The sequence below is a fragment of the Pirellulales bacterium genome, from assembly GCA_035656635.1.
Classification (GTDB): Bacteria; Planctomycetota; Planctomycetia; order Pirellulales; family JADZDJ01; genus DATJYL01.
The window spans coordinates 1-50,801 of record DASRSD010000054.1 but is presented as its reverse complement, the minus strand read 5'-3'; the positions used below and the strand labels follow the sequence as shown (position 1 = coordinate 50,801).

The following is a 50,801-nucleotide window of genomic DNA, read 5'->3' as shown; positions in this document are numbered from 1 at the left end:
ACGATACGGAAGCCTGGACCGAAGGCGGCGTGTCCCGATTTTTGGCGGGGGTCGACGACCCCGAAAAAGTTACTCCGGGAAGTTTGCCATCGGCCGATCCCGATGAAGCCCGACCGTTGGAAAAAGCAACGCCTCAACCGAAATCAGATTCGCAAAAATCGGAGTCGTCAAAGTCCGATCCGGCGAAAACCGAATTGCCCAAGTCAGATGACTCTCATCAAGCCGCGACCGGTGGTCGCGCTGCCGCCAAAAACCCCTCCGGTGTCACCCGCGCCCAAGCTTCCGATCGCGTGATCGTGCTGGAGGGGGACGGATCCAACCACGGCGATTCGCACGTGGCCGATCGCGCCATTGAATATCTAAAACGGTTCAAAGATAGCGACAGGCCATTTTTCCTGGGTTGCGGATTCGTCAAGCCGCACAGTCCGCCGACCGCGCCGCAAAAATTTTTCGATTTGTACGATGTCGATAAAATTCCGCTGCCGCCGAATTTTGCTCCGCGGCCCACCGTGCCGGATGGATTTCCCAAAGCATCAATTCGCCCCAAGAATGCCGATTTGTTCATCGGCCGCGATGCCTCGCCGGAAGAAGCCCGCAAAGTCATTCAGGCTTACCTGGCGGCGTGTTCGTTCGTCGACGATAACGTGGGCCGCGTGATTGCCCAGCTCGACAAGCTTGGCCTGCGCGAAAACACGGTCATTGTGTTTGTCGCCGATCACGGTTACCAACTTGGCGAGCGCGGCAAGTGGTCCAAAGCCGGCTCGCTGTTCGAACAAGGGGCGCGAGTGCCGTTCATCATCGTCGCGCCCGGCGCGAAGGGAAATGGCCAAGCTTGCGAGCGTGTGGTGGAGGAATTGGATATTTATCCCACCATGTGCGAATTGTGCGGGCTGCCCAAGCCCGACGGTTTGGAAGGCCGCAGTTTGCTGCCGCTGTTGAACAATCCACAGGCGAAGTGGGATTACCCGGCCTACACCATTTGGAGCGAAGATGGCAAAACGATTCAAGGCGTGGGCGTGCGCACGGAAAAATGGCGCTACGCAGAGTTCGACGGCGCAAAAGCCGGTGCCATGCTGTTTGATGAAACCGCCGACCCGCAAGAATTAAGAAATCTGGCCGACGATCCAAAATATACCGCCGTCATTGCCGAACTTTCTCCCTTGGCCAAGCAGTACGCCGCGCGGCTGGCAGCGAAATAGCATTGGATTCGCAAGACTCTGGCAAATTCTGGTTTGGCATGGAATAATTTGATAGTAGGCAATCGCCAATCTCGCTAGTGGTCTATGTGTGGTAACTTGGTGCACTATGGCAACCATCTCTAACATCCCAGCATTTCAATCGCCGCTGGAATCGGTGCCGCGACTTTTTACCGCTGCCGATCTTGCGGCAATGCCAGATGAGTTGCCTTCCGGCCCGGTCGATTTTGAACTTGAGAATGGGAGATTAGTCCTAATGTCTCCAACGGGCCGACGCCACGGTAATTTGCAATCGCGGATTTCTAAGGTATTGCAGACACAAGGCGAAGAACAAGGGCACGGGCAAGCATTCAGCGAAACGGGCGTTGTTCTTTCCAAAGGCCCCGACAGCGTAGCGGGGCCGGACGCGATGTTCGTCACCATGCGATCCATGCCATTGCGTGAATTGCCAGAGGGTTATTTAGAAACCATTCCTGAATTGGTAATCGAAATCCGTAGCAAAAATGACAACGCGGCATACCTGAATCGCAAAGTGACGATGTATCTGCGCATCGGCGTACAGGTGGTGTGGATTGTCGAACCGGACTCCCGAACCGTGGTGGAGCATCGCCCTAACTTTGCTGCCAAGACTTTTAGCGTTGCCGACACGCTTACCTGCGACGACCTCATTCCCGGCTTCCGCCTGCCGCTGGCGGAATTGTTCAAGGAATGATCGTATGCTAGCGCGAAATCATTTTTCGTTGGCATTGTGATTGCCGCGGCCAGTGTAGCTCTTGCCGACGACGAGCGCGAAGTTCACGGCCGAGTCGTCGACGAGACGGGAAAGCCTGTTGCTGCCGCAACCATCTCGGCCTTTTGGAGCGGCAATGGAAAACGTTTGCGCAAAGATGGTACGCCGCTGGAGCCAGCGAAGAACAAGGATGATATTCATCCGTTTTGGCAACACGAAGGCGAAATGGAACCAGCTTTCGCTGAGGATGAGGCAAAGACGGATGCTCAGGGATTTTTTGCCATAAAGATCAGCCAAAAGTCCCATACATTGTTGGCAATGGATGCCGTCCGCCAACACGGCGGCCTTGGACCAAAGGCGAAAAATCGCAGTTTTGGAGCATGGCGGATTTGGCTACGCCAGATGACCCGGCACGTCCCTTGGATAATGGAATGCTTACGGCAGCTCGACCGGAGACGCAAAGAACGATGTGCAAATCAGTCACGCTTCCGTTGTAGACTTGCGTGCGGATCAGCCGGAGGTAAATCTGGGCGTCTTGCAATCGGCGCCGCACATTCAGCCGCGCGTACGTGTCGAACAGGCCAAGGCCAATGGAACCTGTTTTGATTACCAAAAGCACTACGGCGAGCCACCGCCCGCTTGGCACATCACTGAAGCGCGCGGCGTTGGACAGGACATGACAATTGGGGAGTACAAAGGCAAGTGGGTTCTCTTGACATTCTGGGGCTTAAATTGCACGGTGCTTGGGCGAAGAGCTGCCTCGCCTGATGAAGTTTTATGAAGATCACAAAGCTCAGCGCGAGCAGTTCGAAATCATTTCAATTTGCATCGACTACGACGGCGAATTGAAAACCCTCGCCGATGTCGATCGTGCGCTGGAGCCGATTGTGAAAAACGTCTGGGGCGGCAAAACGCTGCCGTTTCCTTTGCTTCTCGATCCCACTTTCAAAACCTGGGAAACCTTTGGCATCGATGGTTTGGGGACCACAATCTTAATTGATCCCGACGAAAAAGTGGTTGAGGGAGGCGAAACGACGCTGGCCGAAAAGCTCAAATGACCGTTTTTATTGGTCGGAATTACCGGCGGCGTTTGTTTTTGCCGTTGCCGCGGTGGGAATGTTTCTTCTTTTGTTTTTTGCCGCTGGCTTTCAATCCCCGCAAATGCTTGGCTTTGCCGCGGCTCAGTTTAGGCGGCGGCGGGCGGCGGCCGGTTTTTTGCACGATGCGGAAATCCAGCTCGCGGCGATCAATATCGACTCGGGCCACTTCTACGCGGACCATGTCTCCCAGCCGGTAAGCGTTGCCGGAACGGTTGCCGGTTAGCGTGTGGCTGCGGCGGTCGAAGCGGTAATAATCGTCGGCCAGCGTGGTGACGTGCACCAACCCTTCGGCCGGCAGCTTGGTGCCTTGCACGAACAGGCCGAACTCTTCCACGCCGGTGACCACGGCCTCCATCTGCTCGCCGATATGGCTGCTCATATACAGCAGCAGTTTCAGCTTGGTGAGTTCGCGCTCGGCGGCTTCGGCCCGTTGTTCGCGCTCGCTGCAGTGTTCGCCTGCCGTGACCAGCGCACCCATGTCACCTGGCGATTTTTGCTTGGCGATGAGCGCGGCCACCAGGCGATGAATGGTGAGATCGGGATAACGGCGAATCGGCGACGTGAAATGGCAATAACATTCGCTCGCCAAAGCGTAATGCCCTTCTTCTTCCGGACTGTATACCGCCCGTTGCAGGCTGCGGAGGACGGCGTAATTGACAGCGTGTTCCTCGGGCCGGCCGTGGATGGAGCCCAGCAGTTTTTGCAGCTCGAAGCGGTTTTCCAAACTGCCGGTTTGAAAGCCCAACTCGGCGATGAATTCCGTCAGGGCGTGCAGTTTGCGTGGATCGGGATTGGCATGCACGCGCCGCAAAAATGGCACGCCGGCGGCTTCTAGCGAATCGGCCACGGCTTCGTTGGCGGCCAGCATGAAATCTTCGATAATCTGATGACTTTCGGTGTTTTGCACCACATGCGCACCGATGACGCGGCCGTGCTTGTCTAAATCGACCTTCACTTCTTTCATTGTTAGTTCCAGCGCGCCGCGGCCAAAGCGGCGGCCGCGCAGTAGCATCGCCAACTCATGCATGCGGCCCAAGAGCGAGTGAACCTCCGGTTTCAACTTGCCGTGCCATTCTTCGCGATCGGCCAGGTACGAATCGACTTCTTCGTAAGTGAAACGCCGTTTGCTGCAGATCGCCGAGTTGTGCAAATCAACGCCGGTGCGAATGCCTTCTGGCGAAAACTCCATGAAGCACGTCTTGGTGTAACGGACCTTGTCCGGCTGCAGGCTGGCCAGATTGTTGGAGACAATTTCTGGCAGCATCGGAATGACCCGGTCGGGCAAGTACACGCTGGTGGCCCGTTCGTAGGCTTCTTGATCCAACGCCGATTTATGCCGCACGAAGTGCGACACATCGGCAATGTGCACGCCCAGCCGCCAGTAACCGTTTTCTAGCCGCTCGACAGAAACGGCGTCGTCGAAATCGCGGGCATCGATCGGATCGATGGTAATAATGGTTTCGCCGGTCAGATCGAGCCGGCCGTGAACCGATTCGTTGAATTCCTCCGCTTGCTGGCGGGCGGCATCAAGGGCCGCTTCAGGAAAATCGCCGGGCAGATTAAATTCGCGGATGATGGAAAGCGTGTCGACGCCGGGTGCTCCCTTTGCGCCCAGCACTTCGGTAATCACCCCCTCACCGTCTTGAAAGTGCGACGGAAAGCGGACCATTTCGAATACCACTTTATCGTCTGGCTGGGCATTTTTTGCGCCGGGATCGCCCACATACACGGGCCGGGAAAACAGCGTGCCATCGACCTGAACGTAGCCGTTGCCGGCGGCTTCGAAATACGTGCCCACGAATTGGTGGGTGTCACGTTCCAGGATTTCGACAATTTCGCCTTCTGGATTAGGGCGGCGAATATCGCGCTTGCGGGACAGCGCGACGAGCACAATGTCGCCGGAGGCGGCATCCTGGGCATGGTTGGCGGCGACGAAAATATCGCCGCTACGGTCGCTTTTGGCGGCGCCGGTTGGCCGCACAAATCCGTACCCGGCAGACATTCGCCGAAACACACCGGTCACACGCTGGGCGCTGAATTCGGCCCGCGATTGCTTTCCGCTGCGTGCCGGTTCGGAATTCAATTGCTCGGCTGCGGCGGCCACCGGCTGCAAGAGATGATTTTGCCCGTAGGCAATGCGGCCGGCTTTCACCAAAGATTTGACGGCCTGCTTTAATTGCCCGGCGGCGTGTTCATCCAGCCCGAGCTGTTTAGCGATCACGCGCGGCTTGACGGGCTTGTAATTCGGGCGGTTTATAAATTCGACTACCGCCTCTTCAAGTTCAGAAATATTCATCAAGGAAGCCGCGGATTGCGCGGACTAGCAAAAGAGAAAAAAGGCCGCGGATGAACGCATATGAACGCAAATTAAGAATAAGACCACGTTCAGCGGCCAGGATAACAATCGAACGATATGGATTTTAAGAATCTTAAAAATGCTTTACAGGCTGTTTCAAAACTAGGAATCGGGTGGCTGGGTCGACCGAAGGGAGCCCCCAGCAGCCTATTCACTGGGGCTCGGCGGCACTCGACCCCAGCCACCCTTGAAGGAAGTCCAGTTTTGAAACAGCCTCTTAGAAATATCCTGAGCGAGCGATTTTTTCCGCATTCGCGTTTATTTGCGTTCATTCGCGGCAAAAAAATTCGTATTCATTGGCGTTGATCTGCGGCTCTTGGCATTTGTCGTCATGGGTGGCCATCGGCACGCTGAGGCACTTCCGCATGACCTTTGAAAAGCTTGCGGCCCAGCGATTGATGGTATTGCGTCCAGGAGCTGTCCAAATTGGCGGCGTCGCGCATGAGTTGATGGAAATTGTGCAGCTTGGCGTCGAGGTTATCGAGCTGATGCAAAGCGATGGCCTCCAGCGTCATCGGCAATTTGGGCGCGCCGAATTCGTATTCGCCGTGATGGCTGATGATCATATGCTTCAGCCGCAGCACCGTTTCTTCCGGCAGCGGCTCGCCCAGCAGTTCTTCCGCCTGGCACAGCTTTTTATCGAGCATGGTAATCGCCAGCACCACGTGTCCCAGCAGTTGGCCGGCATCGGTGTAGGCAAAGCCGCGGTCGCTGGAAAGTTCTTCCACCTTGCCCATGTCGTGCAAAAATACTCCCATCAGCAGCAGGTCGCGGTTAAGGATGGGATAATGCCCGGCGACGTTGTCGGCTACTTCCATCAGGTTGACCACGTGCTCCAGCAGCCCGCCCGGATAGGCGTGATGATTTTTGATGCCGGCCGGCGAATGCGACAGCCGCTGCATGAATTCGTCGTCGGTTAAAAAACATTCCGCCAAATTTCGCAGCGGCAGATCTTGCATCGACCGCAGCAATTCGGCCAGCCGCAGCGCCAGGTGATCGATGTCGGCCGGCGTCAGCGACATGAAGTCGGCCATGTCGACTTCATCGGTTCGCGCTTTGCAAATGCTGGTGGCAATCAATTGCAGCCCGCCTTGAAAGATTTGCGTGGCCCCTTCCACGCGCACCAAATCGCCGTCTTCGAACGAGCGGTAATCGGCGTCGCCGGCGTTCCACATCCGGGCGCTAATGGAGCCGGTGCGGTCGGCCAACTCCACCTGCAAATACAAATTTCCATTGCGGTTGGGGCGCAACTGCTTTTGCGAGGCCAGGAACACTTGATCGATGGTTTCTTGCTGGCCCAATTCGGAAATAAAACGGCGCGGCATAAATATCGGTTGAAAGTTATAAGCGGTGGAACAATGTGCAAAGAAAATAATACAAGCGGCCCGGCGTCGATGCAAAACCGAACAAAACCGGAGCCCGGCAACTTCAAGAATGTTGCCGTGGGGATGCAGGATTGATGCTCAGATTGTACGCGGAAAGCGGCTGCCTGGTAAGTGCCCAAAATTGCCGCCAGACAGCCGCAATTGGCTACATTGCTGGCGAATTCACTGGGTCGGCCAGGTCACTGCTCCACGTGCTTGAACACCAAGGTGGGGCTGAACATCTGCCGTACTTGGTCCAAATTGTTTAAGTAATCTTGGTATGCGGCAGCTGGAAAGTGCCCTACCGCGCGCGATACGTGTGATTGCAATTGCAATTCGTTGTGATCGACTGACGAAGTCAACTCGCCTTTGAAGAACGGGGTGTCCTGCGTTGTGGCAAGTTTTTCGGCCTCCGCCGCGTCGTAACCCTTGGGAACTTCAATGCTGATTGAGGCTGTTACCACCAGCGGCAACTGCAGCCACAAGGGTGCGACCCGCCGGTCCACAGGTTCGCCGGCAAACAAGGCCGATTCCCACGGAGCGGGCAGGCGTCCCACCAGCTGGCTACCGCCGGCATGCAAGGCATGATCGCTTTCGCACTTCATGGTCATTACTAAAGGTTGCCCATGTTCTTCCATTCCCTCGATGCTTAAGCTTTGAATTTGCACTTCCGCCGGTCCGCCAAAAGTCGCTTGTAAATGTTCCTTGCGCTTGGTGGGGTCAATCCGCTTCAAATACTCGCGCATAGAGCCCGCATAGTAACCGCCGAACGTGAGTTTTTCCTCCATTTGTATTTTGCCCTTCTCGTCCACGCGCACGTGCCGATTTACGTCTAGCGTGTCGCTGTTGGGCTGATAGTCGGGAATGCGCACCAGCCGGGGAGAAGCTTCGTCCAACAGCAGTGCCGTGCGGCCTGCCAATCCGAAGGGGACCAAAATTTTTGGATCGAACTGTTTGTCGGTGGCGTCTAAAAATCGATCACCATCGGCCGTGTGGGCGCACACAATCATATGATTGAACTGATCCAGCGACGGGGTTTGCTCCGACACGGTTTCCGAGGTTTGCACCAGTGCCAATTGGCAAGGCACCTGTGCCGCCTGCAACAATTGGCTGAGCAGCAGGCTGTGATCTTTGCAATCGCCATAGCGGTTGTGCAACGTTTTTTCCGCCGAGTTCATCACCCGAGCGCGTTTCCCAAATTCGATGGCTTTATACGTAATGGCCTTTTGCACGTACGGCAAAATAGCGGCAATTTTCGCGGCATCGTCTGGGGCGTTGCGGGTCAAATCGTCCGCGGTCTTTTGGATTTCGGGACTGATCGCCAGCAGGCTATGGATCGATTTCCAATACTCCTGGGCTTCGCTGTTCCACGTGGTTTGCTTGTCGACCAGCCGCACATACGGCACGAATACTTCCCAGGGATCGGCATCGGGCTCCATCCGAAACACCGGCGGCGCATCAACTTGCCAGTACAATCCATGCTCGGCGTGCTTAGTTTCCAACTGGGGCGAAGCCGAAGCGGCAACTCGCTCCGGATCGGTAACCACATACACCGTTTCGCGCGCCATCGGCGTAACCGACGTGAAAAATCGGCTCACGTACGGCAGTTCTGCCGGGGCGACAATATCTGCCGTCGTGACGCACACCTCGATGCGGCAGCCCGGCCGAATGCCTGGCACCGGCACATGCAGTGCTTTGCGATGCGTGTGAATGTCGTTCGTGGCCATGTCGGCGACAAAATAATCGGCCACATCTCCTTGGGCAATGGGCTTTCCCTGCTCGTCGAATACTTCCAAGTTGTTCACGAAGATTTTTTCGTTCAGCGGATCGAATTCAAACTCGATTGTGCTGAAGCGGCTGGCTCCGGTTTCGTTGATGATTTGCACCGATTCGTACAGACTGGTGCGATGCACTTGCTTCGGCTGAAACTCGATGGCCTCCGTGTACGCGCGGTAATATGCCGGAGCATCGGCTAGCGTTTCGGCAGGCAAGGGCGGAGCTTGGTTGGCCTGCAATTCGTCCGGCAGGGGGACGGCTGGAATTGGCTCCTTGATTTCGACGTTCGCCCCTTCCCCTAGCAGGCCGGAAACGCGGGCCAAATAATCCTGAATGCGGGTATCTTCCGGCGAATGGCGCAGGGCTTCCTCGAAGGTGGCTTTGGCTTCCTTGTACCACTTTAGTTGCAGCTCGATGATTCCCTTCAGCACGATGGTATCGGCCGTGTCATTGCCGTCGGCCAGCAGTTGTTTCACCAGGTCGTGGGCTTCCGGAAAGCGCTCGGCCCGTTGCAGCGCGTCGATTAAGGCATACACAATTTCCGCATTGCCCGGCGATTGGGCCAGCCGAGCCTTCAGCAGTTCAATTGCTTCGTCGTGCTTGCCATCTTGGCTGAGCATGCGCGCCTTGGCGAGCGCCACCCGCGGCGAATCGCCGGCCGCTAAATACTTGTCGATTGCCGCTCGAGCTGCAGCCCGCTGGCCCGATTCGTCCAACAACCGCACATAGGCGGAAAAATAATCGTCGTTGCGGGCCTCGCCGCTGAATGCTTTTTGATATTCGTCCAAGGCGTCGGCCGCGCGGTTCACTTTCGATAACAGCCAGGCATGCGCGAGTTGCAGCGTCGGTTCGTTTCGCCACGCCGCACGGTAATGATCCAGGGCCTCCAGCGCCGGCTGATTGTGTCCATTCTGAATGCAAATGTTCACATAGTTATCCAGCGCCGGCGCCATGTCAGGGGCATTTTTCAACGCCGTCAGAAAGTACGGCTCGCTGGCCAAGGTTTCCCGAGTGCGCACAAAGTGCAAGCCGGCAAAATTATAAAACTTGCCGTACCGCTGGTTTTCCTCTGCAGACCGAAATGGCTGGCCAGAAATTTGCGCAGGCACGGTAAACTGCGCTCGCGAAAGCACATCTTGCAAAATTTCGGAAGCCAGTTCGTCCGACTTCGTAGACGATACCACAAAGCAAAAATCGCAATCTCGATTGTGAACCAAGGCCAACCGATGAAACACCTTTTGGTCGTGTTCGTTCGTGTGTTGGAAGATGCATTGCGTTACGGATAATCCGTGCAGTTGCATTTCGGTGCGGCGGCTGATCGGCTCGGAAAAATCAGGACAGCCGGCCAGCGCCAAAAACGCTTCCAGGCGCGGCACCAACGGGGGCTTCAAATCGAGGAAGTGAATGGGAAAAACCAGTAGCATGGCATCACGTCCCAGCAGGCCGCCAAATTGCGCCGCAGGATACATTGCAGGCAACCGATCCCACGCTTGCCAGCCGCGATCGCCCAGATGCAGGCTAATGCCATCATCGTTCGAAGTATAATCTGGCAATTGCGTAATGCCCTCGGCGTGGCAAACCAGGTGGGTATCCAGCATCGAAAAGCCGCTCAGCACGCGGTCGGCCGTGCTCGATATTTTCGCGCTATCGCTTTGGCGGCCGAACACCAACACCTGGTACGCAAAGCCATTGTGGGTGCACAGCCAGCGCACCTGGTAGAGCGGGCTTCCTGCCAGCGTGGCTTCGGTTTCAATCCGCGCTCCCTCCAGGCCGTGTACTTTTTCCGGCCGGTCGAGCACTTGCTGGGCCTTGGGAGCCGCGGCCAAAATATTGGCATGCGTAATTTCTTTGAGCTGGTCGAGATCTAAATTCAATTCCGCGCCGGGCCGCTCGGCGATGATAATAATGTACATTTCCGGGAACTTGCGCACGTACGCTAGCGTTGCATCCCGGTTAAACCGCTTGGCGTCGGCCTGTGTCCAGGCGGCATCGGGGGGCCGGAACTGGAAATTCAGCCTTTCGTCTTTGGCGGTCTTAATTTCCGGCGGCGCCGGGAAGAAACTTCCCAACGCTTTGCCAAAATCGGCTAGGCCCTTACCCGGATTTTGATTATTGACGCTGGGTTTTGTGGCGGAGTTCGATGACGTCGCCGAGGAGTTGCCCGCACCTGCCGAGGCAATACTGGTCGACGGCGCCGGCGGGCTGCTGCTCGAGGGCCAACCGAAGTTGCCGGCCGTGAATCCTTTTGCGCCATCTTGGGACGATTCTTTTACACCGCTGTTTGACAGTACATTGACCGGAATATTAGCAGCCAGCGCAGGCGAATTTGCTTTGGATGCGGTCGACCGGAGATCGGTTGTTTTCGAGCTCATTTCCGCCGCAGGTTGTTTTGGCTCTGCTTTGGCGACCAGAGCTTCGGGCGGCGTTTGAACTTTCTGGTCGGTGAAATCTTTTTGTCTCTGATCCTCCTTGGCGACTGTGCCGGCAGCCGGTTCTTTCAGCGGTAGAGCAGCCGGCGTGGACGGCGATTCGCGGTAAAACTCCCCGGCCGCGAACATAACCCACACGAGTGCCAAGCTTGCGACGAGTGCTCCAGCCGCTTGCCGCCGCCCACGCGTGGGATTCTCTTGGTTCGCCTCGCGCTTCATTTCCGCTAACGCCGCCAGCGAGGCAATGGCTGCGACCATCAGCAGCCCGCACATCACCGCGATCGCGTTCAGCAAAATCAAATTCCGTAAGTTCTGCGGATGAAACAGATCGTCTACAATTAGCCCAGCGATTGCCAGCAGCGCCGGAACGGCCAAGGCCGCGCCAATGGCTGCTAAGGCCAAAAACGCCTTGCGGTTATTTCCTGGACGGCGCGACAGCGAGACAGAACTCATCGCGCTCCACAAAAACACCATCGCCGCCAACACCCCGGCGCCATAAAGCGTGCCCCGCCAGCCCATTTCCGAGATCGCCAAAAGCGTTGGCCCCAATTCGGTCATGGCGGGTTCAGAAGCAAATTCAGAAAAGTTGGCAAGTCATGAGCAGAAGGCTAAAGGCCAAGAGCGACCCCTACGTTAGATTACCACGGCCCGTCCGAACTGTCGAGTTCGGGGGGGAATCGTGATCTCCAGCGGCCCGCTAAACCCGAACCAGCCAGGTGAACATCTGAAATGCGTGCGGCCTCGTAATCAATGTTTAGCTGTGCTTGCCCCAGTCATGCTGCATTTTTAGAATGCCGCCTGTTTCAAGTCTGCAGATCGGTCGGTAGGATTGTCAGCGAAAGGAATTATCCATGGCCAAGCCGCCGAAAAATGCGATTAGCCCCACGCGGGAAGAAGATTATCCGGAATGGTATCAGCAGGTGGTGCGCGCGGCCGACCTGGCGGAGATTTCGCCGGTGCGCGGCTGCATGGTCATTAAGCCCTGGGGCTATGCCATTTGGGAGAACATTCAAAAAGCGCTGGACCGCATGTTCAAAGAGACGGGGCATCAGAACGCGTACTTCCCGCTCTTCATTCCGCTCAGTTATTTGGAAAAGGAAGCCGCTCACGTTGAAGGCTTCGCCAAAGAGTGCGCCGTGGTGACGCACCATCGATTAGAAGCCGGGCCCAACGGCGGGCTGGTGCCGACCGCTCCGCTGGAGGAGCCGCTAGTGGTGCGACCCACGAGCGAAACCATCATCGGGGCCATGTATGCCAAGTGGGTACAATCGTACCGCGACTTGCCGATTCTCATCAATCAATGGGCCAATGTCGTGCGCTGGGAAATGCGCACCCGGCTGTTTTTGCGCACCACGGAGTTTTTGTGGCAGGAAGGGCACACGGCCCATGCCACGCAGCAGGAAGCGGTGGAAGAAACGTTAAAAATGCTCGACGTGTACGCCACCTTCGCCCAAGATTACATGGCCATGCCGGTAATCCGCGGCGAGAAAACCGCCGGCGAGCGTTTTCCCGGCGCTGTCAATACCTACGCCATTGAAGCCATGATGCAGGACCGCAAGGCGCTGCAGGCGGGCACATCGCACTTTTTGGGGCAGAATTTTTCCAAGGCGCAGGAAATTAAATTTCTATCCAGCGAAGGGCGCGAGGAATTTTGCTGGACCACCTCCTGGGGCGTCAGCACGCGGCTGATCGGCGGATTGATTATGACCCATGCCGACGATGACGGGCTGGTTCTGCCGCCGCGGTTGGCCCCGGCGCACGTGGTCATTATGCCGATTTTCCGCAACGACGAGGAAAAAACCACCGTGATGGATTTCTGTCGCAAGTTGGAATCCGAACTCAAAGCCCAAGCCTACGACGGCGAGCCGGTGCGTGTGATTATGGATGCCCGCGATTTGCGCGGCGGCGACAAAGTCTGGCAGCACATTAAGCGCGGCGTGCCGCTGCGGCTGGAAATTGGCCCGCGCGATGTGGCCGGCAACGCTGTATTTTTAGCCCGCCGCGATAAGCCTGGCGAAAAAGGAGGCGTGCCGCGGGCGGAATTTGTGGCCAACGTTGGCAAAATGCTTGCCGAAATGCAGACGAATTTATTTCAACGAGCCTTGGCGTATCGAGAAGCCAACACGCGAAAAATCGACAAGCTGGAGGAGTTCAAAGCCTGGTTCACGCCGAAGAACGCCGAGCAGCCCGAAATTCACGGTGGGTTTGCCCTGTGCCACGTGTGTGAAAGCCCGGAGGTGGAAAAAACACTCGCCGATCTCAAAGTCAGCATCCGCTGTCTGCCCGTGGAGGGTGCGTTGGCCGGCTGCAAACCCGAGCCGGGCAAATGCATTTTCACGGGCCAACCCAGCTCCCGCCGCGCCGTCCTGGCCAAAGCGTATTGAAGAGACACTTCCATGCACATCTCATTTCAATTCCAACCAAGATCGCAGCGAGTTCTCTAGATTCAGCGCGTCCCGGTTGCTTAAGAATCCCAATGATTTCAGAACAAGACTTTGATGAACGGTGTATAATCCGCGCTTTACTGCCGTTGGTACGTTTATTGATCCCTAGGTTGATATTGCCCTAGGTCGAGGGTTTGATTATGTCATGGCATGAAAACTCCTGGAACGTCAGAACAACGTATCAGCCAACGTCTTCGTGCGATGGCTTTGGTTCAACAAGGATTGAGTTCGGCCCACGTGGCGGATCGATTGGGCGTCGATCCCAGGACGGTACGTCGTTGGAAGCGAGCTTACCGGCGACGCGGCGAAGCGGGGTTGCGTGTGAAGACGGCGCCCGGTCGGCAACCGCGTTTGACGGGAAACCAACGTCGCAGCTTGGTGCAACGCTTGCTGAAAGGCGCTATCACTCAAGGCTTTGCCACCGACTTGTGGACCTGTCCGCGGATCAAGCGACTGATCGAACGAGAGTACCAAGTCAGTTACCATGTCGATTACATTCCTTGGGTGATGAAATCGTTGGGCTTTACCGTCCAAAAGCCCGAACGCCAGGCGCGGGAACGGAACGAACCTGCCATTCGGCGCTGGATCGAACGCGACTGGCCGCGGATCAAAAAAAGGCAGCTCAACTTCAAGGCTGGTTGGTTTGGATCGACGAAACAGGCATTTTCTTGAGCCCCGTGGTGCGGCGAACGTGGGCGCCCCAAGGCGAAACTCCGATTCTGCGCACGCGAACACGCCACCACCGCCATCTGTCGGTGATCGGCGCGATCTCGATCTCGCCGCGTCGTCGCCGGCTGGGTTGGTACTTGAACTTTCATGCCGAGGGATCCATTCGTCAGGAACAAGTGATCGTGTTTCTGCAACAACTGATGCGGCATCTGCGTGGGGACGTGTTTTTGATCTGGGATCGTTTGAATGCTCATCGCGGGAAAGCGGTTCGTAAATTTCTCGATCGCCATCCCCGCCTGCATGTCGCGTATTTGCCAGCTTACGCGCCCGAACTGAATCCCAATGAATACGGTTGGAATCACCTCAAAGGTCACTCGCTGGGCAACTATTGTCCCGACAATGTGCAGGAACTGCATCAGACGGTCAAAAAAACGGTTCGTAAATTACAAAGCCGGCAAGCACTCCTCCGCGGTTTCGTAAAGGCCACTCATTTACCACTTCGCCTCGCAGGTTGAACTAGGGCATAATTAACCTCGGAGTCAATAGCCCTGCGGAGGTCCAGTCTGCAAGAACAAATTCGCCGGCCAGCAACCCAGCGATTTTACTGGTGAAGGGAACAATCAATGCATCCTGGGAGGTGTGTTGTCCGCTGACCACGACCGCCGGTCGAATTTTTGCACCCGTTTGGTTTGCAAAAATTACTCGCACCAAGATGACTTCATTTTTCGAAAAGTTGGGCATAGACGTCGTCCTGTTCATTTGCCCAAACCGCGGCCAGCGAGGAATGCGATGCTTCTTGCCAGAAGTGTTCCTCGTCCGAGGGCAACGGTGTCACCAATACTTTTGCGCCTTCCGGCAACGTAACCGGCTGTAAGGGAATAATTTGGCCGTCGCGTATTTCGGCCACAATTGGCGATTTTGAATTGGCAAGTTCCATCGTTCACACCATGCAGGAATCAGTGTACGTTTTTGTCGACAGGCGTTCTACTATAAGTGTATCATTTCCGTCATGGGTCAAGCAAATCAGGCTGCGCCGGTACTGTCAATTCTCGCTGCATTCAGCCGGCATGAGCAGGCATTGGCTTGGGCGCGCGAAACGGCCGAAGCGCACTGGGGGCCGATGGCGCTGGCGAGCCCGGCGTTTGAGTTTACCGAGACCGAGTATTACACCACCACGATGGGCGCCGGCCTGAAAAAACAATTCTTCGCGTTTGAACAGTTGATCGATCCGGCCCGGCTCGTCGACTTCAAGCTGCAATCGAACCAGTGGGAAGCACAATACGCCGCTTTGGAAAAGCACGCCGAACTGCGGCCTCTGAATTTGGATCCCGGTTACATTACGCTAGCCAAATTGGTGCTGGCCTCCACGAAAGACCACTCGCACCGAATTTATTTGGGCCGGGGAATTTTTGCGGAAATCACGCTCTCATTTCGTAGCGGCGGTTGGCAACCGAGTGAATGGACATATCCCGATTATCGCCGGGCCGATTTCCAGCGCTTTTTTGACGACTGCCGGGCGTATTTAAAAGGGATAGGCGGCAAGCGGTAAGCAGAAGGCGGTAGGCGGCAGGCAGAAGGCAGAAGGCGGCAGGCAGTAAGCAGTAGGCGGCAGGTCGGGGATGATTTTGATACAATAGAGTACAGGCTCGTTGAACGGCTTCTTAATTCTTTGGTCATTCCTTTCTTCCCTGCCGCATGCGTCACTGGGTTTTAATCGTTCTGGCAATATTATTTGGTGCAGGCTTTGGCCTGGGCATCACCGTCATGGAGTTGGGGGCTTCGCTGACCAGCACAGTCGATGCTTCTATGGCGATGCGTCCGACGGCGGCTTCACTACAAGGGCCACACGTGGTGCCAGACCAGGAAGAATACAATTTCGGCAGCATGGAGCGCGAGAGCCACAAATCGCACGTGTTCACAATCCGCAACGATGGACACGCTCCCCTGATCTTGAAAAAAGGGGAAACCACGTGCCGCTGCACGAAGTTCGAGATCGCCGAAACGGATTTAAAGCCGGGCGATTCGACCGCGGTAACCCTTGAATGGAAAGCCAGAGACGTGAATCCGGGAGCATTTCGCCAAAGCGCCACGATTGAAACCAACGACCCGGCGCGGCCGCAATTAACATTCACCATCAGCGGCGATGTCACCAGCTCGTACCGCGTGAACCCGACCGCGTTGGCGTTCAGTTCCATATCGGCCAGCGAGCCGCACACGGCGGACATCAACATTTATTCGTATCGGTCGGGCCAACTGGCGGTAGATAGCCACGAGTTCACGGAGAGCTCGACGGCCGACAAGTTCGAGTTCCGCGCCGAGCCCATGCCGGCCTCGACAGTGCAAGAAGAAAAAAATGCCCAAAGCGGCGTGGTAGCGCATGTGACCGTAAAACCCGGCTTGCCTTTGGGCGCGTTTCGGCAGAAAATCCACATCCATTTAAACCAGGAAGAAGAGGCCCTGGAGGTGCCGATCGAGGGGAACACCATTGCCGATGTGGTCATCGCCGGCCGCAATTGGGACGATGATCACAGTTTGCTGACGCTGGGCACGGTCAGCGGTCCGGAAGGAGCGACCGCCGAACTGTTCATTGTTGCGCATGGAACGCATCGGAACGATTTACATCCAAAAATCAAAAGCGTGAAACCGGAGATGCTGAAAGTTTCCTTGGGCGATCCGCAGGGGGGCACAGGAGACTCTCCGGTGCGAATTCCAATAAAAATAGAAATTCCGCCGGGAACGCGCCCTATGCTCCATTTGGGAGGCGAAGAAGGAAAGCTGGGCGAAATTTTGATCTCCACCGATCTACCGGAAGCCCAAACCATACGGATTTTGGTGCGCTTTGCCGTCGGCGAGTGAGAACTCGGGAAGTTCACGGCTTGCGGTTTAACGCCAGGACGGAACCTCGAACCATCGATGGACCACGATGACGCCAAAACTTTTCTCGCGGTTACTGCCGGCGGCCCTTTTAGGTTTGGCCGTGTTGGCCTTAGGCACAATCATTTTTCGTGGCGATCGCATGGCCGGCGCCCAGGTAAGCGGTGACGGCAATCACCTCGAACACGGGCCGGCAGAGGGGCAAAGTCGCTGGCTGCGGAAATCTTCGCTGGAGCCGAATTTATTTGTTGACTGGCCGCGCCCCAAGGTCGCGCTCGTCCTGACCGGCTTGCTGACCGGCTACATCGAACCGTGCGGCTGCTCCGGCAAGGAAAACGAGCAGGGGGGGCTCAGCCGGCGCGATCAATTGCTAACCCAACTGGCCGCCGAGAATTGGCCTGTCGTGGCGTTGGATGTCGGCAGCCAGGTACGGCGCTTTGGCCGCCAGCAGGAAGTGAAGTTTCAATCCATCGCCGACGCGCTGAAAACAATGGGTTACCGCGCCATTGGGCTCGGCCCGGACGATTTGCGGCTCTCGGCCACCGAACTGTTGGCCAGCATTGCGCCCGTGGGAAATCAGTCCAGCCCCTTTGTTTCCGCCAATGCGGGTCTGTTCGCATTTGACGAAAAGATATTGCCCCGTTACCAAGTGATTGAAGCCGGTGGAATGAAGATCGGCGTTACCAGCGTGCTGGGCGATCAGCAGCGCGCCCAGGTGAATAATCCGGACGTGCAACTTCAATCGGCCGACGAAGCCTTGGCGGCGGTGTTGCCCAAGCTGCAAGCGGCGAAGTGCGATCTGCTCGTGCTGCTGGCTAGTGCTTCCAAAAATGAATCGCTCGCCCTGGCCAAAAAATATCCGCAATTCAAAATTGTTGTGAGCGCCGGCGGTGCGGAAGTGCCGCCCAAGCAAGCCGCCACCATCGAAGGCACATCCACACTGCTGATTGAACTGGGCGCCAAGGGGGAATATGCCATTGTGCTGGGCTTGTACGACAACTCGCCCGCTTCCATTCGCTACCAGCGTGTGCCGCTGGATGTGCGGTTGGGCGAATCGGCCCGCATGAAGCGGGTTTTGGCGGCGTACCAGGATCAATTGAAGGAAATTGGATTTGACCAGCTCGGTCTCAAGCCGGCGCCATTTCCTGGCGGGCGGAAATTTGTCGGCTCTGAAGCATGCAGCGAGTGTCACACCAAAGCCTGGGCGGTGTGGAAAAAAACGCCGCACGCCAAAGCGCTGGAGACGCTAGTGAAGTTGGATCCGCCGCGGCAGTACGATCCGGAATGCTTGAGCTGCCACGTGACGGGCTGGGAACCGCAGAAATTCTTTCCTTGGGATGGCGGCTATTTAAGTGCCGACAAAACGCCGCAATTGGCCGGCAACGGCTGCGAAAATTGCCACGGCCCAGGTTCTAACCACGTGGCGGCAGAGCAGGGCGCCCTGAAAGCTTCCGCCGCCGATTTGGATCGCTACCGCGCTGAAATGCGGTTGTCGTTAAAAACCGATGCCGATCGACGGAAAGTGATCGACATTTGCCTGAAATGCCACGACATCGACAATAGCGTCGAATTCAAGGGCGGCGATGCGTTCGACAAGTATTGGCCGAAGGTCGAACATCACGGGAAGGACTGAATACCGGTAGCGGTGATCGGGAAAGTTTATGTAAGCCCGATGAAAATAACGCTGCGATATTCGACCCGAACGCTGTTCATTGCGATTGCCGTGATTGCAATTGCCTGTGCGGCATTTGCTATCTGGGGGCGTCCCTATCTGCGGAAACGCTATTATGAAGAGCACTGGATGAAAGCTGGTGCGATTGCCATCTGCGATCAGGATGGATTTGTGAAAACTCTGATCGCCGATGACGCAACTGGCGCTTTCTCCCCTGCTTCCCTGGCGGAACTGGCAGGTTCTTCACATCTGAGCATTCTCGTTTTAATCGACACTCCCACTACCGATGCGGATATTGCCCGCCTGGAAGATTTGCCGAAAATCATCTCTTTGGCATTGCGGGGCACCAACGTCACCGACCTTGGCATCGCGCACATTGTCAAGTTTCATACGTTGAAGTATCTGTTTCTGCGCCACACCCAGATTTCCGACGCCTGCATTCCCGAGCTTGGGCGCATGACGTGGCTCAAACAATTGGAAATCGATCAAACGCAAATCACAGAAGACGGTATGAAAAAGCTTCGAGCGCTATTGCCAAATACGGAATTTGTTTCCGAATCAACCCCTTAAACCTTCGAAACCAAGACGGGTTTAAGCCTGGCAGAACATTATTGCCGTGCCGCGCCGGCCACCTGCATTTTCACCGAGTACAAGCCCTTGCTCGCCGTAATGAACAGCGTGCGCATGTCGCTGCCGCCAAAGCAAACATTGCCGGTCCAGCTTTCCGGCACGTCGATGTGTTCGATCTTCTGGCCGTTTTTATCAAACACGGTGACTCCTCGCCCAGTGAGATACACGTTCCCCTGGTCGTCGATCGTCATGCCGTCGGAGCCGAGCTTGCAAAACAGGCGTTTGTTTTGCAGCGAGCCGTCGCTCTGAATATCGTAGGCGAAGGTGTTGCCGGCCTGAATGTCGGAAACGTACAGCGTTTTTCCATCGGGCGTGCCGATGATGCCGTTGGGCTTTCGCAAATCGTTGGTCACGCGGGTTAGGGTTTTGCCGTCGGGTGACAGAAAATACGTGGCTTCCTGATCTTGCTCCTTGGCGCCGCGCTTCCAGTAATCGCGCTTGTAAAACGGATCGGTGAAATATGCGCCGCCATCGGGCCGCACCCACACGTCGTTAGGACCGTTGATCAGCTTGCCCTGATAATCCTTTACCGCCACGGTGTGCTGTCCGGTGGCCACGTCGATAATCCACAATTCGTTTTTCTCGTCTGCGCATGACCATAATCGGCCTTTGTCGTCAAAGCACAGGCCGTTGGAGCGGCCCGATGGTTCCATAAACGTGGAGAGCTTGCCGTCGGTGCTCCACTTCAGAATTTTGTCATTCGGCTGATCGGTGAAGTACACATTCCCCTGGGCATCGACCGCTGGCCCCTCGGTGAACTTAAAATCACCGGCCAGTTTTTCGAGCTTGGCCCCCGGCGCAATGATTTTAGATTCCTGTGCCCAAACGCAGCTTGGCCAATACGCAAGCACCACAAGTACGCAAAGAAGATGCCGCATCACGCACCGCCTCCATTGGCTTCGTTAAACCAAACACGCTGCACGCTCGCGCTAGTCATTTCTACCACGACGCTTTCGCCAACACCCAAGGCCCAGTGAACCCAGAGCCAGTAAAGCAAAAGAACACGGCTCGGGCACTAAGCTTACCGTCAGCGATTCGCCCGCCGCATCATTGGGCGCGGTCGTCGAACTTCCGTTGATGTAGGTATAATCGTCCCAGCCGGTGGTAGAAGGACTGGCAGAAGTGTTGGTAATTTCCATGCGCAAAGCGTCATACATGACGCCGTTCGTATGCGCACTGACGCCAAAATCTATTTCATTATCTGTTCCCGTAGTACTAAGATCAGAGACGGGAAATTGAAATGCCGCCCATTGATAAAAGCCTGCATCTCCGCTGCGAGTCTGTGGATCGTTCGGACCAGGAAAATTGTTAAAGCTCCAGGTTTCCTGATGGCCATTCAACGTGACGACTAAACTGGCAGACAGCGATACCACGCCCACGGATAAAACGACAAATTGTCCTTGCGCCTTCTGCGCAGCGGTAACCATAAAGTGAACTTGCCACGACGCGCCGTGATAGCTGGCTGGTCCCCCGGCCGCTGTGACATAGGCTGGACAGGTATTCGTGTAATTATCGGTGGTGGCGTTGGCCGAATCGTACAACGGCGGATTAAACGTTTGCCATTGATTGGCCAGCCACGCATTGGGATCGTTGGTTGCCGGAACGGCCTGACCACCAATGACGGTGGCCGTGGCGTTATAAGAAACGAAGCCATTGTGACCGAGCGCCGCTTCTTCGGCCCAGTAGTCATAGGAGCCGTAGTATTGCCGCTTGTCAGGACCCGAAGAACCGAGAACCACGGACGAATCGTGACCGTTGGTGAATTCATTGGCGGAGCGATTGGGCGTGCCGATGGTCCAAATGGGCGCGGCGGTGCTAAAATTCTCCGGCGTGAACGTCAGATTCTGCGGAATACTCGTTTGTCCCGCGACGATCGGAACATTATTGACTCGCGTTTCCCCCCATTGGCCAAGCTGATAAAGCGTTAAGCGGTAAGTGCCCGGCGTCACATTATTGATGTTCCCACTTCCGCTTTGATTGAGCTGAACCCAATATTGACTGCCCAGCGTCGATTCCTGCATGTTGACGCCATTTTCGGAGAGCACTGCCGTGTTGTTCGTCGCATTGGCGCTCCAGCCGGCGGAATTCCCCGCGCTCAGGTTGAGGCCTCCCCGTGTTGTCGTGCCGGTGGGAACATAGCCGGCCGCAACCAAGGCCGCATCGGTGTTATATTCGGCTTGATACGTGGGAATATTGCTGACTGCTGCCTGATAAACTTGCGCGCCGGTTTTTCCCGCGCTCGACTGCACATTGAATGCGAATGGGCCATAGACGATATTCGTGGCCACATTGGCTGCGACGTTGATCCCATAGCCTGGGTACGCGCCTGATCCGGAACCATCAATGCCATAGTGATCGGAATTGTACTCCACGTTGATGATCGCCGGATCGGTGAAAGCCAAATCTTGCTTGGTGGGCCCGCCGGTCATCGATTCGGTCGACGGAATCACCGCCGTAACGCCATAATTGGGGCCATACAACGTCTGCCCTTGATCGAATTGCACGTAGGTGGAGGTGTCGTATTTCGTGAAGAAGTTGGTCCCATTGTCGCCCGCCACGCCCGCCGCCGTGATTTGGGTGGTGACGTTCTGAACTGTTTGGCCCGCATAGCCGGGTGTAAGGGGCGGGAAGGCAGCACTCACGCCAGCCAGATTGTTGGGACCCGTGCCTTGCTGGTACGTGGAGGTAAAAACTCCTCCTGACGTAACACCGCGAAACAAAAACTGCCCTTGTCCCTGGCTCCACGCCGGATCGGTCGCTGCATGGCTTACCGCTTCATACGCATGCACCGTGGGGTCATTGGCGAAGACGATGTAATGGATCGAATAGGTGATGGGGTTGGCGCTGGTGCCGGTCGAGGCCATGGTATCCCACACGTCGACGTAACTGTTGTTGGGCCCAACTTGCGAGTTAAAGGTCCAGGTTCCCGAGCCGATTCCGGCGGAAGCTGTTTCTTCATCTAACTGCGAAACCAGGTTGGGACCGCTGCCAAGCTTAATCGAAGTAACATTTTGGGAATTCGGATCGAAGACTGTGGTGATTAAGCCATTGGAAATCGTCCAGTTGCTGTTGCTGTTTTTTGTGAGAGTAACCTGCGCATGGGACACCGCTGGAAACAACAAACATGCGGCAAGGCAGACGAGGAAGCCGCAGCAGGCCAGCATCCTAAAGCGGAATGTCAGCTGATGCCTGCGTCTAAGAATATTCGGGCAAGCCCCCGCGGCGACGGCTATTGTGTCGTCCAAAGCAAGAACGACAATAACAACACGCTCCCCCACTGGAATTGCCGGCATTAGCAAGTCTCCCCCGTGCCTGATGGGCGTCGGCGAAAGGCCCTGTTCCACCACGCGCCGGTTCGTATTGTGATCGAAGACTTCGGCCGTGTCCAGCACTTGGCGGACGACTTGGCCCTCCAACCACGGGCGCTCTCCCTGGTGCGGAGTTCAGCCCGCAATTTGCGCCATCGCTTCGTCGGGAATGTTGAAGTTGGCCGACACGCTTTGCACATCGTCGTGATTGTCGAGCGCTTCCACAAGAGTCAACACCTTGCGGGCGGTTTCCGGGTCATCGACGTTCACCGTATTGGTGGGAATGCGCGTGAGCTGGCTGCTTTCGGGAGCGATGCCCGCTTTTTGCAGGGCGTCGGCCACTTTGGCGAACAGATTGGCATCGCAGGTGACTTCAAATTTATCGCCGCTTTGCTTCACGTCGTCAGCGCCGGCTTCCAGCGCGATTTCCATGATCTTATCTTCGTCGGCTTTGTCGGCGCCCACGATGAACAGGCCTTTGCGCTCGAACATCCAGGCCACGCAGTTCGATGCGCCCAGCTTGCCGTCGTTTAGTTCGAACACTTTGCGGATTTCCGGCGCGGTGCGGTTGCGGTTGTCGGTCAGGATTTCGCACATCACGGCCACCCCGCCGGGGCCGTAGCCTTCGTAAATGGTTTCTTCCAGCGTGCCGCTTTGCAATTCGCCCGTGCCGGTTTTAATCGCCCGGGCAATGTTCTCGTTGGGCATGCTGACGGCTCGGGCGGCATCGATGGCGTACCGCAGGCGGAGATTGGCGTCAGGATCGCCACCGCCTAATTTTGCGGCCACGATAATCGCCTTGGCCAGCTTGCTCCAAACCTTGCCGCGCTTGTTATCGATCAGCGCTTTTTTCCGGGAAATGTTGGCCCAATGGGAATGACCAGCCATGAGAGTATCCTAAATGCTGTTGTTAATGCCAAAATTCTAAATGATCAATTACGAAATCCCAATGACCCATGCCAGCGGTCATTTCTGTTCGAGTTTCTTCTCAATCGCTTTCATTTTCTCCTCTTCGCCGGCTTTCTTAAAGGCCTTGGCGGCGCGCGTCCAGGCGGCTTTGGCTTCGGCAGTTTGCCCCAGCTTAGCGTATACCTGGGCCAAGTGATCCAGCACTTCGCCGTCGGGATCTTTTACATCGGCCGCTTTTTGCAATTGAGTAAGCGCTTCCGCATTGCGCTCCAAGCGGAATAGCACCCAGCCCAGGCTGTCGAGATAGGCGTAATTATCGGGCTCATCGGCGACGGCCAGTTGAATCATTTTTAAGGCCCGATGCAGATGCTGGTTTTGTTCGGCCCAGAGGAAGCCTAAATCGTTGTTGGCGCCGGCATCGTCGGGAAACTCGTCGAGAATTTGCTCCAGCCACTCGACCGCTTGCGGCGTGGCATTTTTCAGCGTGCAAAGGTTCGACAGCGCGTCGCGGGCCTCGCGGCAGGCATCGCGAACGCCATCGGTGGTGTAATCGGCATCGAACTTGTCCAGCACATCCTGGTACGCCTTGGCCGCCTCCTCGTTGCGCTTGGCGTGGTACAAAATCCACGGAATGCGGATGGCGTACGACACGTTTTTCGGTTGTTTCTCGGCGGCGACTTTGGCGGCGGCCAGCGCGGCATCGGTTTTGCCTTGCATTTCCAACACACCGGCCAGGTAGTAGTACAAGTCGGGCTTGTCGTCGGGCAGAGCTTTTTCGTCGATGCCGCGTTGAAACACGGCCTGGGCCTCGGCGTATTGATCGTCCATGAACAAGCCGAGCCCCCACACCAGAAACAGCTCGCCGGCGGTTTTGGGATCGGCCTTGAGCGCTAAATTGAACAGTGTTTCGACATCTTTCCAGCGCTTGGCCTCCGCGGCAATTAAGCCGGCGGCGCGCAGCGCATATTGATCTTGCTCCTTGGCGGCAGCGCCTTGCGTTTGCGCCGCTTCGATCAGGGCGGTTACTGCCTTATCATCCTCGATCAGCTTTTTCACTTCGTCTCCCAGCGCGCCCAGCGAACCGTCCTTTTCCAACATTTCGGCCAGCAATTTCAACAGCTCTTCCGGCTGCTGGGTACGGCGGTAGACATCGGCCAAGGCGGCGTATGTTTTTTCGTCGGCCTTTTCCGCGTGGACCGCTTCCAATAGATCCTGCGCCTTTTCCAGCTGACCCGCCGCGCGATACTGCTCCCCCAGGAAAAAAGTTAGCGGCGTGTTTTTAGGCTGCTCGTTGTGCAGCGCTGCGAGCCTAGGAATTAACCGGTCGTCTTGCTTCAGCTTTTTCAGCACTTTGGCCAGCACTTCGTAGGGCGAGGTTTCCTGGTCGGTCGCGCCGGCATTGAAAAATTTTTGCAGTTGCGCAAGCGCAGCTTGCGGCTTGTCGGACGCCAGATCGACCCGGGCCATATTCAATGCCAGCGTGGCTGGGTCGGGTCGAATTTTATCGAAGTGCTCGAACGCCTCCTTGGCCGTCTCGGGTTGCCCGGCTTCCAAACACGTAACGCCAATTAATTCGTACGTTGCGCCGCCATCGCCCAGCAGCTTTTTGTGCGCCACCGCGTCGAGGCCGAACTTCTCAGGATCTTCCAATGCTTGCAGCACGTGCTTGAAGGCGGCAGCGGCATCGCCGTACTCCTCCGTGAGAAACGACAGCCGGCCAATTTCCATTTGCACGGCCACTTGTTGCGCCGAAGGCTTTTCCTTTGCCATTTGCTGCGCGGCCTGCTTGTACAATTTGAGGGCTTCTTTCCACTGGCCCGCTTCGGCCAGGTATTCCGCGGCCCGTTGCAACAATTCGGCATCGATCGGGCTTTGCTCGATGAACTTGACCGTATAGCGCAGGGCCTCGTCTGGGCGATCCAAGCTGAAGGCCAGTGGAACCAGCTCCCGCAACACCGGCGTGGCATTGGAATCGTAACGGATGGCCCGCTCGTATTCGCGCAGCGCTTCCGGCAACTGTTGCCGCTGCTCGAGCATGTGGCCGGCGGAAAAATGGGCCAGCGCGGTGAGCCGATCCTGTTCCTCCTCGGTGCGCGGTTGCTTCGGATTAAACGTTTCCAGCGGATTGTCGAGCGGCTGCTTCGCCGGCGGAGTAGGGTCGGCGAACAGGACCGGCGCACACCACAGCGCCATAACCAGGGCCGCCGCCGCAGCCGGAGAGGAAGAGCATCGCATAAGGCACCTTGTGGTTAATCGGCCGAGCTAGATGACGTGCCGGGCTCGATCGCCGGTCGATCGAAATCGGCGTCAACCTACGATCGTCGCACTAAAAATTATTGTATGCGCTTCACCGCGGCTTGCGCTTGGCCAAACGCTTGGTGGCCGATTTGGAACCGGCGTGCCGGGCGGCCGGGCGGGAAGCGGCAGATTCGTGCGTGCGTGCCGACTTGGCGGTCGCCGCTTTTTTATGCGGCATTTTTTTCGCAGGCGGCTCCGCCGCAAACGATTTGGAACCCGACGCTTTTTTGGCGTCTTTGGCGTGCTCTTTTTTGCCCGGAGCTTTGTGAGCAGCGGGAGCCTGCTCGTGCGGTTTGGCCCCGGTCCCTTTTTTATCGCCCGCTTTGTCGGCGGCGTGTTTCGCAGCCTTGCCGTCGGCTTTGCCTGCCGGCGCTTTCACAGGCGGTGGAGCAGGCGGCTCCGGCGGCTTCTTTTGGCCCCGCTTAGGGTAACGATCTTTGCCGTCGGGATTGATGCTCAGCAGAAAGCTCTTCATGGCCGGCGAAAACGGATTGGCGACAAACTCGGCCGCCAATTGATGCAACAGCGAACCGAACTCGGACCCTTTGTTTTTAGGAATGGTCCGCTCCAAGCCGGCGACGTTGCTGGAACCACGTTCCGCTTCAGACGCCAGCCCGATGATGTACAGCACATCGAGCGCGCCGCGATCCAGCGGAATGGAATGCCCACCCAAGGCGTGCTGCGTAACATAGGCCACGACAAACGGCGACGCGCCTTCCATTTTCGCCAGCCGTTTGATGCCAACGCCAATGTTTTGTTTTTTCACGCTTTCCAGGTCGAACGAATAAGTCGCCTCGAACACGTTTTGCAGCACCGATTTCAAATTGGAAGCGGCCGCGGCGGGGTCGGGCAAATCACGCATCGCCTCGGACAGCTCCTGCACCGTGCTGACGCGGACTTCGTTCCAATCGAAGAACGAGGTGCGCAAATGCTCGAAGGTTTTCTCCGCTTTGTCCTGCGCCGAGTTTTCCAAGCAGCAGGCGAACAGCATCAGCTCCAACAGCGGCCGATCGCCATTGTGCAACGCCGGCTTATAGCGCTGCTTGAGCACTTTGTACAACTTGGTGATTAACGCGCTACGATTCGTGCTGGCCATAGGAAATTGGGGAAAATGTAAATCGGGATGGAGATTTTTACCGTGGGCGCTGTCGGCGGTTGGCCGGAGCAGGCTGGTCGGCGGGAGGTTCTTCGTTGGTGTCGTCGGCGGCGTAGGAGCCGGCTTCACTTTTTGCCGATTCCGCCGGGGCGCCGGCGGCTTGGTCTTCGTTTTCCGGCGGCAACACTTGCTTCAGCAGCTGTGCCATTTCAATCGATTTTTTCACGCCTTGGTCCAAAATAAACATCAATCGCGGCGTGAAGCGGGTATCAATGCGTTCGGCAATTTTCGATTGCAAAAATCCGGCCGCACTTTGCAGTCCGCGCACGCTCAGCTTCTGCTGCGTTTCGTCCCCCATCACCGACACGTGCACCTTGGCATGCCGCATGTCGGGCGAAACTTCCACGTACGTGACGGTGACAGCGCGGATGCGCGGGTCCTTGAGCTCAGCCAAAATGGCCATGCTCACAACTTCGCGGATGGCTGCGGCGGCTTTTAACAGGCGACGGGAAGACATGGCAGCGGCAGAGCGAAGGCGCGGTGGGGTTTCTAAAATCTAGGCCGAAAAACAGGCTGTTTTATCCGTAAAATTCGTACAATGCAACGATTTTGCTGGGCGCAACACTCCCTTTTCGCGGCTAGAAAGTGCGGGCCACTTCTTCCACGCGGTAGCACTCTAAAACATCGCCTTCCTTGAGGTCGTTAAAATTCGCGACTTTAATGCCGCATTCCAGCCCTTCGCGCACTTCGCGAACATCGTCTTTTTCGCGCCGCAGCGATTCCAGCGGGTAATCGCCCGCCACGCGGTTGTCGCGAATCACGCGCATGCGGCTGTTGCGTTGCATCGTGCCGGAAAGCACACGGCAACCGGCAATGGTGCCCAGCCGGCTGATGACAAACGTTCGCAGGACCAAGGCCCGGCCCAATTCGGCATCGCGTTTTTCGGGCTTGAGCATGCCTTCCAGCGCTTTTTTCAAATCATCGGTGACTTGATAAATAATTTCGTACCGGCGAATTTGCACGCCTTTGCGTTCGGCCAGCAGGCGCGCTTTTTCGTCAGGCACTACGTTGAAGCCGATGATGACGGCATCCGAAGCGTCTGCCAGGTGCACGTCGGCCTCGCTGATGCCTCCCACCGTGGCCTGCAATACTTTGATTTTGACTTCCGGGTGCTCCAGCTTGCCAAATTCCTTGAGCATGGCTTCGATGGAGCCTCGCACGTCGGCACGCAAAATAATGTTGAGTGTTTGCACTTCCTGCGTGACCAGCCGCTGGAACAAGTTTTCCAAGGTAACGTGTCCCGGTCCGGCCGTGCCCAAGGCCGCCAGCCGAGTTTGCGAGCTGCGCTGCGCGGCAATGTCGCGGGCCTGGGCAATATCGTCCAGCACGTAAAACTTGTCGCCGGCTGCGGGAGCAACATCCAAGCCGGTCACATTGACCGGCGTCGATGGCCCGGCCGATTCCAGCTTTTTGCGCGGCTGGAGGGTATCGAACATGGCTTTCACATGGCCGCTGGCGGCGCCGCATACCACAGCATCGCCCACTTTCAGCGTGCCGCGCTGCACAATTAACTTGGCCACCACGCCCCGGCCTTCGTGCAGCTCTGCTTCCAGGCAGGTGCCCACCGCAGGCCGATGCGGATTGGCTTTGAATTGCTTATCGTCGGCCACAAACAGCAGCATTTCCAGCAAATCGTCAATGCCTTGGCCGGTGAGCGCGCTGCACTTCACCAATTCCACTTCGCCGCCCCATTCGCGCGGCTGCAATCCGGCCGTGACCAATTGCGTGTAAATCCGATCGTAATTGATGCCCGGCAAATCGGTCTTGTTCAGCGCAATGACAATCGGCACGCCGGCAGCCCGCGCGTGGCTAATGGCTTCCTCGGTTTGCGGCATCACGCCGTCGTCGGCTGCCACCACCAGCACGGCAATATCCGTCACGTTGGCCCCGCGAGCCCGCATTTCGGTGAACGCCTCATGGCCGGGCGTATCGACGAACGAAATCTTGCGCCCCTCGCGCTCGATTTGATATGCTCGAATGTGCTGCGTAATGCCGCCGCTTTCGCCGCTGGCCACGTCAATGCCGATAATTTTATCCAGCAGCGAAGTTTTGCCGTGATCGACGTGTCCCAGGAACGTAATAACCGGCGGGCGAATTTCCAGTTGCTCGGGGTCATCGGGCTGAGCCTCGGCCAACGATTGCAACTGCTCTTCGACGCTGAGCGGCTTTTTCAATTCCACTTCCACGCCGAATTCGCTGGCCAACAGCTCCAGGGTCACCGCATCGAGCGTGGTCAGAATGTTGGGCATTGAACCCAATTCCAGGGCCAGCAATTTGCCCAGCACCTGGCTGGCGGAAATGCCCAGCCCTTCGGAAAAGCTGCGCACGCTGGCCGGGAGTTGAATGACGGCTCTGGTTTTGCGTGGTGCGATGAGGGTCCCGCCGCTGTTGCGCTTCACGCGCTTCAAGCTGCTGCGCAGGACGGGGGCATCTTGATCGTCTATGGTAATGCGGCCGCCACGTTTGGCTTGCTCGGCCGCCTGGCGCTTGCGGTTAAGCTGCCGTGCTTCGCGACCCCCCAGCGCCGAGCTAAGTTCTTCGCCATTCCCTTTTGCGGGCTCCTTGCCGCCGCGCTTGCGTTCGCGCCCTTCGCGCACCACCGGCGGGGAGGCATTGCCACGCGCCACCATGGGGGGCGATGAGCCGCCGCGCGGAGCTGGTTTTTTCAATTGATCGTCCGTGCGTCGCCGTTCCTCGGCCTTCTTCACATGTTCCGAAAGCGGCTTCGCCGCGCCCGCCTTACTGGCGCGCACAACGTCGGCCGGCAAACGTAAGTCAGGCTTTTGCGGAGCAGGCTCTGCCGGCTTGAGCGGTTCTGGCGGCGCTTTGGCCGAAGACGGCGGCAACTGCGCCAGCCGCACGGCAGGAGTGCCGCGGTTTAACGGCCGGGGCTCCAACGGCTTTTTGCGCGGCTCCGGCTTGTCTGGCTTGGCCCCGTCAATGACCGGCGGCTTTCCGGATACCCCACCCGGCGGAATATACTGTTCGCGAGTCAGCGTTTGCTTATCGGGAGGCGCCGCCACGGCGGTGGCTGAAGAACTGGGAGCTGCGACGCTTCGTTCCGGGGCGCGTCCCCGGCCTCCAAGAAATTCCTTCAGCCGCACAACTTCGTCGTCGTCCAGGCTGGCCAGCGCAGAACCTTTCCCGGTGATGCCTGCCTTCGTGCAGATATCCACCAGTTCCTTGCTGTCGATTTTTAGCTCTTTGGCGAGCGAGTAGATTCGCGCGGGCAATTCTCAGCCCTCCCTCTCACTTTAGCCCGGCCGGAGGCGAATCGACGCGCGGCCATCGGCTTGTGACATTGTTTCAAACCATATTCAGGTCTCCCCAGGCGGGTCGATCGACGACAAAACCTTCCGCGTGGCAAACCTACCAGTATACATTGGCCCAGCTTTCTGGAAAGCAGCCCACAAGTATACGCTTTCCGGGGGTGTTAATTCGAGCCGCCGGAAGCGGAATCTCCCCCTGTGGTCGCCTCTTGGTCGCTGGATACCGTGGCTGTTTCGTCGCCAGATTCTGCCCCTACCGCCCCATTTCCATCGGGCGCCGCTTCCGAAGTCGATTCGCCCAATACGGTTGCAGCCTCCGCGGAAACGCCCACGCCTGCCTCCTTTTGCAATTCGGCTTCTTTTTGATCGGCCTCGGCCGTAGCAGCATCAATTCGCTCCTGCTCGCGCTGCCGACGCCGTTCCACAGCGGCAGCAGCTTCGGCGGCCTCGGCCCGCTGCTCCGCCTGGTCAACAATATTCTGTACTTGCTCCTCGGTCAGGTTGCCCATGCTCATTAAATTGTCGGGCTCAATCACCGAAAGCTCGTCATAAGTTAGGAAGCCCTCGCCCACCAGCCGTTCGGCCAAAGCCGGATCAAGGCCTTCCAACTCCGAAAAGCCCGCCACGGCCCGTTCGATTTCCGAATCGAGCTCCTCGCGGGTCATAATTTCAATATCCCAGCCGCACAGCTTGCTGGCCAGTCGCACGTTTTGTCCGCGCCGGCCAATGGCTAAGGACAATTGATCTTCGCGGACCAGCACAATCGCCTTGCCGATCATCTGGCACAAAATCACTTCGTCCACTTCCGACGGCTGCAGCGCATTGGGAATGAGCTGCTGCAAATCGTCGCTCCAGCGGACAATGTCAATCCGCTCGCCTCCCAACTCGTCAACAATATTCTTAATGCGGTTGCCGCGCACGCCCACGCAGGCTCCTACACAATCGACGCGCGTGTCACTGCTGCTAACCGCCACTTTGCTGCGGTAACCTGGCTCTCGGGCCAAGGCCCGCACTTCAATGACGCCGTCGGCAATTTCTGGAATTTCCTGCTCGAACAGACGTTGCACCAGTTGGGGCCGCGTGCGACTGAGGATTACCTTCACACGGCTGCCGACTTTTTTCACGTCGAAAATGGTGGCGCGAACGCGCTCGTTCGGATGATGCGTTTCGCCGGGAATTTGCTCGCTCCGGGGCAAGATGGCTTCGGTGTTGCCCAGCGAGACCGTGGCGGTGCCGTTTTCGTACTTCTGCACGACACCGGGAACCATTTGGCCCATCAGCTCGTGATACTCGTCGAACAACGAATCCCGTTCCGCCTCGCGAATTTTTTGAATGATGACTTGCTTGGCCGTTTGAGCCACGATGCGGCCCAGCGTTTCCTGCGGGTCCAGCACCACGCCGTTGTGCGTGCCGGAAATGGCGCCGCTAATCCGATCGATGATGACCGTAATATCTTGATCTTCGCCGTATTGCTTTTTGGCGGCCGACACCAGCGCAGCCTCAATCGCCTGGAACACAATTTCCTTTTCGATGTTCTTATCGCGGTGGATCGAGTCCACGATTCTTAGAACTTCGGTCGCGTTCATGAATGCTGTTTGGTGGCCTTGTGCCTGGTCGTCTGGTGTCTCTATTCCTGCCTACCGCCTGCTGCCCGCCGCGTACTTTCTCCATCCACCAACAAAAAACGGGAACGATTATCCTGCGTTCCCGCACACCGTTATCACAGCTACTTCAGCCCGTGGCATCTGCCATGAGCCAATACGCCACGATAACCGGCCATGCGCTATGTGGCCCGGTTCTTGCGAACCCGCGCGTTCCGCACCGTTCGGCCCGGCCGAAACCATCCAACCGAAACCATGCGAAACTCGTTTCGCCACACAACTTAACGAATTGTGCAACCAAGTAAATCTATCGGTCTGGCCGCCGACTGTCAACCCGGCGATTTGCCATCGGGACAATTACATGTATCCGTTTACATATGTCCGTTTTATATAGCCCGACTGTGCCAGTCGGGGCATACGGCGACAGTCGGGCAATTCGCCCATGTAAAACGTAAATTGTCCCACGATTGTTTGGGTGTCGGGTGTGCGCTCTGGTTAGGCGTCAAGAAAAACCCAACAAACCAGTGGAACTTTATTGCGATTGGCACCTCTAAAGGTCTCAGGAGATTGCTCCGTGGCGAGGCAGTTTTGTTTCAAAATCCGGTTCTTTTTTCGGGAGCAAATTGATGAAAGCCATCCTCTTCACTGGTTTATTGGCCGTCACGGTGTTTGCCAGCACCGCATTTGCATTGACCCAGGAGCGCGAGGTCACCGCGGACTATCTTAAAAATCACAGCGAGCAATTCTCCGTGACGGTGACCAAGACCAAGGCAGGCCTGATTGAGTTTTCGATCAAGCACAATGTGCCGAGGCCGATGTACCACGTGGCCCATCTGGCCATAGATCACGACGGCAAACTGATTTCCGACATCAACATGCCCTCGTTTGGAAGAAAACATGACAACGAGTTCGATTTCGCCCTGGCGCCGGAAGATATCGCCGGTTCGAAGTTTGATCTGAGCGACAGCGCCGTGGGAGGCACGGGGGAAGATGCCACTCCCGAGCCCGGCACCATCATCTACAATTTCCACTTGGCAGATTTTGTGCCCGCCGAATTGCGGTCGGGCAAATGAAAAATTGCCACAGTTCGCCAACCGAGCGCAGCGCGATAATGCATAGCCGCGGCGCGCTAGCACATGCTTAGCCCGGTCTGCCACGACCGGCACTGTCGCAAGGGCGATAGTCTTTAGCCCCCACGCGCCAGCGGAGCGCTGTTGAATGTGGCGCAACTGCAAGCTTACGCCTGCATGTCCAATCCCGAGCCGGCGGGAAAGTTGGCGAAAAGTTGCGCGAACAGCGAGTTCAAATCGACATTGCCGTTGGCGTTTGTGCTAGAACCAACGGCCGATGCTAATGTGTTGGACTGGCTCGAGGAGCTGCCTGAATTCGCGCCGTTGTTGGAACTCCCCTGGGCACTTTGGCTGGCGATTTGCAACAGAATGGTTAGCGGATCGGTCGGCTGTTGGGCGCTGCTGCCGGCAATGCCGCCGCTGTTGTCGCTGCTCGTCAGGCCGTTGTCGTCGCCATCGCTGTCATCCAACGACGACAAGCCCAGCGTGTCTTGGCTGGATTCGGCATGATGGTGTCCATGATGTCCGTGCGCGCGAAATTGTTGGGGGCTAATTCCGTTGTCTTGCAACGTGGAATTGATCGCGCCGCCCACAGCCTGCAGCACTTGGCCCGGTGTGCTGGTCGGACTGAGATTGCTCAGCGCATTGCTGACGGCCGTTTCAATTTGGCTGCGCAAATCGCCCGCATCGGCCGTGGAACTACTCGCGCCATTGGCCGTCGATGCCGTGCCCGTGGTCGCGGAGGTTGGATTGGTGCTCGATGAAGTGACGCCCGGCACTTGCCCGGTTGCGCCGGTCTGTTGCGAATAAAGCAAATACCACAGCGAACTGCTGCCGATGCTCCCGACGCTGGACATCTTCTTACCCTTCGCAGATTACTCTGCAAAAAAGCGCCACGCTGGGCGTATGCGCACACTCGACCATGACGCATTTTCAGCCGCGGTGAGGTCGCCCCGCGCACGACTGCAACGTTGACCGCCACGCTGGCAATATCGCCGGGCGCGCGAGCCACCACCGTTCCACTTCCTTACAGGCTGTTTCAAAACTAGGAATCGGGTGGCTGGGGTCGACCGAAGGGAGCCCCCAGCAGCCTATTCACTGGGGGCTCGGCGGCACTCGACCCCAGCCACCCTTGAAGGAAGTCCAGTTTTGAAACAGCCTCTTAATTATCGGCATTCGTTTGCGTCGCCCCGAAGTAAAGTTGTGTCCGATTTGCCGATTAGCGAAACCTGCTAGCAGCCGTTTCTACGGGCACACCGCGGCTTTGCCCAAATCGGCACTCCGCCTTCCGCATTTTGCACTTTGAATTGCTCCATTTGCTCCGATCCCAACGTCATCCACGTCGAAACCGACGATGACAACTCCGTCGGCGTCTGGGCCGCAAGCGAATAACTTTCTCTGTCCGCTTCAGCGCCGCCTGCTAGATCCAGCCCCTGCAGGCACCAATCCGCATTGCCCCTTCTCAAGTCGGCCCCTCTCGCAGCATTAACCCCTAAAATGGCTGCCCACAAAAACGAGGGAACTACACGCTTCGAAAATCGAACAACTTCTCGCGAAAATTCCTTGCACTCGCTCCAGCCAGCAGCTAATGTGAGCGAGGAGCAAGAGTCTGGGCGTTGGTTTCGTTATCTCGTCAACATCCCTTCACGCCCAGGACTCATCATGCCAGTTTTTCTGCCCGCTCCGCGCGCCGCTCAATTTTTGTTCGCCGCTTTCGCTCTCTCGTTCGTCCTTCTGCCAACCTCGGCCCGCGCCGCCACCGCCATCACCGCCGCCGCGTCACTCTCCATCGACACCGATGCCGATGGCATAACCGACCTCGATTCCTCCGGCAACTCACGCGACAACGCGCCAAGCTTTAACAATCCCTCGCAACAGGATACCGATGGCGATGGCTACGGCGACGTCATCGATCCCACCCCAACGTCGCCCGGCCCTTTCGTCGATATCGGCTTTCAACTTGACCCCGGCCCGTATACCGTCCTGCCCGGCGCAGGCGTCACCATCAACTTCACCACCACCAATTCTCCGCCCGGTAATTTCGGCCACATCAACCTCATGATGACCCCTGGCCTCACCCCCGATGCCGTCGCTTTTCAATCGCTGGCCACACCCGGCGGCTCGTTCTTCATTCCCGCCAATCTCGTCACGCTTCCGGGCCTGTGGGATTTGAACACCCCGGGCACATACACGGTCGAAGCTTGGGGATTGGCCCCAGGCGAAATCGGCGGCTACAAAGGCGGCGATGCCTCGGTCACCGTCGTCCCCGAACCCGCCTCGCTGCTTCTACTCGCCGCTGGCGCCGCACTTCTGTGGTGGCGACGCCCAAGTTGAAATCCATGTCGCTAGTTCGATAACGATAACCCGGCGCGATGGTCCGCAGTGGTCCACGGTTTTGCCCAAATCGGCACTCCGCAATCTGCCCCTCGTCTCTCGTCCTTCATTTGCAGCTCGGGAGGGCAAGTCTCCCGCCGAGTAGTTACGCCGCAATCTCCACCCACCCACCGTTGCCCCCCAACCGTGCTACGTTTAAGCTGACGCCATGCCAGCGCCCAAAACAGCTCCACCTGCCATCGCCGAACTGGTCGCGCGTTTTGAAGAACACCGCGAAACCTATAACCGCGGCGATTACAACGAAACCCAGCTTCGCCGCGATTTTCTCGATCCCTTTTTCGAAGCCCTCGGTTGGGATATTCATAACCGCCTTGGCTATGCACAGGCCTATCGCGATGTCATCCACGAAGATTCTCTCCGTGTCGAAAAAACCGTCAAAGCCCCCGATTACTGCTTCCGCATCGGCGGCGTCCGCAAATTCTTCGTCGAAGCCAAAAAACCGAGCGTCGATATCAAACAACAGGCCGCGCCGGCGTTCCAACTTCGTCGCTACGCTTGGACTGCCAAGTTGCCACTTTCGATTCTGACGGATTTCGAAGAGTTCACAATTTACGATTGCCGCTTTAAGCCCAATAAAGACGACAAGGCCTCCGAAGCGCGCATCCTGTATCTCCGCTACACCGATTACCGCGATCGCTGGAGCGAAATTGCCGACATCTTTTCGAAAGAAGCCATCCTGCACGGCTCTTTCGACAAATTTGCAGAAACGACCAAACGCAAGCGCGGCACCGCCGAAGTCGACGATGCCTTTCTGGAAGAAATCGAAGACTGGCGATCCGAGTTGGCGCGCAATATCGCCATTCGCAATCCCGATCTATCGCAGCGTGATCTCAACTTCTCCGTCCAGCGCATCATCGACCGCATTGTCTTCCTGCGCATTTGCGAGGACCGTGGCATCGAGCAATATGGCACGCTGCGCGGACTTGTGAACGGCCCCGGTGCTTACCCGCGTCTGGTCGAACGCTTCCACCGCGCCGACGAGCGCTACAATTCCGGACTGTTCCACTTTTCCGCCGAAAAAGACCGGGCCGAAACCCCCGACGAAATCACCACTGGCCTGGCGCTCGACGACAAGCCGCTCAAAGACATTCTCGGCCGTTTTTATTATCCCGATAGTCCGTACGAATTCTCCGTATTGCCGTCCGATATTCTCGGCCAGGTGTATGAGCAATTTCTGGGCAAGGTCATTCGCCTCACCCCCGGCCATCAAGCCAAAATCGAGGAAAAGCCGGAAGTTCGCAAAGCCGGCGGCGTCTATTACACGCCCACGTATATTGTCGATTACATCGTGCAAAACACGGTCGGCAAATTGGTCGCCGGAAAATCGCCACAAGAAATTGGCGGACTGACCGACGCTTGGAAACCCTCCAAAACCCACCGGCCGATTACCCTGCTCGACCCGGCCTGCGGCAGCGGATCGTTCCTGTTGGGCGCGTACCAATTTCTGATGAACTGGTATCGTGACGAATACGTGAAAGCCGATCCTCAGCAACATGCCACCGGCCGCGAGCCGCGGTTGTTCCAACATTACAGTGGCGAATGGCGGCTGACCGCCGCCGAGCGCAAACGGATTTTGCTGGCGCACATTTACGGCGTCGACATCGACCCGCAAGCGGTCGAAGTCACCAAGCTTTCGCTGCTACTGAAAGTACTGGAAGGCGAAAACGAGGAAACGCTGGAGCGCCAATTGCGCCTGCTGCACGAACGGGCTCTCCCCGACCTGGGCAGCAACATCAAGTGCGGCAATTCGCTGATCGGTCCCGATTTTTACGCGCAGCAGCAAATGAGCCTACTCGACGAAGAAGAACGTTTGCGAATCAATGTCTTCGATTGGCAAGCAGAGTTCGCACACATTTTCCATTTAGCCCCCGGCGAGTCGCCGGGGGTGGCCCCGGGTGATTCACCCGGGGCTAAATCGTCCGCCGGCTTCGACGCCGTCATTGGCAATCCGCCGTATATCCGCATGGAAACATTTAAGGAACTAAAGGATTATCTTCGCACACATTAGGAAGTCTACGATGAACGCACCGATTTATATGCGTATTTTATCGAGCGTGAGCATTATTTGATTCGCGACGGCGGTTTGTTCGGGATGATTGTCTCGAATAAATTCTTGCGTGCAAACTACGGACGAAAAGTACGCAATTTGATTAACGAAAATGCGCACATGATCAGAATTGTCGACCTGGCCGGATTGCCGGTGTTCCACGGCGCAACGGTGAGAACCATCGTGCTTCTCACAGAGCGCACCAACAGCAAAGCCTCCTCGCTATATTCACCGCCGCCCGACCTGGATAAGTTCCGATCGGTGCAAGCGGGAACAATGCCATTAGACAAGGGGACCGATTCAATATCCTACGAAGTTCCGGCATCCGCACTTGGCTCTGATGAATGGAATCTTGCAGCACCCGATGTTGCGGCCCTGATGCTCAAAATGCACAAAGACGCTGTACCGCTCACGATATTTGTTGAGGGACGCATTTGTAGGGGAATTGTCTCAGGGCTTACCGAAGCCTTCGTCATATCGCATGAAGAAATGAAACAGATTGTTCGAGCAAATCCAGAAGCGAAAAAAATCATTCATCCATTTTTGCAGGGGCGTTGCATCCGTCGATATTCGATCGAACCAGAAAATGAATACCTCATCTACACGCCGCGTGGCATCGATATGTCACCTTATCCGGCTGTGCAGGAGCATCTTCGTCCTTTTCGCAAAAAACTGGAGCAACGTGCGACCAAGCAAGAGTGGTACGAATTGCAGCAACCGCAATTGGCATACAAGCAATGGTTTGAAGCGCCGAAAATAATCTTCCCCGACATTGCTACATCCTGCCGGTTTTCCCTCGACAACGATGGCCATTTCGGCGCGAACACGGTCTATTTCATTCCCACAAATGACCTTGCATTGCTGGGCTTGCTCAACAGCCAAGCCGCCGCTTTTTTTTTCAAACAAATCTGCGCAGCCCTCGAAGGGCCCGGCGAAGCTTACCTCCGTTTCTTTGGGCAATATCTCGACGGATTTCCCGTTCGGTTGCCCAAAAGAAAAAAACAGCACGACCGCCTGGTCGAACTCGTCCAGCAAATGCTGGACCTGCACCAGCGGCTGGCGGAAGTGAAGGGGGATCACGAAAAAACGGCCCTGCAAAGACAAATTGACGCCACCGACCAGCAAATCGATCAGCTCGCCTACCAGCTTTACGACCTCACGCCCGACGAAATCCGCCTGGTTGAGGAAAGCACGAACCGCTAGCTATCGTCCATGAATATTGAGACGCTGCAACTTGCCATCGGAGCAGGAAAAATCCGCGTGACTGATCACGCCGACGAGGAGCTGGCCGCCGATGGCTTGTTGCTGAACGAAGTGTTGCAAGCGGTTCTGGTTGGCGAAATCATCGAAGATTACCCGTCCGATCGCCCGCTGCCAAGTTGCTTGTTATTGGGCCTGGACCGCGGCGGCGCACCGATTCACAGTGTTTGGGCGTATAATGACATAACGGGTTTGGCGGTGCTGGTTACTATCGTGTCGACACGGAGCGCTGGATCGACGGCCGCACAAGGAGAAAATAATATGCCAAGTGATCCGAATATTTGTCCTGTTTGTGGCGGCCAGCTTGTAAACAAGCAGGTGGAAAAGCTATTGCGCGGTGGAGTTCACACGGCGGTCATCCAAGTTCGCGCCGATGTGTGCCAGCGTTGCGGGGAGCGGCTGTATCCGGCCGAAACTATCCGGCACTTCGAAGACATTCGTCATAAGCTGGCACATCACCAAACGGCCGAGTTCACACCGCTGGGCCAATCGTTCCAGGCGGTTTAAACCTCGATAATTTGAACGCGGACCTCTTGATATTCGCGTTGCCAACCCAGTTACCTGGCTGCAGGAGCAAAACCGATGAATCGAACCTTGGAGCAAGTACGGCAAGAGGGTTTAACCGCTAGGGCGCAAGGCTGAATGCGAAAGAATTCCCGCACCCGCTCATCAGCAAGTGAGCGCGGTTGCTAGGGCAGTGACCGAGCGTAACGCGGTAGTATTCCGCTCTTTCTCATTTAGTCACTGGCTCAAAAATTCTGTTGACCTCACGGGTCAGTTCGGTATGCTGTACGGATGTATGGTACAGAAAGCGGGCAGCAGGCAGCCGGCAGTAGACGGGTACGGCTGCCAACTGCCTGCCGCCAGCCGCCTACGGCATGCCGCTAGCCGCTAATCGCAAGCTGCAAGTCGCTACGCACAGAAAAATGACCAATGACCAATGACCAAGCACCAATGACCAATGCAACTACTTCCGACCCCTGACTCCTGGCCCCTGACTCCTAACCACTAACCCCTCACCCCTCACCACTCACCACTCACGACTGACTTCCGACCTCCGATTCCCGATCCATGAATAATTCATCAACAACCCCCGGAGCCGAACTTAAATTCTGCGGCTTTTGTCCCGGCCAATCGCAATTTGTACCGGAGAAACCAGCCTCGCTTATGCCGCGATTGCGACGAAATCAACCAGTTTTGTCCGCGAAAAAAAACTCCCTGTTTTCATGCCAAAATTACTTCGCCCTGCAACCAAAACCGCGGGAATTATTCCCGGTACACTTTACATTTTTCCAATTCCGTTTAGGTCCGACGGTTTCGGCCGTATGTGGCAAAACTTCGAAACGGGATGGGGACGCGAACTGGCTTGGTTCGACCCTTGTCATGCCGCAGGTTGCACTCGAAAATAAGCGTTCGTTTCCGAGACTTTTCCCTTTTACGCAGTTGAGAGTTCATTCATGCCTAGTTGTGTATTGGCTTACTCGGGCGGGTTGGATACTTCGGTCATCTTGGGTTGGCTGCAGGAGGAGGGTTACCAAGTTCACGCCGTGTATGTGGATTTGGGCCAACCGTGCGAGGATCGCCAGGCCATTTTGAACAAGGCCAAACAATGCGGAGCGGCATCGGCCCGGCTGGTGGACGCCCAAGAAGAATTGTGCCGCGATTTCGCCTTTCCCGTGATGCAGTGGCAAGCCAAGTACGAGAACATTTATCTCTTGGGCACGTCGATCGCCCGGCCGCTGATTACCAAGAAATGCTTGCAAGTGGCCCGTGAAGTGAAGGCCGACGCCTACGCTCACGGCGCGACAGGCAAGGGGAACGATCAATGCCGATTCCAACTGGCCGCCGACGCTTTAGCGCCGGGCACGCAAGTGATTGCCCCGTGGCGAATTGAAAAATTTCGCCAACGCTTTCCCGGCCGCAAGGAAATGATTGCCTTTTGCGAGCAGAAAAAAATTCCGGTGAAGGCTTCGGTCGCGAAACCCTATAGCAGCGACGAAAACTGCTTACACATTAGTTACGAGGCGGGCAAGCTGGAAGATTTGAACGTGAATGGCGTGGAGCTGGTCGATTTCGGCATGACGGTATCGCCACAGCAGGCGCCGGATAAAATCGAAAGCCTTACGCTGGGCTTTCAAGCCGGCGTACCGGTCACGCTCAATGGCCAAAAAAAAACCGCCCTGCAAATGGTGCAGGAGCTGAACAAAATTGGCGGGCGCAATGGCATTGGGCGAATCGACATTGTCGAAAATCGCTTCGTGGGAATGAAAAGCCGCGGGGTGTATGAAGCCCCGGGCATGACCATTCTGTATGCGGCTCATCAAGCCATTGAGCAAATTACCGTCGATCGTGACTTGCTGCATTTGCGCGATCGGCTGTTGCCGGAGGTGGCCGAAATGGTGTACTACGGTTTTTGGTACACAGCGAAAATGGACGCGCTAATGGCATTTATTCGGGAAGGCCAGAAAACCGTCGATGGCGAAGTTACCCTCAATTTGTACAAGGGAAACATCATCGTGGCCGGTCGCCAAAGCCCGAAAAGCCTCTACGATGAGGGAATCGCCAGCATGGAAGGAGGCGGCAGCTACAATCAGACCGACGCGGAAGGATTTTTGCGAATTCAAGGTTTGCCGCTACGGGTGCAAGGCCGCGTAACGCCGAGAACATTCTGAGTTCGAATGCCGAAGGGGCACGCGAATGTATCTGCTCGAAAATCCAGTGCTCCAGCGCGAGTTGGTGGTGAACTTGCGCACGTTGCGGGCGTTTGCGTTGTTGTTTTTATATAACGCGCTCCTGGGATTGGTGGTGGTGTTGGCCTGGCCGCGAGATCAGCAGTTGGATTTAACGCACAATCCGCAGGCGGCTAAAGACCTGGTGAATTTATTTTTTCTCGGGCAATACGTGTTGGCCTCGCTGATGGCGCCCAGCTTTGCCGCCGGCACGATTACCGGGGAGAAAGAGCGCAAAACGTATGAAATGTTATTGGCCAGTCCGTTGCGCCCGGCGGCGATTGTGCTGGGTAAGTTACTGGCCTCACTAGCGCATTTAGCGATTTTGATTTTCTCGTCGCTGCCGATTGTAATGCTCTGCTTGCCGCTGGGGGGCGTTTCGATTTACGAAGTGTTGGCCGCATATTTGGCGCTGGTGTTGTCGATTGTGACGTTCGGCATGATCAGCGTGGCATGCAGCAGCTTTTTTCAGCGGACGGCAGCGTCTCTGGTGGTTTCCTATTTGTTGATTTTGCCGCTGGCATTGGCGGGCGTGATGGCTTGGGGAAGCTTGAGCTCGAAAGGCGAAATTCGCTTGCTGCTTTCCGTCTCAGTGCTGCCGGCAGTGTGCGTGACGATTTGCTTTATGCTGTTTTCCGCTACCACCAAGCGGTTGCTGCACCCGCCGGATGTCGGCAGCGAAGGAAACGAAGTTGTTGACATGGAAGAAGAAGCTCAGCAAGCTGTGGGGCTGGTGATTCAGCGAGATCAATTTCCCGACCGGTTATTTGCGCCGGCCAAACGTACGACGCTGTTGCCGGATGGGGCAAATCCGGTTTACGAGAAGGAAATGCGGAGCGAGATTTTTGCGCAAGGCACGCTGATGTTGCGTTTGGTCATTCAAGTGAGCATGTTCTTGGCGATTCCGCTGATGGCCGTGTGCTTGTTTTGGAAGCAAGACTTAGCGCCGTGGTATATCAGTTACGTGGTACTGTTCAACATGTTGGTCGGGCCAGTGTTTTCCGCCGGCAGCGTCACTAGCGAGCGGGAACGGCAGACGTTGGATTTGCTGTTGACCACGATCATTTCGCCACGAAAAATCTTGTTCGGCAAGTTGATCGCCGGGCTGCGAGTTTCCAGTGTGCTTACGGGATTTTTGCTTTGGCCGCTAATGCTGGCCTGTGCGATGCCCATGTCGTATTACTGGCATACGTTGCCTTCGATCGGTGCATTTTTGGGCATCATTTTGATGTGTTGCGTGACGACGGCTACCGTGGCATTATTTTGCTCCGTGCTGTTCCGCAAGACAGCACACAGCTTGATGACGACGTATTTGTCGATCATCGTGCTGTTTTGCGTGCCGCTGGCAATGCGGTTTTTTGCCGACCGATTTTTCCCGCAGGCTGGGGCAACCGCGGTAGTGCGCTCGCTGGGCCTTACCAGTCCGTTTGCTGCGGCGTTCGCGGTGCCGCTACACTTTGGCAATCCGGATTATCGTGATCAGGCGGCAAATTGGCCGCTGTACTTTTCGTACTTGGGGTTTTCATGTTTGATGTGTGCGGCGTTGGTGGCAATGATGATCTGGCTGTTTAGCAAGCGTTGGCGAGTGGCAGAATAAGGCAGCTATGGGTGCGATTGATGGTGCGCATAAAAAAGCCTAGGAATGGCCATCCCTAGGCTTTAGTGACGCAAATTTAACTGCTTGGCTTTCCCGATTATTCAACTTCCACACGCAACGATTGCACCGGCCCGGTCAAATAACGATCTGCTTCTTCCAGTGAACCCAGTCCCAACTCGATACGGAGGCCAGTCTGCAATTGATTCATTTTCACCAACATTTGGCCGCCGGCTTCTGGAGCGCGGCCTTGGGTGGTACCGAGCAGAAACACGGTCTGCGGTACGCTGAATTGCGTGCCAGTGCGGGAAGCCGCAAGTCGAGTTTCGCCTGTGGCTGGATCAATCAATTCGCCACGATAAACCCAATCGGGCGTGGAAAATTCCAAATGACTTCCAGGACTCAACTCTGCCAGAGTGAGCTGTTTGAGGTCGCTCGTTCCTTGCGGATGTTGATCGACATCGTCTCCTCGCACGATGGCTCCAGTGATCAGTGAGCACAACAAAACCGTGCTGCGAATAAGCATGATGACGTTCTCCGAGTGGATAATGCGAATGCAGATGAGAAAAGAGGAGTATCCCAAGTCTAGTTCAAAAACCTTCAAAGTGCCGGGCACCCCATTCCACACGGCCTGCTCCGCAAGAATTTATGCTACAACTTGTGATCTTACACGACAATGCGGATTTTTGCGGTTATCCGCAATCGTTCGACGATGATGTCAAACATGGTGGAGTTTAATGATTGCAACGGCAGTCACGCCGAACCAGGCAAGCTTAAAGTAGCCTGCCGGAAGCGCAAAGTTTGTCGTTTGCAGAATTCTGCGAATTCACAAAGAATTTTCCAAGTCAATCAGGGCCGAAGCAAAAGCCGGGAGTAAGCCCTTCTTGCAAACGCGTCACATGTTAGTTAAATCATCGCTAACGCCGGGACCGATCAAACGATCCAGCGAGGCAGTGATTTCTGAGGCAAAATGCTGGTTTTCCGCATAGATGCGGCAAATGCGATAGGCAACTGGTAGATTGCGATACAGTAAATCGTCGTCAAGCGGACGTGGGTGGCCTAGCGCTGGGTCGAACAAAAAATTCTGTCCAGCAGCAGGCCCTCGCGTTTCGGGCCGATGAACATGGCGAGCTAAATCGAATCGGAGGGGAGTTTCGCGCGCGTTGGCCGGTAAAGCGGAACGCACTGCTTGCTCGATAAATTGCGCATTGCTGAAAATGCTGGATCCTTCCGCATCGCCCGGCCGGTAAACAAGCGTACGCTGACAAACCATTTTCCAGCGCACCCGGCGGTTCAATAAATCTTGCCAACGCTGGCCGACTTCCCGCTGTGCCAGGTCGGCACTATTTTTCCAGCGAGCGGCATCGACCAAAAGTGTCCACTCGGTGAAATGCAGGTATTCGTCGAGTTTGTCCAGTGGATTGCCTGGAAATAACCACGGCCGGCTGGCTGTGAACAAATCTTTTAGCTCCAAATCAATCGCCCGTACGGTGCGATGAAAATATATAGAGCGAAATAATTCGGCACGCACGCCGATGAACCGTAACAAAGCGTCCAATCCGCGGGCATGAATTGTCAACCCAGCCTCGCTAAAGAAGCTGTATCGTAACAGCCGCTCTAAATCGTACGCTCGGGTGTTGTAGCCTGACATGTAAGCGTCACGGAGCACAAAATCCATATTGTCGACCGTATAGATGCCACTGAAAAGGCTGCGCAAGAATATGAGCCACTGCGGCGGATTCGTCGACTGCCCAGAATTTGGGCTGCCGAAACTTTTGGGCCGAGTAATTAACAAAGAGATTTGTGCTGGGTCGAGTGATTCGTCCGGCAAAAGAGCGCCATTCGGATTGCGTCGGACGCGACGGATTAAATCCCCCAATTGATGCTCAATGATCACGCTGCCCAATGTTTCGTGGGTAAGACCATATACCGAAAGATAGTGTTCGTCGAAAAAGTGCCCGAATGGACCGTGTCCCACGTCATGCAGCAGTCCAGCTAATCTTAGCAAGCATTCTACATAGCTGCGGCTGGGAACATCGGGACAGACCAGCTGTAGGCTATCGTACAAAGCAGCTGCGGCCCGACTGGCTAAGTGCATGACCCCCAATACGTGTTGAAAACGCGTATGCTCCGCAGAGGGAAAAACCCACCAGGCTGTTTGAAGCTGATGAATTTGGCGCAGCCTTTGCAACCAGGGATGATCAATGATTTGCCGTTCGGAAACTTCATCTGGCGCTAGACCCTCATTTGAAACAAGAGGCATATATCCGTGTAGTGGATCATAGCACAGGGCTTCGCGACGAAAGTCAAGCATCGGAGAGATAAAGAATGCGTGGGACGAGAAAGAGGAAAAGCGAGCGATTTTTGAAAGTTGATACTTACATATTAACGAAATTTAGGTGCTAGCAGACGAAGATAATTGTGCCATCACAGGTCGAAGTTGTATCTGCCCATTTTTCGCATTCGCTACAAATTCAGGTGTTCGCATTTATACCGCTGTTAATTCTAGAAAATTAAGTTTTTTTGAAGTCTTCTTTGCTAATTGAGTAAAGCATGTCTCTATGAAATCGCAATTGTTACCGCAGGGTTATGGTTTGCCAGACCGATAAAGTCTATACGTCCGGCCTTATGCACAGTGGAAATCATGAGAACGGAAAGATTTAAACAGTACCAAAAGGTGGGGCAGCCGTCGCCAACGGAAATAGCGACATCTAACCACTGCGCAGGGTACAGTCGTTGTAATCAATTCGACCACGGCCACGAAATCATAGCGAGATTTTTGAAACAGCTGCGTACTACAGCACACAAGGAGTCGAGGGAATGATTCGTCCGTTGGCTGGCTGGTTTGCGGCGATATTGTTTGTAGGCTTGGGCCACTCTTCGGCGTTGGCAAGTCCGCCGTCGGATAGTTTACTGCCAGCTACGACAAAAGGCTATCTATCTATTCCGAACCTCGGTGCGTTGCGCGAGCAATTCAACCGCTCTCAATTCGGAAAACTTGCCAACGACCCGGCACTCCAACCGTTTGTGGAGGACTTTAAACGGCAACTTCGCCAACAAGGAATAAAACAGCTAGAGCAGTTGGGGCTGTCATGGGACGAATTAGAGGACTTGCCTAGTGGCGAAGTTGCGCTGGCAGCGGTGCAAATCTCGCCTGATGCAGCAGCCGTGGTGATCATGATCGACTTCACAGGGCATATTGCGCAGGCCGAAACTCAATTAGCGAAAATCGGCGAGCGACTGACACAAAGCGGCGCTAAGCGATTGCAGCAGCGAACGGGAGATCAGATGGTCGTCTACCAGCTGCCTGGCGATCCGGGACGCAGAGAGCCTCCCACCGCAGCATATTTTCTACAACAAAATATCTTGGTGGCCAGCGACAGTGTGCCATTGCTGCAAGGAATGCTACACGCAGTGAATGATGGGAGAGAAGATTCACTGGTGGGGGTGCAGGCGTACCACGAAATCATGTCGCGGTGCACAGCAGCCGCCAACGGATTAGCGCCCAATTTACGCTGGTTCATTGAACCTTTTGGATACGCGGAAGCATTACGGGCCGCCACTCCGCTTCGAGAAAAGCACAAAGGCCCTGATTTGATTAAGGTGTTCAAGAACCAAGGTTTTACTGCTATCCAAGGGGTCGGCGGTTTTGTGAACTTCTCTGATGGCAAATACGAGGTCTTGCACCGCACGATGATTTATGCCCCGCCGATTGCTGGGCGTGATCCGCACGATGTAAATAAATATAACCTCGCCGCCCGCATGTTGCGATTTCCCGCAGGAGGCGACCTACTGCCGCCAGCCTGGGTACCGCACGACGTGGCGACATGCACCTCGTTCAACTTGGATATTCATACAGCGTTCACCGTGGTTAGTTCAATGGTAGATGAAATGGTCGGTGAGAAAGGCGTATTTAGCGATGTATTGGATAGCTTGCGCGACGATCCTGATGGACCGCGGGTTGACGTCAGCAAGGAATTGGTTGCGCATTTGGGCGCTCGAGTGACCATTATCAGCGATTATGAATTGCCGATTGGTCCCAAGAGCGAACGCAAAGTTTTGGCGGTGGAAACGACCGATGAGCAAACCGTCGCGACGGCGATTGCTAAATTGATGGGAGCAGAAAAGACTGCACATCGCCGTGAATTCGAAGGGCATGTTATTTGGGAACTCATTGATGCACAATCCGAAATGCCTAAGCTCGAAATCGAAACACCCGGCGTTAGCATGCAGCACTCTGAAAGCGATGTTCCGGTATATGCTGCCGACAAGAGATTTCTTTCAACCACGGCCGTGTGCGTGGCGAACGGGCAATTGTTTTTGTCCTCACACATTGCGCTATTAAAGAAAGTTCTCCAGCAGGCATCTCGCACCGATGGTTTGAGCACTGCCGACGATTATCGCTTGATTGCCGCTCAAGCTGCAGTCGTAGGCGCCGATCCACTCAGCTTTCGATTGTTCTCTCGCAGTGATCAGGAATTTCGGCCAACTTACGAGCTGATCCGTACCGGCCAAATGCCACAATCGGAGACAATTCTAGGCAAAATATTGAACTCCATGAGCGCTGACGCAAAAGACGGCGTTCCAAGAAAGCAGAGAATCGATGGGCACCAATTGCCAGAATTTGCAGCTATTCAAAAGTATTTGGGGCCGGCCGGCTCGTTTGTCACTAGTTTGGATGACGGCTGGATGTGTGTGGGCCTCATGCTGCCCCCGCAGCCGATCGTGGTGAATGCGCCCGCCGATGCACAGTTGCCGTCTAATGCGGCCGACCAAGTCATTCCAAAAGTCAGTTTGCTGAAATCGGGTAGCAAAAGCTCAAAATCTGACGCGAACCGCAGATAATTACGAAGTTTCAGCTGTAGTTTTAGCGGCATCTAACCAGTTACTCGTGCATCCTTGACGGCGCCCAAATTATTCCACTTTTGCCCAGAATGGATGGCGTCGGTCGCCGCGAGTACGCACGTCTTCCAATAGAACGGAAATCTCGGGCTTGATGTTGTTGGGAGAAGTTAGTCGGGCGCCATCTCGCATGATTGTTATCGGCCGCGAAAAGTCAACCATTTCCGGGGCCAGCCAAATGGTTACCTTGCCGTTGGTATGGATCGAAAGCCCGTTGTTAGCCGTAAGATTCGATTCGAAGGTGAACAGTTTATCGTTCGGCTGAAAATTTCTTAGTTCGAGCCACCAAAAAAAGTTGTCGAAAGGGCGCTCGCTAACTGTGGTAAACTGATGGGGGAAAAAGTTGCGTCGTTTGCGACCCATCCAATCGAATAGTCGCAAGATTTCGTCGGAAAAGTTTTCATGGCCTCGGCCTTCGAATTCGACAACCGTACAATCAAACGCAGCAGAGCGATTCATGTAGCGATCGAATTCCGGGCCATTCTTCACCATTTTATCGCCATCTAATTCGCCACACACGAAGTATAGCGGTAATTCCGCAGCGTTCTTCCAATACCGCTGCACAGTGCTGTTTGCGGTGGCGACAATTGGGATCAACCCGGCCCAAAGATCGGGATGTGCCAATCCAATATCCCAGGCGGCATTGCCACCAGCGGAATGTCCGCTTAGAAAAACCCGATCGGAATCGATAGCAAACCGACGGCAGGCGTCGCGGAGCGAGGCTAGAACAGCATTGTGCTCGCGAACGGATGCTTCATATTGAGTTTGGTGCGGCGCGGCCCATTCCGGGGCAATTACAATATATCCATACCGTCCGGCTTGGCCGGCGCGAACAGTCTCGCCACCATGCTTGACTTGGGGACCGGCCCACCAATCGATTTGTTGTTGTGATGTTGTTGCCCCACCGTGCAAAGTCACAATGCACGGATAGCTGGCATGCGGGTCATACTCAGGGGGTAATTGAACGCAGTAATTTACATCGGCCTCGTCTTGCAGTCCTGGGACAGAGAGTTCGTAAAAACCCGGCGCCCCCTGCAGCGGCGTGTGGACGTTAGGCTTCATGTGTGCAATTAAAGCCGCTAGCAGCTTTGGTGTGGCACTATCCTGCGCTTGTATCTTGGATAGCAGATCGTCGCGTTTCAATTTCACGCTTTCCTGCAAATACGTTTCAATTAAATTCCGCAGATCCATGGTCGCCAATGCCACTTGCAGATTTTCAGAAGCATCTCCAGCGCCAAGCAACCAACCGGAAATGGCCAAAGCCAGTTTGCTATCGGATGGCGAACTGTTTTGTGGGTCGTCAGCAAATCGCCGGTAGGTAGCCATGCGATCCAACGTGTTGGGCGATAATTCCTCGCTGATTTCTCTAACGATTGGATCCATGCGTGCTCGCAATGCACTATCGGGCAGCTGGGCTATCAGATCGGTTAATTGCTTGGTGATGGTTTGGACATGTTCGTTTTGCTCTGTGGACTCCTCAAGTTTCGATTTCACTTGCTGCAAGATTTGCCCTTCAACACCCTCAGAGGGAAAACGGTTGAGTAAGTTGAAGGCAAATTGATACTGACCAGCCTGCTGGCGAATATCGATCTCCTGCAGCGCCTGTTTGGCGCCTAACTGCTGGATATCGTGTGCCACTTCTTTTAAGTTATCGCGCTCTGGAAATTGCTTGAGTACCTCGTTCAATTCCGCTTCGGCTTCCTTGTAACGCTCGGCTTGCAGATACAGGCGAACAACTTTCAACCGGTCGTCAACTTTTTTCGGATCAATGTGGCGACCGATGATTTTCGACAACGTTTCTTGCGGAATCGAACTCGTCGCAATCCGCATGTCCCAAATGTAAGAGGGCGGATGCGTCACCTGCAAACCTTCTACGCTGCACCATAGTGGCGTAATTTTGGTAATCCCTTGTACGACGTCGACTCGGCCGGTCGGGCCGCCCGTCATAGAAAACGTTCGTCGCCCAAATCCGTCATCGTCCCATTTTGTAATCTGAATGATATTACCCACCCCGCTAATGCGTTGGCCCGCCGTAGCAACAGCTTGTGGTATGTCGATTTCCTCGAAGTGTTGCCCGGCCGGAGTTGCCTCCGGATGCTGAATAAACTTTTCCGGTATGTATGTGCGGCATAGGTCGTTGTCGATCACGTCTACGAGCTTCGTGGTAGGCATCGAGGCCTGGCCAATTCCCGGATTGGCAATCATCGTATTCAGACGCGAGAAGCGACCTTCAAGCACCCTACCATCTTGAAGCGTGAATTTATCGGCCCGCGCCTCCGCGCTCCAAAGGAAAATTGCAATCGTCGCTACCGTAGAGAGCAGTTCCAGCCACCGCGCTAAAAAGAAACGAGTTGATTGTCCTCGATGGGGACTATGAACCGCGACATGCCCACGAGCATCGATAAATCCACCGTCCTTGTGCATACCTGCCTCTTCCGAAGTCAGCTAACATTACTGAAACTGGCGCAAACTTCGATCCCGTACTTCTATTCTGACAGCGTAACACTGGCCGTGCAACGAATCGGATAATTGACTTTCGCCGGGGAAAGCCGCACAATCGCACTCACTAGCTTAGAGTCCACCTTAGATTTCATTCGCACGGAGGGGAACCAACTATGATTTCGCAGCGTGCGGTCGTCTGGCTAATTGTCGGCGCGTTGGGCTTGCCAATCGCTATGTGTCTGCTGTTTGCCCTGGTGAAGCTGCTGGAAGCCATGCAAGATCAAGCAGGCGCCGACGTACTAAGTCGCGTGAACTTGGCGCTCTTTGCCGCGTGGGCCATTAACCTGGTGGCGTTGCTAATTGTTGCGGCGATCAACTCGCTAAACCATCCGCCGCCAGGCTCAAATAATCTCGAATGATCCAGGGCACCGCGTCCACCGGTGGCACTTCGATGTCGGCGCTCGCGTGGCTGTCTGCGTTGATTAAAACTGTTGGCCGTACTGGACCCACGATTCCCAGTAGTTCATCTGATCGTTCCCAAGCCGGCCCATCGGAATGATGCTATTCAAGTTACGGTATCCG

37 protein-coding genes are annotated in these 50,801 nt (G+C 55.8%); 19 read left to right on the top strand and 18 right to left on the bottom strand.

Annotated features, from left to right (window positions below; translation table 11 throughout):
• Together VFE46_04865 and VFE46_04860 are read left to right on the top strand one after the other, a co-directional pair.
• The coding region (locus VFE46_04865) for a sulfatase-like hydrolase/transferase (GenBank protein HZZ27319.1) at positions 1-1,199 on the top strand (1,199 nt) is incomplete at its 5' end.
• A 106-nt stretch (positions 1,200-1,305) separates the two neighbouring features.
• Complete coding sequence (locus tag VFE46_04860) at positions 1,306-1,908, top strand: Uma2 family endonuclease (GenBank protein ID HZZ27318.1); 603 nt, start codon at positions 1,306-1,308, stop codon at positions 1,906-1,908.
• Positions 1,909-1,926: 18 nt separating this feature from the next.
• Here the strand turns inward: VFE46_04860 and VFE46_04855 are convergent, their stop codons facing one another.
• The gene (locus VFE46_04855) at positions 1,927-2,262 is read right to left on the bottom strand and encodes a hypothetical protein (GenBank protein HZZ27317.1); all 336 of its coding nucleotides are present in this window, start codon (positions 2,260-2,262) and stop codon (positions 1,927-1,929) included.
• A 431-nt stretch (positions 2,263-2,693) separates the two neighbouring features.
• Here VFE46_04855 and VFE46_04850 point away from each other — a divergent pair, with 431 nt between their 5' ends.
• Positions 2,694-2,984: a hypothetical protein gene (locus VFE46_04850; GenBank protein HZZ27316.1), complete on the top strand. Its 291-nt coding sequence runs from the start codon at positions 2,694-2,696 to the stop codon at positions 2,982-2,984.
• Between the two features lie 19 nt (positions 2,985-3,003).
• Here VFE46_04850 and rnr read toward each other — a convergent pair whose 3' ends face one another.
• From rnr to VFE46_04835, 3 genes are all read right to left on the bottom strand, one after another.
• Positions 3,004-5,322: a ribonuclease R gene (rnr, locus tag VFE46_04845; protein HZZ27315.1), complete on the bottom strand. Its 2,319-nt coding sequence runs from the start codon at positions 5,320-5,322 to the stop codon at positions 3,004-3,006.
• 389 nt (positions 5,323-5,711) lie between these two features.
• Positions 5,712-6,707, bottom strand: a complete 996-nt coding sequence (locus tag VFE46_04840) for an HD domain-containing protein (protein HZZ27314.1) — start codon at positions 6,705-6,707, stop codon at positions 5,712-5,714.
• A 239-nt stretch (positions 6,708-6,946) separates the two neighbouring features.
• The gene (locus tag VFE46_04835; GenBank protein ID HZZ27313.1) at positions 6,947-11,509 is read right to left on the bottom strand and encodes a tetratricopeptide repeat protein; all 4,563 of its coding nucleotides are present in this window, start codon (positions 11,507-11,509) and stop codon (positions 6,947-6,949) included.
• Between the two features lie 293 nt (positions 11,510-11,802).
• On the opposite strand from VFE46_04835, the gene proS reads away from it, so the two are divergent.
• The 3 genes from proS (at position 11,803) to VFE46_04820 (ending at position 14,579) form a co-directional block, all read left to right on the top strand.
• A complete protein-coding gene (gene proS, locus VFE46_04830; protein ID HZZ27312.1) occupies positions 11,803-13,335 on the top strand; it encodes a proline--tRNA ligase in 1,533 nt (510 codons plus the stop codon).
• A gap of 210 nt (positions 13,336-13,545) precedes the next feature.
• Complete coding sequence (locus VFE46_04825; protein ID HZZ27311.1) at positions 13,546-14,067, top strand: winged helix-turn-helix domain-containing protein; 522 nt, start codon at positions 13,546-13,548, stop codon at positions 14,065-14,067.
• Positions 14,034-14,579, top strand: a complete 546-nt coding sequence (locus VFE46_04820) for an IS630 family transposase (GenBank protein HZZ27310.1) — start codon at positions 14,034-14,036, stop codon at positions 14,577-14,579. The genes VFE46_04825 and VFE46_04820 overlap by 34 nt, the downstream gene beginning before the upstream one ends.
• A gap of 1 nt (position 14,580) precedes the next feature.
• Here VFE46_04820 and VFE46_04815 read toward each other — a convergent pair whose 3' ends face one another.
• Together VFE46_04815 and VFE46_04810 are read right to left on the bottom strand one after the other, a co-directional pair.
• On the bottom strand, positions 14,581-14,805 hold the full coding sequence (locus VFE46_04815; GenBank protein ID HZZ27309.1) for a hypothetical protein: 225 nt from the start codon (positions 14,803-14,805) through the stop codon (positions 14,581-14,583).
• Positions 14,783-15,001: an antitoxin family protein gene (locus VFE46_04810; protein HZZ27308.1), complete on the bottom strand. Its 219-nt coding sequence runs from the start codon at positions 14,999-15,001 to the stop codon at positions 14,783-14,785. The genes VFE46_04815 and VFE46_04810 overlap by 23 nt, the downstream gene beginning before the upstream one ends.
• Before the next feature lie 72 nt (positions 15,002-15,073).
• Between VFE46_04810 and VFE46_04805 the strand changes: the two genes are divergently transcribed.
• From VFE46_04805 to VFE46_04790, 4 genes are all read left to right on the top strand, one after another.
• Positions 15,074-15,613: a DUF4416 family protein gene (locus VFE46_04805; GenBank protein HZZ27307.1), complete on the top strand. Its 540-nt coding sequence runs from the start codon at positions 15,074-15,076 to the stop codon at positions 15,611-15,613.
• A gap of 146 nt (positions 15,614-15,759) precedes the next feature.
• On the top strand, positions 15,760-16,920 hold the full coding sequence (locus VFE46_04800; GenBank protein HZZ27306.1) for a DUF1573 domain-containing protein: 1,161 nt from the start codon (positions 15,760-15,762) through the stop codon (positions 16,918-16,920).
• Between the two features lie 67 nt (positions 16,921-16,987).
• Entirely contained in the window at positions 16,988-18,571 is a 1,584-nt protein-coding gene (locus tag VFE46_04795) for a multiheme c-type cytochrome (GenBank protein HZZ27305.1), read from the top strand.
• A 39-nt stretch (positions 18,572-18,610) separates the two neighbouring features.
• On the top strand, positions 18,611-19,180 hold the full coding sequence (locus VFE46_04790; protein HZZ27304.1) for a hypothetical protein: 570 nt from the start codon (positions 18,611-18,613) through the stop codon (positions 19,178-19,180).
• 38 nt (positions 19,181-19,218) lie between these two features.
• Here VFE46_04790 and VFE46_04785 read toward each other — a convergent pair whose 3' ends face one another.
• The 8 genes from VFE46_04785 to nusA all read right to left on the bottom strand — a co-directional run bounded on the left by VFE46_04785 (position 19,219) and on the right by nusA (position 31,766).
• Positions 19,219-20,118 carry an SMP-30/gluconolactonase/LRE family protein gene (locus VFE46_04785; protein ID HZZ27303.1) on the bottom strand — a complete coding sequence of 300 codons (900 nt, stop codon included), beginning with the start codon at positions 20,116-20,118 and terminating at the stop codon, positions 19,219-19,221.
• Positions 20,119-20,169: 51 nt separating this feature from the next.
• Positions 20,170-22,347, bottom strand: coding sequence for a polysaccharide lyase family protein (locus tag VFE46_04780; GenBank protein ID HZZ27302.1), 2,178 nt, complete (start codon positions 22,345-22,347; stop codon positions 20,170-20,172).
• Positions 22,348-22,683: 336 nt separating this feature from the next.
• Positions 22,684-23,436 (bottom strand): YebC/PmpR family DNA-binding transcriptional regulator, encoded by a 753-nt coding sequence (locus tag VFE46_04775; protein ID HZZ27301.1) that lies wholly within the window; start codon positions 23,434-23,436, stop codon positions 22,684-22,686.
• A gap of 78 nt (positions 23,437-23,514) precedes the next feature.
• The gene (locus tag VFE46_04770) at positions 23,515-25,692 is read right to left on the bottom strand and encodes a tetratricopeptide repeat protein (protein ID HZZ27300.1); all 2,178 of its coding nucleotides are present in this window, start codon (positions 25,690-25,692) and stop codon (positions 23,515-23,517) included.
• A gap of 112 nt (positions 25,693-25,804) precedes the next feature.
• Positions 25,805-26,851: a hypothetical protein gene (locus VFE46_04765; GenBank protein HZZ27299.1), complete on the bottom strand. Its 1,047-nt coding sequence runs from the start codon at positions 26,849-26,851 to the stop codon at positions 25,805-25,807.
• Between the two features lie 37 nt (positions 26,852-26,888).
• Positions 26,889-27,368, bottom strand: coding sequence for a 30S ribosome-binding factor RbfA (rbfA, locus tag VFE46_04760; GenBank protein HZZ27298.1), 480 nt, complete (start codon positions 27,366-27,368; stop codon positions 26,889-26,891).
• 121 nt (positions 27,369-27,489) lie between these two features.
• Entirely contained in the window at positions 27,490-30,144 is a 2,655-nt protein-coding gene (infB, locus tag VFE46_04755; protein HZZ27297.1) for a translation initiation factor IF-2, read from the bottom strand.
• A gap of 200 nt (positions 30,145-30,344) precedes the next feature.
• Positions 30,345-31,766: a transcription termination factor NusA gene (gene nusA, locus VFE46_04750; protein HZZ27296.1), complete on the bottom strand. Its 1,422-nt coding sequence runs from the start codon at positions 31,764-31,766 to the stop codon at positions 30,345-30,347.
• A 641-nt stretch (positions 31,767-32,407) separates the two neighbouring features.
• Between nusA and VFE46_04745 the strand changes: the two genes are divergently transcribed.
• Entirely contained in the window at positions 32,408-32,854 is a 447-nt protein-coding gene (locus tag VFE46_04745) for a hypothetical protein (GenBank protein HZZ27295.1), read from the top strand.
• A gap of 164 nt (positions 32,855-33,018) precedes the next feature.
• Here VFE46_04745 and VFE46_04740 read toward each other — a convergent pair whose 3' ends face one another.
• Positions 33,019-33,708 carry a hypothetical protein gene (locus tag VFE46_04740; GenBank protein HZZ27294.1) on the bottom strand — a complete coding sequence of 230 codons (690 nt, stop codon included), beginning with the start codon at positions 33,706-33,708 and terminating at the stop codon, positions 33,019-33,021.
• An 805-nt stretch (positions 33,709-34,513) separates the two neighbouring features.
• Here VFE46_04740 and VFE46_04735 point away from each other — a divergent pair.
• The 6 genes from VFE46_04735 (at position 34,514) to VFE46_04710 (ending at position 42,878) form a co-directional block, all read left to right on the top strand.
• Positions 34,514-35,185, top strand: coding sequence for a PEP-CTERM sorting domain-containing protein (locus VFE46_04735; protein HZZ27293.1), 672 nt, complete (start codon positions 34,514-34,516; stop codon positions 35,183-35,185).
• A gap of 208 nt (positions 35,186-35,393) precedes the next feature.
• Entirely contained in the window at positions 35,394-37,253 is a 1,860-nt protein-coding gene (locus VFE46_04730) for a type I restriction endonuclease (GenBank protein ID HZZ27292.1), read from the top strand.
• Between the two features lie 159 nt (positions 37,254-37,412).
• Entirely contained in the window at positions 37,413-38,495 is a 1,083-nt protein-coding gene (locus tag VFE46_04725; GenBank protein ID HZZ27291.1) for a TaqI-like C-terminal specificity domain-containing protein, read from the top strand.
• Positions 38,496-38,504: 9 nt separating this feature from the next.
• Entirely contained in the window at positions 38,505-39,059 is a 555-nt protein-coding gene (locus tag VFE46_04720; GenBank protein HZZ27290.1) for a DUF4258 domain-containing protein, read from the top strand.
• 950 nt (positions 39,060-40,009) lie between these two features.
• Positions 40,010-41,224, top strand: a complete 1,215-nt coding sequence (locus VFE46_04715) for an argininosuccinate synthase (GenBank protein ID HZZ27289.1) — start codon at positions 40,010-40,012, stop codon at positions 41,222-41,224.
• Between the two features lie 25 nt (positions 41,225-41,249).
• Positions 41,250-42,878, top strand: coding sequence for an ABC transporter permease subunit (locus VFE46_04710; protein HZZ27288.1), 1,629 nt, complete (start codon positions 41,250-41,252; stop codon positions 42,876-42,878).
• Between the two features lie 97 nt (positions 42,879-42,975).
• Here the strand turns inward: VFE46_04710 and VFE46_04705 are convergent, their stop codons facing one another.
• Positions 42,976-43,401, bottom strand: a complete 426-nt coding sequence (locus VFE46_04705; protein ID HZZ27287.1) for a hypothetical protein — start codon at positions 43,399-43,401, stop codon at positions 42,976-42,978.
• 369 nt (positions 43,402-43,770) lie between these two features.
• Positions 43,771-45,138 carry an HD domain-containing protein gene (locus tag VFE46_04700; GenBank protein HZZ27286.1) on the bottom strand — a complete coding sequence of 456 codons (1,368 nt, stop codon included), beginning with the start codon at positions 45,136-45,138 and terminating at the stop codon, positions 43,771-43,773.
• 557 nt (positions 45,139-45,695) lie between these two features.
• Here VFE46_04700 and VFE46_04695 point away from each other — a divergent pair.
• Positions 45,696-47,720, top strand: a complete 2,025-nt coding sequence (locus VFE46_04695) for a hypothetical protein (protein ID HZZ27285.1) — start codon at positions 45,696-45,698, stop codon at positions 47,718-47,720.
• Positions 47,721-47,789: 69 nt separating this feature from the next.
• Here the strand turns inward: VFE46_04695 and VFE46_04690 are convergent, their stop codons facing one another.
• Positions 47,790-50,201, bottom strand: a complete 2,412-nt coding sequence (locus VFE46_04690) for an alpha/beta hydrolase fold domain-containing protein (GenBank protein ID HZZ27284.1) — start codon at positions 50,199-50,201, stop codon at positions 47,790-47,792.
• 191 nt (positions 50,202-50,392) lie between these two features.
• On the opposite strand from VFE46_04690, the gene VFE46_04685 reads away from it, so the two are divergent.
• Positions 50,393-50,638, top strand: coding sequence for a hypothetical protein (locus VFE46_04685; protein HZZ27283.1), 246 nt, complete (start codon positions 50,393-50,395; stop codon positions 50,636-50,638).
• The last annotated feature ends 163 nt before the right edge of the window (positions 50,639-50,801 follow it).

Bases quoted from the DNA above. Each gene is read 5' to 3' on its own strand.
- VFE46_04860 (HZZ27318.1), top strand. From the start codon at position 1,306: ATGGCAACCATCTCTAACATCCCAGCATTTCAATCGCCGCTGGAATCG.
- VFE46_04850 (HZZ27316.1), top strand. From the start codon at position 2,694: ATGAAGTTTTATGAAGATCACAAAGCTCAGCGCGAGCAGTTCGAAATC.
- rnr (HZZ27315.1), bottom strand. From the start codon at position 5,322: ATGAATATTTCTGAACTTGAAGAGGCGGTAGTCGAATTTATAAACCGC.
- VFE46_04840 (HZZ27314.1), bottom strand. From the start codon at position 6,707: ATGCCGCGCCGTTTTATTTCCGAATTGGGCCAGCAAGAAACCATCGAT.
- VFE46_04835 (HZZ27313.1), bottom strand. From the start codon at position 11,509: ATGACCGAATTGGGGCCAACGCTTTTGGCGATCTCGGAAATGGGCTGG.
- proS (HZZ27312.1), top strand. From the start codon at position 11,803: ATGGCCAAGCCGCCGAAAAATGCGATTAGCCCCACGCGGGAAGAAGAT.
- VFE46_04825 (HZZ27311.1), top strand. From the start codon at position 13,546: ATGAAAACTCCTGGAACGTCAGAACAACGTATCAGCCAACGTCTTCGT.
- VFE46_04815 (HZZ27309.1), bottom strand. From the start codon at position 14,805: ATGCCCAACTTTTCGAAAAATGAAGTCATCTTGGTGCGAGTAATTTTT.
- VFE46_04810 (HZZ27308.1), bottom strand. From the start codon at position 15,001: ATGGAACTTGCCAATTCAAAATCGCCAATTGTGGCCGAAATACGCGAC.
- VFE46_04805 (HZZ27307.1), top strand. From the start codon at position 15,074: ATGGGTCAAGCAAATCAGGCTGCGCCGGTACTGTCAATTCTCGCTGCA.
- VFE46_04800 (HZZ27306.1), top strand. From the start codon at position 15,760: ATGCGTCACTGGGTTTTAATCGTTCTGGCAATATTATTTGGTGCAGGC.
- VFE46_04795 (HZZ27305.1), top strand. From the start codon at position 16,988: ATGACGCCAAAACTTTTCTCGCGGTTACTGCCGGCGGCCCTTTTAGGT.
- VFE46_04790 (HZZ27304.1), top strand. From the start codon at position 18,611: ATGAAAATAACGCTGCGATATTCGACCCGAACGCTGTTCATTGCGATT.
- VFE46_04785 (HZZ27303.1), bottom strand. From the start codon at position 20,118: ATGCGGCATCTTCTTTGCGTACTTGTGGTGCTTGCGTATTGGCCAAGC.
- VFE46_04775 (HZZ27301.1), bottom strand. From the start codon at position 23,436: ATGGCTGGTCATTCCCATTGGGCCAACATTTCCCGGAAAAAAGCGCTG.
- VFE46_04770 (HZZ27300.1), bottom strand. From the start codon at position 25,692: ATGCGATGCTCTTCCTCTCCGGCTGCGGCGGCGGCCCTGGTTATGGCG.
- VFE46_04765 (HZZ27299.1), bottom strand. From the start codon at position 26,851: ATGGCCAGCACGAATCGTAGCGCGTTAATCACCAAGTTGTACAAAGTG.
- rbfA (HZZ27298.1), bottom strand. From the start codon at position 27,368: ATGTCTTCCCGTCGCCTGTTAAAAGCCGCCGCAGCCATCCGCGAAGTT.
- nusA (HZZ27296.1), bottom strand. From the start codon at position 31,766: ATGAACGCGACCGAAGTTCTAAGAATCGTGGACTCGATCCACCGCGAT.
- VFE46_04745 (HZZ27295.1), top strand. From the start codon at position 32,408: ATGAAAGCCATCCTCTTCACTGGTTTATTGGCCGTCACGGTGTTTGCC.
- VFE46_04740 (HZZ27294.1), bottom strand. From the start codon at position 33,708: ATGTCCAGCGTCGGGAGCATCGGCAGCAGTTCGCTGTGGTATTTGCTT.
- VFE46_04735 (HZZ27293.1), top strand. From the start codon at position 34,514: ATGCCAGTTTTTCTGCCCGCTCCGCGCGCCGCTCAATTTTTGTTCGCC.
- VFE46_04730 (HZZ27292.1), top strand. From the start codon at position 35,394: ATGCCAGCGCCCAAAACAGCTCCACCTGCCATCGCCGAACTGGTCGCG.
- VFE46_04725 (HZZ27291.1), top strand. From the start codon at position 37,413: ATGATCAGAATTGTCGACCTGGCCGGATTGCCGGTGTTCCACGGCGCA.
- VFE46_04720 (HZZ27290.1), top strand. From the start codon at position 38,505: ATGAATATTGAGACGCTGCAACTTGCCATCGGAGCAGGAAAAATCCGC.
- VFE46_04715 (HZZ27289.1), top strand. From the start codon at position 40,010: ATGCCTAGTTGTGTATTGGCTTACTCGGGCGGGTTGGATACTTCGGTC.
- VFE46_04710 (HZZ27288.1), top strand. From the start codon at position 41,250: ATGTATCTGCTCGAAAATCCAGTGCTCCAGCGCGAGTTGGTGGTGAAC.
- VFE46_04705 (HZZ27287.1), bottom strand. From the start codon at position 43,401: ATGCTTATTCGCAGCACGGTTTTGTTGTGCTCACTGATCACTGGAGCC.
- VFE46_04700 (HZZ27286.1), bottom strand. From the start codon at position 45,138: ATGCCTCTTGTTTCAAATGAGGGTCTAGCGCCAGATGAAGTTTCCGAA.
- VFE46_04695 (HZZ27285.1), top strand. From the start codon at position 45,696: ATGATTCGTCCGTTGGCTGGCTGGTTTGCGGCGATATTGTTTGTAGGC.
- VFE46_04690 (HZZ27284.1), bottom strand. From the start codon at position 50,201: ATGCACAAGGACGGTGGATTTATCGATGCTCGTGGGCATGTCGCGGTT.
- VFE46_04685 (HZZ27283.1), top strand. From the start codon at position 50,393: ATGATTTCGCAGCGTGCGGTCGTCTGGCTAATTGTCGGCGCGTTGGGC.